Annotated in this window: 35 protein-coding genes and 1 other annotated feature (1 of these 36 cut by a window edge); of the genes, 16 read left to right on the top strand and 19 right to left on the bottom strand. The window is 44.1% G+C overall.

What is annotated here, in order from left to right:
• Positions 1–341: 341 nt before the first annotated feature.
• The 3 genes from clpB to rluD all read right to left on the bottom strand — a co-directional run bounded on the left by clpB (position 342) and on the right by rluD (position 4,775).
• A complete protein-coding gene (clpB, locus tag AB4351_RS12575; RefSeq protein WP_065584733.1) occupies positions 342–2,915 on the bottom strand; it encodes an ATP-dependent chaperone ClpB in 2,574 nt (857 codons plus the stop codon).
• Between the two features lie 142 nt (positions 2,916–3,057).
• Positions 3,058–3,798: a peptidoglycan editing factor PgeF gene (gene pgeF, locus AB4351_RS12570; protein ID WP_372126167.1), complete on the bottom strand. Its 741-nt coding sequence runs from the start codon at positions 3,796–3,798 to the stop codon at positions 3,058–3,060.
• Positions 3,799–3,800: 2 nt separating this feature from the next.
• A complete protein-coding gene (rluD, locus tag AB4351_RS12565) occupies positions 3,801–4,775 on the bottom strand; it encodes a 23S rRNA pseudouridine(1911/1915/1917) synthase RluD (protein ID WP_017059364.1) in 975 nt (324 codons plus the stop codon).
• 137 nt (positions 4,776–4,912) lie between these two features.
• Between rluD and AB4351_RS12560 the strand changes: the two genes are divergently transcribed.
• From AB4351_RS12560 to yjjX, 6 genes are all read left to right on the top strand, one after another.
• The gene (locus AB4351_RS12560) at positions 4,913–5,641 is read left to right on the top strand and encodes an outer membrane protein assembly factor BamD (protein ID WP_017059363.1); all 729 of its coding nucleotides are present in this window, start codon (positions 4,913–4,915) and stop codon (positions 5,639–5,641) included.
• 140 nt (positions 5,642–5,781) lie between these two features.
• A complete protein-coding gene (locus AB4351_RS12555; RefSeq protein WP_346762950.1) occupies positions 5,782–7,206 on the top strand; it encodes a lytic transglycosylase F in 1,425 nt (474 codons plus the stop codon).
• 424 nt (positions 7,207–7,630) lie between these two features.
• A complete protein-coding gene (hpf, locus tag AB4351_RS12550; RefSeq protein ID WP_004735034.1) occupies positions 7,631–7,966 on the top strand; it encodes a ribosome hibernation-promoting factor, HPF/YfiA family in 336 nt (111 codons plus the stop codon).
• Positions 7,967–8,076: 110 nt separating this feature from the next.
• Positions 8,077–8,198: a sequence feature (Phe leader region), on the top strand.
• A gap of 12 nt (positions 8,199–8,210) precedes the next feature.
• Complete coding sequence (pheA, locus tag AB4351_RS12545) at positions 8,211–9,386, top strand: prephenate dehydratase (RefSeq protein ID WP_017059361.1); 1,176 nt, start codon at positions 8,211–8,213, stop codon at positions 9,384–9,386.
• Positions 9,387–9,719: 333 nt separating this feature from the next.
• A complete protein-coding gene (locus AB4351_RS12540; RefSeq protein WP_372126166.1) occupies positions 9,720–12,098 on the top strand; it encodes a putative bifunctional diguanylate cyclase/phosphodiesterase in 2,379 nt (792 codons plus the stop codon).
• Positions 12,061–12,582: an inosine/xanthosine triphosphatase gene (gene yjjX, locus AB4351_RS12535; protein WP_017062855.1), complete on the top strand. Its 522-nt coding sequence runs from the start codon at positions 12,061–12,063 to the stop codon at positions 12,580–12,582. The genes AB4351_RS12540 and yjjX overlap by 38 nt, the downstream gene beginning before the upstream one ends.
• Positions 12,583–12,710: 128 nt before the next feature.
• Here yjjX and trpR read toward each other — a convergent pair whose 3' ends face one another.
• The gene (trpR, locus tag AB4351_RS12530) at positions 12,711–13,004 is read right to left on the bottom strand and encodes a trp operon repressor (RefSeq protein ID WP_017059358.1); all 294 of its coding nucleotides are present in this window, start codon (positions 13,002–13,004) and stop codon (positions 12,711–12,713) included.
• Between the two features lie 172 nt (positions 13,005–13,176).
• Entirely contained in the window at positions 13,177–15,126 is a 1,950-nt protein-coding gene (gene sltY / locus AB4351_RS12525) for a murein transglycosylase (RefSeq protein WP_102321444.1), read from the bottom strand.
• Between the two features lie 263 nt (positions 15,127–15,389).
• Here sltY and ettA point away from each other — a divergent pair, with 263 nt between their 5' ends.
• From ettA to AB4351_RS12510, 3 genes are all read left to right on the top strand, one after another.
• Positions 15,390–17,057, top strand: coding sequence for an energy-dependent translational throttle protein EttA (gene ettA, locus AB4351_RS12520; protein WP_017056147.1), 1,668 nt, complete (start codon positions 15,390–15,392; stop codon positions 17,055–17,057).
• A gap of 90 nt (positions 17,058–17,147) precedes the next feature.
• On the top strand, positions 17,148–17,516 hold the full coding sequence (locus AB4351_RS12515) for a PilZ domain-containing protein (protein WP_372126164.1): 369 nt from the start codon (positions 17,148–17,150) through the stop codon (positions 17,514–17,516).
• A 50-nt stretch (positions 17,517–17,566) separates the two neighbouring features.
• Entirely contained in the window at positions 17,567–18,598 is a 1,032-nt protein-coding gene (locus AB4351_RS12510) for a M23 family metallopeptidase (RefSeq protein WP_372126162.1), read from the top strand.
• A gap of 129 nt (positions 18,599–18,727) precedes the next feature.
• On the opposite strand, the gene tyrA is transcribed toward AB4351_RS12510, so the two are convergent.
• The 3 genes from tyrA to nagZ form a co-directional block, all read right to left on the bottom strand.
• Positions 18,728–19,855, bottom strand: coding sequence for a bifunctional chorismate mutase/prephenate dehydrogenase (tyrA, locus tag AB4351_RS12505; RefSeq protein WP_017056144.1), 1,128 nt, complete (start codon positions 19,853–19,855; stop codon positions 18,728–18,730).
• Positions 19,856–19,973: 118 nt separating this feature from the next.
• On the bottom strand, positions 19,974–21,047 hold the full coding sequence (locus tag AB4351_RS12500) for a 3-deoxy-7-phosphoheptulonate synthase (protein WP_017059354.1): 1,074 nt from the start codon (positions 21,045–21,047) through the stop codon (positions 19,974–19,976).
• 246 nt (positions 21,048–21,293) lie between these two features.
• On the bottom strand, positions 21,294–22,283 hold the full coding sequence (gene nagZ / locus AB4351_RS12495; protein WP_017059353.1) for a beta-N-acetylhexosaminidase: 990 nt from the start codon (positions 22,281–22,283) through the stop codon (positions 21,294–21,296).
• A 121-nt stretch (positions 22,284–22,404) separates the two neighbouring features.
• On the opposite strand from nagZ, the gene AB4351_RS12490 reads away from it, so the two are divergent.
• Together AB4351_RS12490 and murQ are read left to right on the top strand one after the other, a co-directional pair.
• A complete protein-coding gene (locus AB4351_RS12490; RefSeq protein ID WP_372126161.1) occupies positions 22,405–23,520 on the top strand; it encodes an anhydro-N-acetylmuramic acid kinase in 1,116 nt (371 codons plus the stop codon).
• 45 nt (positions 23,521–23,565) lie between these two features.
• Positions 23,566–24,486, top strand: coding sequence for an N-acetylmuramic acid 6-phosphate etherase (murQ, locus tag AB4351_RS12485; protein ID WP_032545650.1), 921 nt, complete (start codon positions 23,566–23,568; stop codon positions 24,484–24,486).
• 117 nt (positions 24,487–24,603) lie between these two features.
• Here murQ and AB4351_RS12480 read toward each other — a convergent pair whose 3' ends face one another.
• The gene (locus AB4351_RS12480) at positions 24,604–24,954 is read right to left on the bottom strand and encodes a DUF2799 domain-containing protein (RefSeq protein ID WP_017059350.1); all 351 of its coding nucleotides are present in this window, start codon (positions 24,952–24,954) and stop codon (positions 24,604–24,606) included.
• A gap of 354 nt (positions 24,955–25,308) precedes the next feature.
• Between AB4351_RS12480 and AB4351_RS12475 the strand changes: the two genes are divergently transcribed.
• The 3 genes from AB4351_RS12475 to btsR all read left to right on the top strand — a co-directional run bounded on the left by AB4351_RS12475 (position 25,309) and on the right by btsR (position 29,593).
• Positions 25,309–26,799, top strand: a complete 1,491-nt coding sequence (locus AB4351_RS12475) for a carbon starvation protein A (protein ID WP_372074523.1) — start codon at positions 25,309–25,311, stop codon at positions 26,797–26,799.
• Positions 26,800–27,097: 298 nt separating this feature from the next.
• Entirely contained in the window at positions 27,098–28,768 is a 1,671-nt protein-coding gene (locus tag AB4351_RS12470) for a LytS/YhcK type 5TM receptor domain-containing protein (RefSeq protein WP_372126160.1), read from the top strand.
• A gap of 93 nt (positions 28,769–28,861) precedes the next feature.
• A complete protein-coding gene (gene btsR / locus AB4351_RS12465) occupies positions 28,862–29,593 on the top strand; it encodes a two-component system response regulator BtsR (RefSeq protein ID WP_017059347.1) in 732 nt (243 codons plus the stop codon).
• Between the two features lie 139 nt (positions 29,594–29,732).
• On the opposite strand, the gene ispH is transcribed toward btsR, so the two are convergent.
• The 6 genes from ispH to murJ form a co-directional block, all read right to left on the bottom strand.
• Complete coding sequence (gene ispH / locus AB4351_RS12460; RefSeq protein ID WP_029235087.1) at positions 29,733–30,689, bottom strand: 4-hydroxy-3-methylbut-2-enyl diphosphate reductase; 957 nt, start codon at positions 30,687–30,689, stop codon at positions 29,733–29,735.
• Between the two features lie 156 nt (positions 30,690–30,845).
• Positions 30,846–31,277: an FKBP-type peptidyl-prolyl cis-trans isomerase gene (fkpB, locus tag AB4351_RS12455; RefSeq protein WP_017059345.1), complete on the bottom strand. Its 432-nt coding sequence runs from the start codon at positions 31,275–31,277 to the stop codon at positions 30,846–30,848.
• Positions 31,278–31,426: 149 nt separating this feature from the next.
• The gene (lspA, locus tag AB4351_RS12450) at positions 31,427–31,927 is read right to left on the bottom strand and encodes a signal peptidase II (RefSeq protein ID WP_004739521.1); all 501 of its coding nucleotides are present in this window, start codon (positions 31,925–31,927) and stop codon (positions 31,427–31,429) included.
• 157 nt (positions 31,928–32,084) lie between these two features.
• Positions 32,085–34,961 carry an isoleucine--tRNA ligase gene (gene ileS, locus AB4351_RS12445; RefSeq protein WP_017059344.1) on the bottom strand — a complete coding sequence of 959 codons (2,877 nt, stop codon included), beginning with the start codon at positions 34,959–34,961 and terminating at the stop codon, positions 32,085–32,087.
• 63 nt (positions 34,962–35,024) lie between these two features.
• Positions 35,025–35,960, bottom strand: a complete 936-nt coding sequence (ribF, locus tag AB4351_RS12440) for a bifunctional riboflavin kinase/FAD synthetase (protein WP_017062867.1) — start codon at positions 35,958–35,960, stop codon at positions 35,025–35,027.
• Between the two features lie 70 nt (positions 35,961–36,030).
• Positions 36,031–37,593, bottom strand: a complete 1,563-nt coding sequence (gene murJ, locus AB4351_RS12435) for a murein biosynthesis integral membrane protein MurJ (RefSeq protein WP_032545655.1) — start codon at positions 37,591–37,593, stop codon at positions 36,031–36,033.
• 251 nt (positions 37,594–37,844) lie between these two features.
• Here murJ and rpsT point away from each other — a divergent pair, with 251 nt between their 5' ends.
• Positions 37,845–38,105 (top strand): 30S ribosomal protein S20, encoded by a 261-nt coding sequence (gene rpsT / locus AB4351_RS12430; RefSeq protein ID WP_004739529.1) that lies wholly within the window; start codon positions 37,845–37,847, stop codon positions 38,103–38,105.
• Between the two features lie 277 nt (positions 38,106–38,382).
• On the opposite strand, the gene AB4351_RS12425 is transcribed toward rpsT, so the two are convergent.
• Together AB4351_RS12425 and nhaR are read right to left on the bottom strand one after the other, a co-directional pair.
• A complete protein-coding gene (locus AB4351_RS12425) occupies positions 38,383–38,676 on the bottom strand; it encodes a metalloregulator ArsR/SmtB family transcription factor (RefSeq protein ID WP_004735028.1) in 294 nt (97 codons plus the stop codon).
• Positions 38,677–38,776: 100 nt separating this feature from the next.
• Positions 38,777–39,667, bottom strand: coding sequence for a transcriptional activator NhaR (nhaR, locus tag AB4351_RS12420; RefSeq protein WP_372126158.1), 891 nt, complete (start codon positions 39,665–39,667; stop codon positions 38,777–38,779).
• 388 nt (positions 39,668–40,055) lie between these two features.
• Between nhaR and AB4351_RS12415 the strand changes: the two genes are divergently transcribed.
• Positions 40,056–41,201 (top strand): Na/Pi symporter, encoded by a 1,146-nt coding sequence (locus tag AB4351_RS12415; protein ID WP_017059340.1) that lies wholly within the window; start codon positions 40,056–40,058, stop codon positions 41,199–41,201.
• Positions 41,202–41,756: 555 nt separating this feature from the next.
• Here the strand turns inward: AB4351_RS12415 and AB4351_RS12410 are convergent.
• Both AB4351_RS12410 and lgt read right to left on the bottom strand, forming a co-directional pair.
• Positions 41,757–42,608 (bottom strand): thymidylate synthase, encoded by an 852-nt coding sequence (locus AB4351_RS12410; protein ID WP_017059339.1) that lies wholly within the window; start codon positions 42,606–42,608, stop codon positions 41,757–41,759.
• A 9-nt stretch (positions 42,609–42,617) separates the two neighbouring features.
• Positions 42,618–42,696, bottom strand: partial view of a prolipoprotein diacylglyceryl transferase gene (lgt, locus tag AB4351_RS12405; RefSeq protein ID WP_017059338.1) — the end only. The gene runs 743 nt beyond the window's last position; only the last 79 of its 822 coding nucleotides appear in the window; the start codon falls outside the window, past its right edge; it ends in the stop codon at positions 42,618–42,620.

The following is a 42,696-nucleotide window of genomic DNA, read 5'->3' as shown; positions in this document are numbered from 1 at the left end:
TTAAATTGTTAAAGAGCTTTACTTGTTGAGCATTCCTTTTAGTAAGGAGCCTCTCGAAGTGGACGGCCATTCTAGCGGATTAGATTCCAGTGTCAAACACTTTTTCCAGCTAATTTTTCAAAGCATCTTAAATGCTTATCACCGTCTTGTTACTCAGTTCAAACCGCTTGGTTATCCTTGGCAACGGAGGCGCATTATAGAGAGAATAATCCTTTGTACAAGGCTAAAAACGAAAAAAAGCCGCCACCGGCGACCGTTCGAACACTATTCACACAAAGCGTTTAAAATAGGTACGATTAAGCCTTAATTTCGGCCAATCGTACCTACCGTTCTTACTTCAACTATTGGTGAGCAATAATGCGGTCGTTGTTTACTAATAGCTGCACTTTCTTATCTGGATTAATTTTTCCTGCCAGTATCGCTTTCGCTAACGGGTTCTCGACACTTTGTTGAATCGCTCTTTTCAAAGGTCGTGCACCATATACTGGATCAAAACCAACTTGAGAAATTAACTTGAGTGCTTTATCCGAAACTTCAAGCTCATAACCATTGTCTTCCATTCTCTTCTTAAGGTGCTCAAGCTGAATAGCGGCTATCGACTGAATGTGCTCTTGACCCAATGGATGGAACACCACGCTTTCATCAACTCGGTTCAAAAACTCAGGACGGAAATGTTTACCTACCACTTCCATCACTTCATTCTTTATTCCTTGGTAGTCGAGCGTATTGAAGTTCTCTTGAATTCTCGAAGAGCCAAGGTTGGATGTCATGATCACTACCGTGTTTCTAAAATCGACTGTACGACCTTGTCCATCAGTTAAGCGTCCATCATCAAGCACCTGCAATAAGATATTGAAAACATCAGGATGCGCTTTCTCTACTTCATCTAGCAAAATCACTGAATAAGGCTTGCGACGCACTGCTTCTGTTAAGTAACCACCTTCTTCATATCCAACGTAACCCGGAGGAGCACCAACCAAACGAGCAACAGAGTGTTTCTCCATAAACTCAGACATGTCGATACGCACCATTGCATCGTCACTATCAAACATGAAGTTCGCGAGTGTTTTACACAACTCCGTTTTACCAACGCCAGTTGGACCAAGGAATAAGAAAGATCCAATCGGCTTGTTTGGATCAGATAAACCTGCACGGCTACGACGAATCGCATTCGATACCACTTCGACTGCTTCCGCTTGGCCAATAACTCGCTTATGTAGAACACCTTCCATTTTAAGAAGCTTCTCTTTCTCGGCTTCTAGCATTTTAGAAACAGGTATGCCTGTTTGCTTCGATAGCACGTCTGCAATTTCTGCATCAGTGACCTTATTACGCAGCAGCGTCATTTCTTGCATTTCAGCTTGAGTCGCAAGATCTAACTGCTTCTCTAATTCTGGGATTCGACCGTATTGCAATTCAGACATTCGGTTAAGATCACCAGCACGTCTCGCAAAATCCATATCCATACGAGCTTGTTCTAGCTCTGACTTGATGTGTTGCGTGCCAGAAAGCGCGGCTTTCTCTGCATTCCACACTTCTTCAAGCTCTGCGAAATCTCGTTCTTTGTCAGAAAGCTCTTCTTGTAATGTTCGAAGGCGTTTTTCACTGGCTTCATCATTTTCATTGGTAAGAGCTTGCTGCTCGATCTTCAATTGAATGATTTTACGCTCGAGCTTATCTAGCGACTCAGGTTTTGAGTCGATCTGCATACGGATACTCGAAGCCGCTTCATCAATCAGATCAATCGCTTTATCCGGCAGTTGACGATCAGAAACGTATCGATGAGATAGTGTTGCTGCAGCCACGATTGCTGGGTCGGTAATTTCTACATGATGATGAAGTTCATAGCGCTCTTTCAAACCACGAAGAATCGCCACCGTGTCTTCAACCGTTGGTTCATCGACAAGCACTTTTTGGAAGCGGCGCTCTAACGCTGGATCTTTCTCTATGTATTGACGGTATTCATCAAGAGTCGTTGCGCCAACACAGTGGAGTTCACCACGAGCCAACGCTGGTTTTAGCATGTTACCGGCATCCATAGAGCCTTCACCTTTACCAGCGCCGACCATAGTATGAATTTCATCGATGAAGAGAATGATATTGCCCTCTTCTTTAGACAATTCATTGAGGACTGACTTCAAACGCTCTTCAAACTCACCACGATATTTAGCGCCAGCTACCAAAGCACCCATGTCTAATGAAAGTACGCGTCGGCCTCTTAAACCTTCTGGCACTTCATTGTTAATAATGCGCTGAGCCAAACCTTCAACGATAGCTGTCTTACCAACACCAGGTTCACCGATAATGACTGGGTTGTTCTTAGTACGACGCTGAAGTACTTGGATAGTACGGCGGATTTCGTCATCTCGGCCAATTACCGGATCCAGCTTGCCTTGCTCCGCTCTTTCAGTCAGATCGATGGTGAACTTCTCTAACGCTTGGCGTCGGTCTTCGGCATTTGGGTCATCAACTTTTTGACCGCCACGAACCTGCTCGATAGCTTGAGATAATTTTTGCTCAGTAAGACCTAGCTCTTTAAGCAGGTTACCTAAAGGGCCTTTATCTTCAATTGCGGCAAGTAGGAAGACTTCCGAAGAAATGTATGTGTCTTGACGCTTTTGTGCGACCTTGTCACATAGGTTGAACAAAGTACCCATTGCATTCGACAGTTGAACATCACCACCGATACCACTTACTTTCGGTACACGGTCTAATATTTCGCTTAGCTTTGAACGCAATTGAACCACATCAATATTCAGCATGGTGAGCAATGGACGAATTGCACTACCATCTTGATTAAGCAAAGACACCATTAGGTGCACAGGCTCTATATATTGGTGATCACGACCTAATGCGAGCGACTGAGCATCAGATATCGCAATTTGGAATTTACTAGTGAATCGATCGAGACGCATGCCAACCTTCCTACTCTTAGATATGTTTATCTTATGGTTAGAAGATGGATACGGTAACGCGGATTTTCAAGGGATAAGAATGAAGAATAGAGCTGTTATAAAAATATAAATGAGCTGGATGACTGGTTGCACTAGTTAAAGGTTACTCTAACCAAATAAAAGTAGCTTGGCGTCCAGTAATACCATCACGACGATAAGAATAGAACGTATCGGCATCAGCGAAGGTACATAGATTAGAGTCTGTCACAGAAGTTACACCAACTTTGTTCAGTCGTTGCGTTGCAAGCTGAGACATATTCGCTAGCCATTTGCCTGGTTCAGCTTTGGCTTCAAATGCGAGCTTAGCTTGAGAGTCAAAACTAACGAAAGCTTCCAACACATCATCGCCTACTTCAAAAGCTTGTTTGCCTATTGCAGGACCAAGCCAAGCAATGATCTTATTCTCTGAACCTAAGTTTGAAAACTTTGCGACGGCATTTTCAAGAATGCCACCAGCAAGACCACGCCAACCAGCATGAACTGCAGCAACTTGAGTGCCTTTGGTATCAGTAAGGATTACAGGTAAGCAATCGGCTGTCATCGCAGAACAAACAACATCTTTAGCTGTGGTAAATGCACCGTCAGCATCAAGAATATCTGCCGTAGGGTGTAAAAGCGTAACGACATCTGTTGAGTGAGTTTGATGTAGCCATACCGGAGCGGCAGGCATATTAGCGTGTTGCTTGAGCCAGGCTCTGTTGTTTTCAACAAGCGAAGCATCATCCCCAACATGCGTACCTAGGTTTAATCCTTGATACGCACCAGTAGAAAAACCATCAAAACGTGTCGAAGCAAATGCTTTCACGTTTTTTGGTGCATTCCAGTTAGGGATGATCATCGACATGATTAAATGTCGTCTTCCAAGTTTTCGCGCGCATCAACACGTAACGCTTCAGCCATCACGACCATGTCATTTGGCACAGGAGCGTGGAACTCAACTTCTTCACCTGTAATTGGGTGAACAAATTTAAGCATAACGGCGTGCAGTGCTTGGCGATCAAAAGAACGAATCATTGTTGTTAGTTCTTCAGATGCACCTTTTGGAATACGAGCACGACCACCGTATGCAACGTCACCTAGCAGCGGATGCTGAAGGTATGACATGTGAACACGAATTTGGTGAGTACGACCCGTTTCTAGGCGTAGACGAATACGAGTATGCTCGCGGAAGTGCTCAGCAACACGGTAGTGAGTTACCGCTGGCTTTCCTAATTCATTTACATCCATCAAGGTACGCTTAGTTGCATGACGGCTAATGCCTTTCTCTACCACACCACCAGCGGTCATTTTGCCAATTGCAATTGCTTCATATTCACGAGTAATACGACGCTTAGCAAGAGCACGCACAAGACGAGTTTGAGCTGGAACCGTTTTAGCCACAACCATAAGACCTGTTGTGTCTTTATCAAGACGGTGCACAATACCTGCACGAGGCACTTCTGCAATCTGTGGGTAATGGAAAAGCAATGCGTTTAGTATGGTTCCATCCGGTGTGCCTGCGCCTGGGTGTACAACCAGATCGCGAGGCTTATTGATAACCAATAAGTCATCATCTTCGTAGACAATGTTTAGAGGAATATCTTGTGCTTCCCAGCGCTCTTCATCTGCAAGTTCAGCTTGCAAGATGATCTCTTCACCGCCCAAAACCTTAACGCGCGGCTTTGTAATAACTTCGCCATCCACTTGGATTTTGCCGTCAAGAAGCCACTCTTTAATGCGAGAGCGAGAAAAATCGGTAAATAGTTCAGCGACAGCTTGGTCTAAACGTTGACCTAACTGGCTGCTTTTTACTGTGTCTGTTAATGTGATCTGCTGAGCCATATCGAACTTTTTTAAAAACCGTGAGACTAATACCCATTAGTATGGATAAAATAGAATAATTGCATCATTGTATCTGTTACTGGTTAGAAAGTAACGGAAGCTTACGAAATATTTAATTCAAGGAATCGACGCCTGACATGAAACACCTTACTTTATCGGGTCTATTAGCCGTATCACTCTTGGTTGGTTGTTCAAGTAGTGAAGAGATAGTGCCAGATGTACCACCATCGGTTCTCTACTCTGACGCTCAAGAATCACTGCAGAGCGGTAGCTGGCTTTCAGCAATAGAAAAGCTAGAAGCCCTAGACTCACGTTACCCATTCGGCGCCTATTCTGAGCAAGTACAGCTCGATCTGATTTACGCTTACTACAAAAATGATGACTTGGCACTTGGCCTCGCTACCATTTCACGTTTCCTACGTTTGAACCCAACGCATGAGAAACAAGACTGGGTTCTTTACATGCGCGGCTTAACGCACATGGCGCAAGACCGAAACTTCATGCACGATATTTTTAATATCGACCGTAGTGACCGAGATCCTGAACCAGTGAAACTTGCGTTTGCTGACTTCAAGCGACTACTCGAACGTTTCCCTAGTAGCCCTTATGCTGAAGATGCACAAAAACGCATGTTCGCACTTAAGAACCGCCTAGCAGAGTATGACTTAGCAACCGCTGATTTCTACCTACGCCGCGAAGCTTGGATTGCTGCGATCAACAGAACGCAAGAGCTGCAAAAAACTTACCCAGACACCATTGCTGCGCGTAAGTCTTTAGATATCCAGCTAAAAGCTTATCAACAACTCGGCCTAGATGACGCTGTGTTAAGAACAGAAAAGTTGATTGAGTTAAACCCACTACCTTAATCAAATCTCTTACATCTCAATCCTAAAAGCGCGCTAATTTACTAGCGCGCTTTTTTTCATCTACATATCGCAAACTTGATGGATCGCATAATACACGGTATCTTCAAAAGATAACTTTTAACAAAACATCAACATGGAGTGTGGATGTGAGTAGGTTGTTATTATTTATCTGGATATCGCTATTTAGCCACTTATCCTACGCATTAGAACTGTCTCCATTAAGCAATAAGCCTTACATGGGTGACTTGGATGTGCTCAAAACCAAAGGAACGGTTAGAGTGCTAGTGTCTGCCGATCTTGGTTTCTATTACATCGAGGATGGCAAGCCAAAAGGCATCGTGGCAGAAATGCTCTACCACTTTGAGAAAAGCCTTCGTAAGAAACATCCCTACCTCAATGTTCAAGTCATCCCCGTGCAACGAGATGATCTACTTCCCTCTTTAGAGTCTGGCTATGGTGATGTCGCTGTCGCTAACCTAACGATCACCGATAAACGATTACGAACCATCGATTTTTCGGATCCGATGATTAAAGATGGCAAAGAACTCATTATCACAGGGAAAAAGGCCGAACCTATCACCGAAATCAAGCAATTGAGTGGCAAAGAGGTGTGGATACGAGCAAGCTCGAGTTACTTCGAGAGTGTACAAAGAGTCAATAAGGAGCTTAACGAGCTAGGTTTACCACCACTGCATGTCCACTTTATCGAGGAGTCATTACAAGACTACGAGCTGATAGAACTGGTTAACCAAGGTTATATACAAGGCACAATTCTGGATAACCATAAAGCCAAGCTCTGGATCGATGTAATGGAAAACATTCAAGTCCATAACGACTTACCTTTACGAGAAAATGGTCGTATTGCTTGGGCTTTAAGAAAAGACAGCCCTCAACTGAAGAAAGAGATAAACAAATACGTCAAGACCGCACGAACAGGCACCCTGCTTGGGAATGTCATCTACCAGAAATACATCGACAATACTCGCTGGTTAGGCCGAGCACTCAACCCCAATAAAGTAGACCGAGTAGCTAAACTCTCAGATGTCTTTGAAAAGTATTCGAGCAAGTATGAATTTGATCCTTTGATGATGTCAGCTCAAGGTTTCCAAGAATCAGGACTGGATCAGAGCCGGATTTCTCATCGCGGGGCTATTGGTGTGATGCAGGTATTACCGAGTACCGCCAAAGATAAAAACGTCAACATCAAGAACATCCATAAGGTGGATAACAACATCCATGCGGGTGTGAAGTATATGCGCTTTATCAAAGACCGATATTTTGACGACCCGGCAATATCACCCGACAATCAAATCTACTTTACCTTGGCTTCTTACAACGCTGGTCCTGCTAAGATCAGAAAGATGAGGAGCATTGCCAAGCAGAAAGGTTACAACCCAAACATCTGGTTTAAAAACGTAGAAATCATCACTCGCAAATACGTGAGTAAAGAACCCGTAACCTATGTTGCCAACATCAATCGTTACTTCGTAATCTATAAACAATTACAAGCTATCAATGCTATCCGAGAGGACGGCACAGCGAGATTACTGAACACTAACGACTAGGATCGCCTCCATCCCAGAGCTGGGGAGCCAAAGGTATTAGGTAAAGCTAAAAAACACAAAAGCCGCATAAGAATACTTATGCGGCTTTTGTTTATCTAATTCTGAAGAAGCTTATGTAGCGACCTATATTACAAGACCTATATCACAAAACACTATTGAGTAAATTTCAATCAAGCACTTTCCATAGGCTGTAGGACGTCCCTAAAAACTGATTTAATTTTTAGCGAAGCCTTGCCTCCAAGTTATCGTTTTTCATAAGGATAACAAGCATTTTTCGCCAAAAAGATACTAAGACTTGCGTAAGATCACATTTGATTTTAATGCTTATCCCACCCAACCAAAATAAGATCTAGATCACATTCTTTATTCCTAAAAGTCGTAATCTGAAGTTAACCCATGAGGGATACAACAGAGGAAAACTTCTATGAAAATGAACATCACTGGTAAAAACATCGACATTACCTCTGCAATCCGTGATCACATAGAAAGCAAATTTAAAAAGCTGGATAAATGGCAAGTAGACATCATTGGCTGCCAAGCGAGCTTTAGCGAAGAACCAAACAAGAAGAAAAAATTTGAAGCGGTTCTAACCGTACCAAAAGGCCAACTTGTTGCTTCATCAATCCATGACGACCTCTACGTAGCGATCAACGAAGTAGAACAAAAACTAGAGCGTCAACTCAACAAGCTACGCCATAAACCTGAAGCGCGCCGCGCTGAAAAGCCTGAAATCGAAGAGCTAGAAGCTGAAGTAGAATAAGGAAAGAGAACAGATTAAAAAATAGCGCCTCAGGGCGCTATTTTTTTGCTTGACGCTCGTAGCTCGCTTGCTTATTGTGTTTAAACATTCATAAAACAATCACTTTTTATGCACACTCAATCTTTGTTTATTTTTGACTTCTTTTTTCTTCCGTAAATCGGAGGCTAAGTCGTTTTAGAAAAACAAGTCAAAAACGAACAAGAAGCCTCCCACACTAGGGAGGCTTTTTTATAAGGACACATTTATGACTGACCGCTCAATTTCACTGGATGATATCCGCCTTCGTCTTAATGATTTAGACGACGAACTCCTGAAGTTACTTTCAGAGCGTCGCAAGCTAAGTATCGAAGTCGCTAAAAGCAAAGTAGAGACATCAAAACCAGTTCGTGATGCAGTACGAGAACAACAACTATTAGTTAAGCTGATCAACAACGGCAAAGATAAATACGAACTTGATGCGCAGTACATTACCAAGCTGTTTCACACCATCATCGAAGATTCCGTTTTACTACAACAGTCATACTTACAAAACCTAGCGAACCCGCAAAGCCGTAAACCATTGGCTCGCGTTGCATTCTTAGGTTCTAAGGGATCGTATTCTCACCTTGCGAGCCGCGAATACTTCAGCCGCAAGAATATGGAATTGATTGAGCTGAACTGTAATCACTTCAAAGAAGTCGCATCAACAGTAGAGTCTGGCCATGCCGACTACGGTGTCCTGCCGATTGAGAACACCAGTTCAGGGTCAATTAACGAGGTCTACGACCTGTTACAGCATACGACTCTATACATTGTTGGCGAACTTTCTCAACCGATTGAGCACTGCCTTGTTGCTAAAAGTGATATCCGTTTAGAAGACATCAAAACACTCTACTCGCACCCACAACCTCATCAACAATGCAGTGAGTTCTTGAGCCGCCTTAAGGGTGTCAACCTTGAGTCTTGCGCAAGCACCGCTGATGCAATGAAAAAAGTTAAAGAATTGGGTGGTAATGACGTAGCTGCTATTGGTAATGCATCGAGCGGTAAGCTTTATGGACTACAGCCAATCCAGAGCAATATTGCAAACCAAACAGAGAACCACACTCGTTTCATCGTTGTGGCGCGTAAGCCTGTTGAAGTATCGACTCAAATACCAGCGAAAACAACGCTCATCATGTCGACATCTCAAGAGGCGGGTTCTTTGGTAGAAACACTACTGATCCTGCAACGCTTAGGCATCAACATGACTAAGCTAGAATCTCGTCCTATCATGGGTAACCCTTGGGAAGAGATGTTCTATGTCGATTTAGAGGCGCATCTGGATTCAGATAATATGCAACAAGCGATAACGGAACTAACAGCCATTACTCGCCACCTTAAGGTGTTGGGTTGCTACCCAAGTGAGAACATCAAAGCGACTCAAGTTAAGTTGTCATAGCTGAAAGTGAGTATCAGCTTTTAGCTAACATAAGTATTTGGCCTACAGCAGGCCAAATACTTAAATCACCCTCTAGTCGAGTACTATTCTCGCTAAGAAAACTCACCCTAGCATGCCTGAAACACAATTCACTTGTTTCGCACATTCGGCACGCTTACTCTCTCCACTACTTGAGCCTTTCTAACAAAAACTCATTAGTGGCTTTTTTTATCAATAAAGACAAAACCTTACCCCCTTCACAGGAAATCATCGAACTACGTATAATTAATAGCGAGTAAGCATTAAGTAACATAAACTTATGCGCTTAATTTATAAATAGTGTTGTCATTAACTATGAAGCTAAGTACTAAAATCTTACTACTAATAGCCCCTGTGATACTGATCAGTACCGCGGCTTCTAGCTATATTATTTATTCGACGCAAAAAAGCAGTTTCATCAAACGCGAAGACAACGCACTTCAACTGAACATGGAAAAACTAGCCGGATACTTTCGCCAATCTCGTTCGTTCCTCAATAGCTACTCTTACACCTTGACCCAGAGTGATATGGTGAAGCGTTATTTTCTCACTGATCAAAATCTATCTCGCGATCTTGAACTGGTCAGTAATCTTCGAGAAGCCATTCATTTCCTGCAAGATGACGATGAAAGCTATACAGGTTTAGCGCTTCTTAATGGTGATCGAAAACTGCGTTATTACGCGGATAATAGCAATGACTCACGCACTCAGATTGACAGTAAGATATTGGAGTATGTTGACCTGCACTATCAAGACACCTTAGCAACATCGAGTACCAACTATATTCAAAACTCCCAAGGCGAAGGGATGTTGGTTCACTATGACAAGGTAGATAGAAAAGCGATTTTCCCAACCGTTAACAATCAACCCGACGATGTGTTCTTTGTTGTTGTCTCTGTCTCTCTCGACAAATTTAATGCGCTGAGAAAACAGATAGAGTTCGACTACCAAACCAGTTTATTCTTCACATCCATAGCGGTTTCTTTGGAAAATGATGTCACCCACTCAGTCAAGCTTGCTCCAGAACTGTACGCCACAGTCGATCCGGCGCAATTCCTATTAGAAAACAAGCTCGATTCAATTTGGAACAAGCTGAGTTTGTCGTTTGCCCTGTCTGCGTTTGTGACTGTCGCTCTTCTACTCATGCTTCTGTCTCGCACTGTGATTACTCCAATAACGCGGCTCGATCGACAGCTACAGCAAGTCGAAAAAAAACAACGTAAGAACATCGAACGCTTGGGCACTCGTGATGAGCTTGGCCGCCTATCACAGCGTTTTTATGACATGTACCAAGAGTTAGATAACACCTACCAACAGACCAAGCTCTTGGCCGAAAATGATCAGTTAACCCAAATAGCCAATAGGCATCAGTTTCAAACCTTCGTTCAGCAATCGTTGCCAAAACCGAGTTCGAATACCGAAACCTGGGTTCTCTATTTTGACTTGGACAACTTCAAGTTTGTGAACGACAAATACGGACATCAAATCGGCGACTCGATTCTGGTCTCTTTTGCTCAGCGTATTTCAGATATTTGTCGTCACTATAAAGAGGAGTTCGACGCTCATTGTATGCCAGCCCGACTTTCTGGAGACGAGTTCGTTGTCTACATTAACGCTCCTAGTCACCGAGGAAATGTCGCGCATCGATTCTCGAATGATTTACTGACTCCACTGCAAAAAGGTTTTGTCACCGAATCAGGCAGCTTTCCGATCACGGTCAGTATTGGTATTGCGACCTACCCTAATGATGGCAACTCAATCGAGAAGCTACTGTCCAACGCGGATACTGCGATGTACCAAGCCAAGCGTGCCGGTAAAAACCAATTTGCTGACTATTCACGGGATTTAGACAAAGCCATTCAGCGCCAAGCAGACATTGAACGTGCGCTTAGAGGTAAGAATTTTGATGATGAATTCAGGCTCGTTTACATGCCCTACATGGATTCTACCGGGACTGATGTTATTGGCGTTGAGGTGTTATTACGTTGGAATTCAAAGCAACTTGGTTTGGTTCCACCGGATGAGTTCATTCCAATAGCCGAACAAACCGGGCTGTTCGAACATGTTGACCGCTGGGTAATACAGAATGCGTTTGCTTCATTCCATCGACTTCAGACTCAATTTGATCACTCGATTCAATTGTCGATCAACTTATCTTCTGCTGGCATTGAAACCACTCACCTTGCGGGTTTCATTAAAGAACACGCGGAGTTAAATCGAATTCCACCAAGCCTAATCGATTTTGAAATCACTGAAACCTTTTACTCAAACTCAGAAGGCTTCCCATTGCTGAATGAGCTGGCATGCATGGGCTATCGACTTGCGATTGATGATTTTGGTTCCGGTTACACCTCTATCACTCAACTGGTGCAGTATCCAACTCAGAAAATTAAATTGGATAAAGCGTTTTTGGATACCTTGATTGAGACCAATAACCAGAACATCGTAAAACCGGTTATCGGGTTGTGTCATGCTCAGGGGAAAAAGGTCACCGCCGAAGGGATTGAAACTCAAGACATGCACCAGTGGTTACAGGATGCACAGTGCGATATGCTGCAAGGCTATTACTTTGGTAAACCCATGCCACTAGAAGAGTTGAGTGACTGGTACCGACAACATCAACTCAATCTAATCGACAACAAAAAGAATCCGACACATGAAATCTGTAATCATCGCATCGCTGAACCCAGCTAAAATAAACGCCGTTAAAAGTGCGTTCTTATCTGCTTTTCCTGATACTGAATTTGATTTCCAAGGCATCAGCGTCCCTAGTGGTGTCGCCGATCAACCGATGAGCAATGATGAAACCTATCAAGGTGCCGTGAATCGAGTTCACAACGCAACTCAAGCTCAGCCTGATGCAGACTTCTATGTTGGTCTAGAAGCGGGAATAGAAACAAACGTCACCTTTGCCTGGATGGTGATCGAAACGAATGGCCAACGTGGCGAGTCTCGTTCAGCAAGTCTGATGCTGCCACCAGCCGTGCTTGAGAAACTAGAGCATGCAAACGAGTTAGGGGATGTGATGGATGAAGTGTTTGGTACCGACAATATCAAACAGAAAGGTGGTGCCATTGGCCTACTGACACATAACCAATTGTCACGCAGTTCGGTCTATCATCAAGCTTTAATTTTGGCTCTGATCCCATTTGTGAATCCTGAACACTTTCCTATTTAGTATTTGAGGCTTCCTTAAACTTCAAAAGATTCCAAGAACAATCTTCAGAAACAAAAAACGCTAACATCCAGTTAGCGTTTTTTATCGAATTCGTATTCATACTATCGCGTGATAGCTTAATTCCATTATTACTTTAGCAATAGGTCGGCGATCACGACTTTCTCTTGCTCAGATTTGGCCTTTAGCTCATTTGAGCCTCTGGTTATCGTCGCTACGCCTACGCCCAGCATTTGACTCACCTGTCGTTGAGACATATCGCCTTTCATCAGCTCACAGAAGATATTAATTCGAGCAACCAGAGCATCTCGCTCGTCTGGTGTCATCATCATAGTCAACAACAGCTCGTGCTGATCTTTTTCGACAGCCGTCTTTACCAAGTCCATCAGTTGTTGCCAATTATCATATTCAGGTTGTGATGCCATATCTCTACACTTACTTTTAAATTCTGACTTTAAAGAGTCGCTTAACGATTGAAAGCGTTTAACACTTTATACCGAAACACTTGATGCGATCCAATGTAAAAAGGCAGTAAGTGGAAATGGTTAGCACTCACTGCCTTTATTCTTACTCAGTTTCGGGCCAAATGCCGAAGGCTTAGTATTTCGTTTTTGCCTCATGGGGCGCTAAAAACGTCCCTTTCTCACCCAAGATATCTCGATAGTAGGTCTCAAACATCAAGATATTCTGAACGTAGCCACGTGTCTCTTTGAATGGGATCATTTCGATAAATGCAAAGGCATCGAGCTTTTCATCGCTGCGTGAACGCCACTGTTTCACACGGCTAGGTCCAGCATTATAAGCCGCAAACGCAAAGATACGGTTGTCATCATATTGAGCGAGTAAACCATCTAAGTAGTGACTGCCAATCTCAATGTTTTTGCCGACATCATAAAGATCATCGCTGCCCTGATACTTAATCTTATGTTTGTTCGCTGTGTATTGCGCCGTCTTGGGCATAATTTGCATAATGCCACGCGCGCCAACTGGAGAGCGAGCTTCTGAATCCATCGCGCTCTCTTGTCTTGCTAAAGACATCAAAGTGATTGGATCGAGATCGTGCTTTTCAGCGTAGAAGTTAAACCACCACTTATGAGCAACAGGGAAGCGCAGCGCAATGTTATCCCACATCTTCGCAGAGATACTCGCTGTTACGGTAAAGTGATTCCAACGCTGTGTCGCAGCGTAAGCGGCAAGCATCTCTTTTTGCTCTTTATCTGCATTGGTCAGTAACCAGCGCCATTCACTTTTCGCTGCCGCAATTTTGTCTCGGTCAATCAGTTCACCAATACGCACCAAAGAGGTGTCGAATGGCTTCACTGTTTCAGCATTGTATTTAAGTGTCGATGTTGGATATTGAACTGGCTTACCTAACTGCTTAGCCGCAGCCACACTGTAGAAATTACGCTGACCCAAGATATCTGACAGTCGCTTATTGCCTTTGTCAGTATCGCCCGTCGCGATTTCAGCTCTGCCCTGCCAATATTGCCAACGAAGCGAAGCCTGATGTTTATCATCCAAGCGCGCTATCCACTCTTTCAAACCCGTCCAATCGGCATGTTGAATTGCTAAGCGAGCACGTCGTTCCAGCAGAACTTGCTTTGATGAACTCGCGAGCATTTTGTCGCGCCACACCATTAACTCTTCAGAGTCGGTGTTGATCAGACGAAACGTTAGGTAATCAGCGAGCTCTTGAGATTTCTCTTTCGAAAACTTCTGAGCCTTGATGACATCATCAAACACCTTTTGAGCACTGCTTGATGATTTCCTTGCTAGCTTCTCGAAAGCAAACTCGGTTTGAGCTTGGTAGAATTCATTCGCTGGATGTTTTTTAGCAAACGCGAGTACATTTTCAGGCTTGTTGTACAACGCCTTCATCTGCTTCGCTTGAGCAATTGACTCATCATGATCCAATTGCTTAATCAGATAGCTCATTAACTTACCGTTACGGCCCTCGAACGCTAGCAGCATTCTATCCAGAATCAGCTCATCAGTTCTTAGCCCAGCTTGATCCCAGCTTTTAAATAAAGGGTCACAAGCGTCATCAACACCACTACCACTCAACCAAAGTTGTTTAGCTCCTTTAAAGGCAAGCTCTTGGTTACCTTGCTCGTAATGCGCTCGATAATAAATACATTGGTATTTTTCACCGACAGGCTCTTTGGTTTGAAACTCAAGGATCGTCTTCCACTGTTTTTGAGAAGCCAATGAGTCCAAATAAGGTGCGCGCATTCGATTGGAGAAAGGCAATGCCTTGTTCTCTTCAATGAAAGCATCGACCTCAGCAGGTGTGCGATCACCTAAGCCAATCAGAAAGGCCCGATAATCGGTGTAAGGTGTTAAAGGGTATGTTTGAATTTTGTTACGCAGCGCGGAGTAAGCTTTTAGATCACGGCTGTCTAAAACCTCTTGCGCTTTATCATAAACGTCACGCTGCATTTCAAGCTCGGATGCATTGCTAGCCATAGCGACTGGAGCCAGTGAAACCGAAGACAAAATTGCCGATGCAGCCACAGCAATTTTCGTATTACCAATGCGGAAAAACATTCGCTCTTTCCTTAGTGCGTGTATGAATACGTGAAGTCTATTTACGCCCGACATCACATCAAATGTAAAGGATTTGAGTGTAAATATTATTAATATTTAACACTTCGCCTCAGAAGCCCATTAAATATAGTTTTAATGACCAATGTGACAATAATAGGTAAGGATTAGTTCAAGAGTGGCTTTTCTGCCCTAGGAGTAACATCTTTGAGGATATTGGTATAAAATAGCAGACAATTTTGAACAATAATTAGGATCGATCGGCAATGGCTGAATACGTATATACCATGTCTCGGGTGAGCAAAACTGTTCCACCTAAGCGTCAAATTCTTAAAGACATTTCTCTTAGCTTTTTTCCTGGCGCTAAAATCGGTGTTTTGGGTCTAAATGGTTCAGGTAAATCTACCCTACTACGTATCATGGCTGGTATTGATACTGATATTGATGGTGAAGCACGTGCACAACAAGGCCTTAAAGTAGGTTATCTACCACAAGAGCCTGTGCTAGACGAATCAAAAACTGTTCGTGAAATCGTAGAAGAAGCGGTTTCTGACGTTGCTGACGCACTTAAGCGTATTGATGCGGTTTACGCAGCTTACGCAGAACCAGATGCAGACTTCGATGCACTGGCAAAAGAGCAAGGCGAACTAGAAGCTCTGATTCAAGCAAAAGACGGTCACAACTTAGAGACTGCTCTAGAGCGTGCTGCTGATGCACTTCGTCTTCCTGAGTGGGATGCGAAAATTGAATTCCTATCAGGTGGTGAGCGTCGTCGTGTTGCTATCTGTCGTCTACTTCTTGAAAAGCCAGACATGCTGCTTCTTGATGAACCAACCAACCACTTGGATGCAGAATCAGTAGCATGGCTTGAGCACTTCCTTGTTGATTACAGTGGTACTGTTGTGGCGATTACCCACGACCGTTACTTCCTAGACAACGCAGCTGGCTGGATTCTAGAACTTGACCGTGGTGAAGGTATCCCATGGGAAGGTAACTACACGTCTTGGCTAGAGCAAAAAGACGAGCGTCTTAAGCAAGAAAAAGCGGGCGAAAGCGCACGTCAAAAGACAATCGAGAAAGAACTTGAATGGGTTCGTCAAAACCCTAAAGGCCGTCAAGCTAAGTCTAAAGCTCGTATGGCTCGTTTTGAAGAATTGACAACTGGCCAATACCAGAAGCGTAACGAAACCAACGAACTGTTCATCCCGCCAGGTGAGCGTCTAGGTGATAAAGTTCTTGAAGTGAACAACCTGACTAAATCGTTTGGTGATCGCGTTCTTATCGACGACCTATCGTTCAGCATGCCTAAGGGCGCAATCGTCGGTATCGTTGGTGCCAACGGTGCAGGTAAATCAACACTATTCAAGATGCTAAGCGGTGCAGAACAGCCAGATTCAGGTACAGTTGAACTAGGCGAAACCGTTAAGCTTGCTTCTGTTGATCAGTTCCGTGACAGCATGGACGACACTAAGACAGTATTCCAAGAGATCTCTGAAGGCGCTGATATCATTAAGATCAACAACTTCGAAATCCCTGCGCGTGCTTACTGTTCTCGTTTCAACTTTAAAGGCAACGACCAACAGAAGATCATCGGTGAGCTTTCTGGTGGTGAACGTAACCGTGTTCACTTAGCGAAACTGCTAAAAGCGGGCGGTAACGTACTGCTACTCGATGAGCCTACCAACGACCTTGACGTTGAAACGCTACGTGCTCTTGAAGAAGCACTGCTTGAATTCCCGGGCTGTGCAATGGTTATCTCGCATGACCGTTGGTTCCTTGACCGTATTGCGACCCATATCTTAGACTACCGTGATGAAGGTCAAGTTAACTTCTACGAAGGTAACTATACTGAGTACACTGAGTGGCTTAAGCAGACTCTAGGCGCACAAGCGGCAGAGCCGCACCGTATCAAGTACAAGCGTATAGCTAAGTAAATAAGCTTGTATTTTGAACAAAGGCCGCGATAATAGCGGCCTTTGATATATCTGGCTTACGTGTAATGCATCGATATAGAGAGATTACTTATGGTTGAAAGACGTCAATTTTCACGAGTTATTTATCAAGTCCCGACTGAGATCTCACAAGGACACGTAAATGTATCAGGCTCAGTGCAAGACTTATCACTCCATGGTTTACTCATTCAATGCAATGAATCAAAACAACTTAGCCATGATGTCCCTGTTCAAGTGAGCTTTAAACTCGAAAACAGTGATATCAATATTCAGTTAGAAGCAACGATAGTCTCTACCATCAATACCTCAATGCGTTTACGCATAGAGCATTTAGATATTGATAGTATCAGCCACCTTAAGCGCCTTGTTGAGCTTAATGTCGGCGACGATGAACTGCTTTATAGAGAGATTGAACACCTTACCGATTTGGGTAAGGAATAATATCTCCATTACCCTTTTTTCTATTAGAAGCATTTAGTTAATACAGAACCATGTCTAAAAAAATTTCCATTACTATTCCCTCTAACCAAGGGGAACAGACGTTTTACTTCGGCCGAAAAGCCGTGCTCATGTGCACCACTGCCATGTTTTCAGTACCACTGTTAATTGGCGGAGCTGCATACATGCACTTCGAAGGTAAACAAGAGCTCGCAATGCAAGCGGGTGATGCACAACAGTTGATTGAAACGCTGATTGTTGAAAAAGAGCAAACCGAGTTTCTTTACGCTGAGCAGGTAGAAACCAACCATTCGCTATCGCAAACATTGACAGAAAAAGAAGGCACCATTCAACTGCTTGGTAAGCGTGTATTTGATGTGGAATCCGTGCTGGGTCTTGCTGATGAAGAACTGCTTACCGATGATATTTCTTTAGAAGATCGCATTGATGCGGCTGCAGTCGATTCAGCAGTAAGAGCGACAATGTTCCGTTTGATTCCAAACGACAGTCCGATGGCTTATCAACGTATCTCTTCTTCTTATGGTAGCCGCACTAACCCTATTTCAGGTAAACGCCATGTACATACTGGTATCGATCTAACGTGTAAGCGTGGTGAAGATATTGTAGCGCCCGCAGATGGAGTTATTGAAACGGTACGCCCAAGTAAAAAAGGCTTCGGTAACTTTATTACTATGCGTCACTCGTTCGGCTTCATGAGTTCTTACGCGCACCTACAAAAATTCAAAGTTCGCAGCGGTCAGTTTGTTAGTAAAGGTGATGTGATTGCGAGTTGTGGTAACTCAGGTAACTCAACCGGGCCACACCTGCATTATGAAGTACGCTTCCTTGGTCGTTCATTGAACCCTCAATACTTGATGGATTGGACACCGGAAAACTTCAACTACGTGTTCGAGAAAGAGAAAAAAGTTAAGTGGGGTCCACTGGTTCAACTGATTGATAACGTGGTTCGCTTGCAGATCAACCTAACTAACGTGCCTTACATCAGTTCAACTATCGACACAGTATCCAGCGATGATAACCGAGTCTCGAACGAGAATAACAAAGAGCCTATCGTGACTAACTAGGTTTGTTCGTTTGGCCCATGATGATCCAAATGCATTTCGCCTACTATAGGCCAGATGCAATATCGGCATTCAACACAAACAAAAAGAGCGACCAAATGGTCGCTCTTTTTTATTTTTCAAACCACACTATTAACCGCGATGAATCGAGTCATGTGCTTGTTTTAACAGGCTTTGGCTCTCTTGTAAAAATTGTTGTGAGTAGTCACCAAACCAATCACTCACTTGGTTGAAGCTCTCAACAAACTTAGCCTTATCTTTGCCATCTAGAATTTCTAACGCTTCTCCGAAACAGCTATGGAAGCGTCGAATCATCTCAATATTCTCATCCGAAGAAAGAATGATATCGCCGTACAAGTTCGGGTCTTGAGCAAACAGACGACCAACCATCGCAATCTCAAGTCGGTAGATTGGCGAGCTTAGTTTCAGAAGTTGATCAATGTTCGGGTTCTCTTTACTCAGGTGCAAGCCGTAAGCAAAAGAGGTGAAGTGACGAAGTGCTTGAATCAAGGTCATGCCGTGATCGTGTTCAGCTGCATCCATCTGGCAAAGGCTCGCGCCCCAAATACCAAATTGATTCAGTAGCCATTGGTAACTTTCAGAACCACGACCATCACTGTAAACAATCACCTGCTTAGCAAGGCTAGGAACATCAGGACCAAACATTGGGTGCAATCCAACTACTGGGCCTTGATGCATGTTCATCATTGCTTGTAGAGGTTTAGATTTAATTGACGTCAAATCACATAGAATACAATCGCTTGGTAGATTACCTAGCTTCGCAATCACACCTTCCGTTAGGTGAATTGGAACCGTAACAACCACAAGCCCAGCATTATCTAAGATTTCGTCGGCCTTATCCCAATCTTGGCTGCCAAGGATTTTTACTTCGTAGCCAGACAGTTTGAACATACGACCAAACAAGCCACCAAGTTGACCATTACCACCAACGATAACCACTGAACGTAACTCTGGGTTAAGACACTTAAAGCCAGAATCTTTCTCGCTGGCATAAGACTCACGCATAGTACGACGCAAAATATCTTCGATTAACTGTGGTGGAACCCCTATTTTCTCAGCTTCTTGACGACGAGATGCCAGCATCGCAGCTTCACGCTCTGGTACATAAATAGGTAAACCATGTTCACTTTTTACTTCGCCTACTTTCTCTACTAGAGCAAGGCGTTGAGCCAGTAAATCCAACATTTGTTTATCGACAGCATCGATTTGGTCGCGTAATTCGTTCAGTTCAACGGCCATTTTATTCCTTACTAATCTATAAGCCCGTGCCAATCTATCAGCCCACAATCACGTAGGTTCGCTAGCAACAGATCTTAAAATGCCCCATTAGATGAGGCACTTAAATTTAAAACTCTGACTAACCTTTCAAGCGGTTCTCTAAGAACGGGACTAATTCCGTATGTGCATGTTTCAATAGTGCCTCAGTTGAATCCCAATTGATACACGCGTCGGTAATAGAAACGCCGTATTTCATCTCATTGAGAGGTATATCCGAAGATTGGTTTCCTTCGTTAATATGGCTTTCAATCATAAGGCCGATAATCGATTTGTTGCCTTCACGAATTTGGTGAATCACATCTTCTGCAACTAAAGGTTGGCGACGGAAATCTTTACGAGAGTTCGCGTGGCTACAGTCGACCATTAGCGCTGCCTCTAAGCCAGATTTACCCAGCTCTTGCTCACATTCGTGTACCGATACTGAATCGTAGTTCGTCTGCTTACCGCCACGTAAAATCACGTGACCATTTGGGTTACCTTGCGTTGTTAGTAGTGCAACTTGACCTTCGCGGCTGATACCCATGAAACGGTGGCTAGAAGAAGCCGCCTGCATTGCGTTGATTGCAGTGCCTAGGTTGCCATCGGTGCCGTTTTTAAAACCGATTGGCATTGAAAGACCACTTGCCATCTCACGGTGAGTTTGAGATTCAGTCGTACGAGCGCCAATAGCCGCCCAGCTGAAGGTATCTGCTAGGTATTGCGGGCTAATTGGGTCTAATGCTTCAGTCGCTAGTGGGATTTCCATCTCAGCGAGTTCAACAAGTAGTTCACGACCAACATGCAGACCATGCTCAATATCGAAAGTGCCGTCTAGATGTGGGTCATTGATCAAACCTTTCCAACCGACAGTGGTACGAGGTTTCTCAAAGTAAACACGCATAACAATATACAGTTGATCGCTAAGTTGCTCAGATAAGGCTTTTAGGCGTTTCGCGTACTCTTTCGCAGCTTCAATGTCATGGATAGAACATGGGCCACATACAACAAGCATGCGATGATCTTTCTTATGAATGATGTTTGCGATAGTTTGACGAGACTCTTGAATGAAACGACGAGCATTATCACTCAAAGGCAGTTTTGCTTTTAACTCCTCAGGAGTAATCAGTACCTGTTCGTCGATGATATTGACATTGCTTAATTCACTTTTCTGCATAACTCAACCTGTATATTTATTTTTACACCCAACATTTCCATTTGGGCTAACAATCTTTAAAAACACAATAACAGCTAAAAAAACGATTGCAAGTGTAAACAATAAAAAACATTAACTGTAAATTTTATCTTACATATTGAATTTAGCTCACTCTAAGAGATAAATAGGTTTAAACCATGGATCACACATACAAAAAAGGCGATATTTATCATATCGCCTTATCTAAAATTATTATGTGTTTGTTTATCACTCACTGCCTAGCATTCGCTTAATCGTCTCTGAGGTCTCTTTCCACCTAGCATCCGAGTGAAGTGTCGACAAATCAAAGCTGTGTTTTTTAAGCAATGAGTTGGCTAAAGGCACCTCTTGAATCGCTAAGTTATCCAGAGCTTCAATTTGTGCATCTCGTTTATTACACATCAACACCATGTCACAACCTGCATTCAAGGCCGCTTTCGCTCTGTCGGCTGGTCCACCCATTATGGCAGCGCCTTCCATCGTTAAATCATCAGAGAACACCAAGCCTTTAAACCCAAGCTGCTGCTTCAATACTTTCTGCAGCCAATACTGTGAACCGCTCGCAGGTTGATCATCATAGTGAGAGAAAACCACGTGAGCTGGCATCATGGCATCCAATATTCCAGCTTCAATTTGCGCCTTGAAGATTGCCATGTCTGTTTCAAAGATGTCGTCTCTAGGGTCATATGGCGTCTCTAAGTGTGAGTCAGCAATCACGCCACCGTGTCCAGGGAAGTGCTTGCCTGTCGTCGCCATGCCAACCGACTTCATGCCTTTGATGAAAGCGCTGCTATGACGAACAATAGTATCAATATCTTCGCCAAACGCTCGGCTACCAATCGCTTTACAGTCATGGCCTTTGTCTAATACTGGCGCAAAGCTCAGATCGATATCGTGGGCAATCAATTCTGCCGCCATCAGCCAGCCAGCCTGTTCTGCTAAATGTTCACCGTTATTCTTAGTCGCGAATTCTTGAGCAGCTGGGATAATTGAAAAGCCATCGCGGAAGCGCTGAACTCGACCACCTTCTTGGTCAACACCAATCAAAATAGGACGTTTCGCTACCTTACGAATTTCTTTGTTTAACGCCGATAACTGTTTGCTATCGTGGTAGTTTCGAGCAAATAAGATGAGACCACCAACAGTTGGGTGCTCTAAAATTTCTCTGTCTTCAGCTGTCAGCTCGTAGCCTGCAACATCAACCCACAACGGTCCCATATTTATCCCTTATTAAACCTAATTTCATAAACTTCCCGAGATTATTCTCTTTAAATTTGCTTTACAATGTTTTTAAACCAATCTGTGGAAGACTTTAAGAATGCAGTGCAATAGCTTAGAAATGGATCATAAAGAACTGTATATCGGTGTGATGTCAGGGACGAGTATGGACGGTGTTGATACTGCCTTAGTGTCGATTGAAGATACGCGCATCACATTGCTTGCTCATGATGAGTTCCCAATGCCTGACGACCTCAAAGCGCGTCTGCTTGAAGTTTGTATTGGTCAGAAAACCGATTTAATTGCCATTGGAGAACTCGACCACCAGCTTGGCCATCTGTTTGGCGATGCGGTTTTGCAACTTCTCGAAAAGTCAGGTACACCTGCATCTTCTGTGACTGCGATTGGTAATCATGGTCAAACGGTATTCCACCAGCCAAGCGGCGAATCTCCATTTACCATGCAGTTGGGTGATGCCAACATCATTGCCGCTAAAACACAGATTCAAACGGTTGCCGATTTCAGGCGTAAAGACATGGCATTAGGCGGACAAGGTGCGCCATTAGTCCCTGCCTTCCACCATACTATTTTCCAGCCACAAGACAGCTCAGTTGTGGTGTTGAATATTGGTGGTATCTCGAATATTTCAGTGCTGCGCCCTAATCAGCCAACACTTGGTTATGATACTGGCCCGGGCAATATGTTGATGGACGCTTGGGTTGATAAACACACGGGTGAGAAGTTTGACCGTGATGCGCAATTTGCGCTTAAAGGTCAGCTCAATCAAGCCTTTCTCGAACAGTTGTTAAATGAATCTTATCTATCTCAAATACCACCGAAAAGTACTGGTAGAGAACTGTTTAATCTACCGTGGCTAGAGCAACAATTAACAGAATTTAAAGATCTTGCAGCAGAAGATGTTCAGCGCACACTTTGTGAATACACCGCATTGACGATAGCCAATGAAGTGGAGACTTATCGCTTGGGTGACCAGCCTGCACTGTATGTGTGTGGCGGTGGTACACGAAATCCATTGTTGATGAAGAGGCTGTCTGAACTGCTTCCAAGTTGGGAGGTTGACTCAACCACCAGTAAAGGCGTGGACGCCGATTACATGGAAGCGATGGCTTTTGCGTGGCTTGCTCAACGTCATATTCATCAACTGCCAAGCAATTTACCAGAAGTGACTGGCGCAAGCAGAGCGGCCTCTCTAGGCGTTCTCTATCGTGCTGACTAAACAACTTTAGAACCATCATTTTAGAATCACCATTTAAGGATCATTATGAGTAACGACGCTCTCATATCAGCGCTCTCGCACCTCGTTTCGGAGGGGAGAAACCCTGACACTATGGATATTGATCTGCTCACCTCTCTCGAAGTGGTTGAAAAGATTAACCAACAAGACAAGCAAGTCCCGCTGGCGATTGAAGCGGAACTGCCACAGATCGCGAAAGCGGTCGATAAAATTGCTCATGTCTTTCAAAACGGTGGTCGACTGATTTATATGGGCGCAGGCACCAGTGGTCGATTAGGTGTGTTAGACGCCTCAGAATGCCCACCGACTTTCGGTGTTTCGGACAAAATGGTTATCGGCTTAATTGCAGGCGGACCAGAGGCGATTTTAAAAGCCAAAGAAGGTGCAGAAGACTCGCTAACTCTCGGCATTGAAGATCTGAAAGCGATTCAGTTTTCAGAAAATGATGTCGTGGTAGGTATTGCTGCGAGCGGTCGCACACCTTACGTGATTGGTGCACTCAACTATGCCAATCAGCTTGGTGCAGTAACGGTTGCATTATCTTGTAACCCTGACTCTCCAATTGCTGAAATCGCTCAAATCGCAATTAGCCCGGTGGTTGGCCCAGAAGCATTGACTGGTTCAACACGACTCAAATCAGGTACAGCACAAAAGCTGGTGCTTAATATGCTGACCACTGCCAGCATGATTCGCATTGGTAAGAGCTACCAAAACCTTATGGTCGACGTAAAAGCGACCAATGAAAAGTTGGTTGCCCGCGCCGCTCGTATCGTTATCCAAGCAACGGAGTGCGATAAAGCACTGGCGGTGTCGACACTTAAAGCGACTGATTACGATGTGAAGTTATCTATTTTGATGATTCTAACAGGGCTAGATTTAGAGTTAGCCAAGGCTCAGCTTGATAAGCAAAATGGCTTCTTGAGAAAAGCCGTCGAGAATAATCAGTAATCTTAATTTGGCTTGTAGCTTCTCATTTAGACAGCTACTTCAACGACATACAAAAAGACCAGCACACACGCGGTACTGGTCTTTTTTTAGTTTTAATTTTTTATGGCTAGCTTGGGCTTAATAGTCGTTTGAGAACTCGTCCCAGCCGCGTTGCCATTCCATACGGAAACGTTGAGCGTCTTCCGTACCAGAACACACGCCTTCATACACCTGACCAGATAAACCAATCTGATAAGCATGGTTCGGATTACAATATTCAGTCACACCTAGGTGATAACCTTCTGTGTAACTCGCTTGATCGACTGCGCCAAGCTCAGTCATCTCTGAATACGAACGCTGAGTGTGGCCTTTGATACCATCACGATAGCCAATCTCTTGCCAATTGCCTTCAGCTGCTAAATCTTGAACATTGGCGCTGCATCCTGCAAGGCTAAATGCCACGGCGAATAGTACGATTATTTTTTTCATTTCAATCCTTTATATTGTTACTTCACCACTTTCTGACGAAGCGCTGCCTTTGTGGTGATTCTCCGCTGAACGCCTATCGATGTCCACTTATTGTCTAATGTTCGCCACTTTAGGTTCATTCCGACCACTCAGAATCAATAGTCGCCGTTAAGCCAACTCAAACAACCTCTCTATAGAGCTAATAGGCCTCTCGATAGAAATATCGGCCACTCATCACAGTGAACAAACCACTAAATCAGTTATAACACCGCTAAATTGGCTATTCGACCACTCACTCTCGTAGCGGAAGTTTCTTCTCATCGACTCCTTTAATATACACCCTGACTTAATTAATACATTCAGGGATAACAAATTATGATGTGGTTTCTTACCTGTGTCGCAGCACTCATTGGTGGCTACTTTATTTACGGTACCTTTATCGAGAAGATTTTCGGTATCAATGAAAAACGCCAAACACCTGCTCACACTAAGCAAGATGGCGTGGACTACGTTCCAATGTCGACACCAAAGGTTTACCTAGTTCAGCTGCTTAACATCGCAGGTGTAGGTCCAATCTTCGGCCCTATCATGGGTGCCCTTTATGGTCCAGCAGCAATGCTTTGGATCGTTCTAGGTTGTATCTTCGCAGGTGCAGTACACGACTACTTCTCAGGTATGTTATCTATCCGTAATGGCGGAGCTTCGGTTCCAACCATCACTGGACGTTACCTAGGCAATGGCGCAAAACACTTTATGAACATCTTTGCCATTGTTCTACTGCTTCTTGTTGGTGTGGTATTCGTATCTGCTCCAGCAGGTATGATCACTAACCTAGTGAACGACCAAACTGATTTCGCGATGTCTGCAACTACGATGGTTGTTATCATCTTTGCTTACTACATCATCGCAACGATTGTCCCTGTCGATAAAATCATTGGTCGCTTCTACCCACTGTTCGGTGCACTGCTTATCTTTATGTCTGTTGGCCTAATCACTGCGATTGGTCTATCTGACGAACACCAAATCATGGGGGGCTTTGAGATCAGCGACATGTTCACCAACATGAACCCGAATGACCTACCACTTTGGCCTGCTCTCTTCATCACTATCGCATGTGGTGCTATCTCTGGCTTCCACGCCACTCAGTCTCCTCTGATGGCGCGTTGTATGGAAAACGAGAAGAACGGTCGCTTCGTATTCTACGGCGCAATGATTGGTGAAGGCATCATCGCTCTAATCTGGTGTGCACTTGCTCTGTCTTTCTTCGGTTCGGTTGAGTCTCTGTCTGACGCAATTGCAAACGGCGGCCCAGGTAACGTAGTATACAGCGCTTCATTTGGTCTACTGGGTGTATTTGGCGGTATCCTTGCTTTCCTTGGCGTGGTTATCCTGCCTATCACTTCTGGTGATACAGCGTTCCGTTCAAGCCGTCTTATCCTTGCTGAATACTTCAACATGGAACAGAAGACACTGCGTAACCGCCTATTGATGGCTCTACCACTGTTCGTTATCGGTGGCATCCTGACTCAAGTAGACTTCGGCATCATCTGGCGCTACTTCGGTTTTGCTAACCAATCAACAGCAGTCATGATGCTATGGACAGCTTCGGCTTACCTACTTCGTCACAATAAACTGCACTGGGTAACAACGGTTCCAGCAGTGTTCATGACATCTGTGTGTATCACATTCATCCTGAACAACAGTCAACTGGGCTTTGGTCTACCAATGCAGCTTTCAACCATCATCGGCGTGGTGAGTGCATTCGGAATTGCAGCTTACGTTATCAAAATTTCAAAAGGCAAAGGCGATATCGACCTTGCTGATGAAGAAGAAAAAGAAGCAAAAGGCGTCACCAAAACCGCCTAGTTCTTTCAGACTCTTGATAACAAGAGACACGTCTTCATAGAGAGACAAAAGAACAAGCCAAACACACTTCGCTTGCTCCCGTAATCACCCAGTGATTCGTGGAACCTAAGACTAAAGCCCGTCCTCTGTGATGGGCTTTACTGTATCTCAGTATTGGTACATCAACATTAGTACATCAATATTGGTATCTCCGCCTGACAAGCAATCGCAACTCGATATAACCAATGAAAACACAAGCAAAGCTACCGTTACTACGCAATGAGCTTTACACTTAACCAGCGTCTCAATAGGTGAAAATATGGAACTCATTCTCTCTCTGCTGCAACAAACCTGTGTCTACTTAGTGATTGCTTACATGCTAAGTAAAACTCCATTGATTCTCCCTTTGTTGAGCATCTCTTCACGCTTAAGTCATAAAATAAGCTGCTACGTTCTGTTTTCCCTATTCTGTATTATGGGTACCTATTTCGGACTGCAGATTAATGACGCCATCGCCAACACTCGTGCGATGGGTGCGGTAATGGGTGGTCTATTTGGCGGCCCTGTCGTTGGCTTTGCCGTCGGTTTTACTGGCGGTATCCATCGTTACTCTTTGGGTGGATTCACCGATCTAGCTTGCGCGATTTCAACCACAGCAGAAGGCTTGATTGGTGGCCTGCTGCATGTGTACTTAGTCAGAAAGAACAAAGCCAGTCAGCTGTTTAATCCGCTGGTAGTGTTCTCTGTCACCCTATTTGCAGAAATTATTCAAATGTTGATTCTGCTCGCAGTCGCCAAACCATTTGAGCAGTCCTACGCGCTTGTTTCCGATATTGCCGCGCCAATGATCATTGCCAACTCTGTGGGTGCAGCACTGTTCATGAGCATCATCCAAGATCGGAAAACCATCTTCGAGAAGTATTCGGCAACTTTCTCACGCCGCGCATTAACCATCGCCGAGCGTTCAGTGGGTATTTTACATGGAGGATTCAATTCGGATAATGCGCAAAAAATCGTGCGGATCATTTACGAAGAGACTAACGTTGGTGCGGTGGCGATCACCGACCGAGAAAAAATCCTCGCGTTCATCGGCATTGGTGACGAACACCATATTCCGAACACGCCGATTTCATCGCAGAGCACGCTCACTTCGATGGAAAAGAACGACATCATCTACCTTGACGGTAAAGAGAATCCATACCAATGTTCTCTATCTCAAGATTGTAAGTTGGGCTCTGCACTAATCATTCCACTGCGTGCTGGTAACGAAGTCGTCGGCACCATCAAACTGTATGAGCCAAAGCTGAAGCTATTCTCGACCATTAATATGTCGATGGCAGAGGGTATCGCTCAACTACTGTCGAGTCAGATCCTGTTCAGCAACTATCAGCAGCAGCAAACGTTACTCACCCAAGCAGAGATCAAGCTGTTGCACGCTCAGGTTAACCCGCACTTCTTGTTCAATGCGCTCAACACCATTAGTGCTGTTACACGCCGTGACCCTGATAAAGCACGAGAGCTTATTCAGCACCTGTCTCACTTCTTTAGAAGCAACCTTAAGCAGAACATCAACACCGTGAAACTCAAAGATGAACTGGCACACGTCAATGCGTACCTCACCATAGAGAAAGCACGCTTTACCGATCGACTAGAAGTGGAATGGGATATCGACCCGCAGTTATATGAATCTCAATTGCCGAGCTTTACCCTGCAACCGCTGGTAGAAAACGCCATCAAACATGGTATTTCAAACATGCTAGAAGGCGGCACAGTGAAGATCTACAGCGAGGCTTTCCAAGGTGGATTCAAACTGATCGTCGAAGACAATGCAGGCAACTATCAGAAACCATCTCAAGATCATGTCGGATTAGGTATGGAGATTGTTGATAAACGACTCACTAATTTCTTTGGACAAGACTCAGCACTAAAAATAGAATCTCAACCACAGCAATTTACTCGAATGAGCTTTATCATACCTATACTAAAATAACGGTCTTTTCGCAGGTGATAGCTTCTCGGTAAGCATATTTAAAAGACATATATAGAAAACAAGCAGGGATAGTAACAAGATGAAGATTGTAGGATGTTAAAAGCACTAGTTGTCGATGATGAGCTTTTTGCTCGCGAAGAGCTGATTGAGCTGCTGACCGAAACCGGAGAAGTGGAAATCATAGGCCAAGCGAGTAACGCGATCGAAGGACTGAAACAGATCAACCTACTCAAGCCTGATGTCGTGTATTTGGATATCCAAATGCCGCAGGTTACTGGGATTGAGCTGTTAAGCATGCTTGACCCAGATACCATGCCCTACGTGGTATTCGTCACCGCCTACGATCAATATGCGATTCAAGCCTTTGAAGACAATGCCTTTGACTACCTACTCAAACCCGTCGAACCTTGTCGATTAAACAAGAGTGTTTGCCGTCTGAATAAGGTCATCAAGCAGAATCAGAAAGCGCCAGCACAAGACATCTCTGCGATTGCTCCCTGCCACTTAGAGCAGATTCCGTGTATTGGTCATAACCGCATTGTGATCATGGCAAGCCAAACGGTTGAATGCGCCTATTCTGATATCAGTGGCGTGCATGTTCGTAGCTCATCACAAACAGCAACCTCGCAACTAACCCTGAAGATCTTGGAAGAAAAGACCGATTTGATCCGCTGCCATCGACAATATTTGATCAACATAAAATCGATCCAAGAGATCAAGTTACTAGAGAATGGATTAGCCGAGATCATCACACTGACGGGCTTTGAAGTCCCGGTGAGTCGTCGCTATCTCAAGACGTTAAAAGAGCAACTCGGTCTCCAGTAACGCGTTAGAATTAGACGCCTTGTTCCAAAGCACGATCAAAAAAGCCAACGTATCAACGTTGGCTTCCTGCTGTTTACAAATCAATAGTGTTTGCAAATCGATAGTGTTACGCATCGATCTTGTCACCAATCAATAGAGATTAGTCGACTTGCTTAATCTGTAGCTCTTTTGGTACTTCAAAGAACATGTTCTCTTCACGACCTTGAATCTCTTCAACGTCAGTCGCACCTAGCTCACGAATACGATCTAGAATTTGGTTTACCAGCTCTTCAGGAGCAGAAGCACCGGCTGTTACACCGATTTTCTTTTTCCCTTCAACCCACTCGGTTTGAATGTCTTCAGGACAGTCAGTTAGGTAGCCTGGTGTGCCTAGTTTCTCAGCTAGCTCTTTTAGACGAGTTGAATTCGATGAGTTCTTAGAACCAACCACTATCACCACATCAACGTCATTCGCCATCTCACGCACAGCGTCTTGACGGTTTTGAGTCGCGTAACAGATGTCGTCTTTACGTGGGCCTTGAATCTCAGGGAACACTCGACGTAGCTCTTCAATCACATCTGCAGTTTCATCTACTGATAGCGTAGTTTGGCTAACATAGTGCAGGTTACTTGGATCATTCACCACGAGGTTCTGTACGTCCTCTGGTCTTTCAACCAAGTACATACCACCAGTTTGGCTCGCGTACTGACCCATAGTGCCTTCCACTTCAGGGTGACCTGCGTGGCCAATCAGTACCACTTCCATATGTTTGCGGCTCGCACGAGCAACCTCCATATGAACTTTAGTCACCAAAGGACACGTCGCATCAAATACCGTTAACTCACGCTCTTTCGCTTCTTTACGAACCGCTTGAGAAACACCGTGAGCCGAAAAGATCACGATGTTGTCGTCTGGCACCTCACTCAGTTCTTCGACAAAAATAGCACCACGCTGCTTGAGCCCCTCAACAACAAAGCGGTTGTGTACCACTTCATGGCGAACATAGATCGGTGGCTGATACATTTCGAGTGCACGCTCTACGATGCTGATCGCACGATCGACACCGGCACAAAAGCCACGAGGGTTAGCTAACATTATTTTCATTTCATTGCTCATCATTTACCGCGGTACTAAGGTTGCTTCTATAGAGTTCGCCGTCAGCGAGGTTCGCATTCTACAGTGAAGCGTCTAGACAGTGAAGCTCTGGGTGAGATCACAGCTGTAAGGCTATCTTATTCTAGCGTGAAGACAGCTATTCTAACGTTAAGAGAGTTATTCTACCGTTAAGATATTGACGTCAAAGCTAACGTCTTGACCAGCGAGTGGGTGATTAAAATCAACCGTCACTGAATCACCTGCGATCTCAGTAATAATACCTGGAATTTCCATACCGTCAGGACCTGAAAATGCCATGATAGTGCCCACTTCAACTTCAGAGTCGCCAACAAACTTAGCACGATCCATATAGTGAATATGATCTGGGTTTGGCATACCAAACGCGTCTTCCGCCTTCAGTTCGATAGACTTTTCAGTGCCGGCTTCAAGTCCAAGTAAGCACGCTTCAAAGTTCTCACTTAGGCTGCCATCACCCATGACGAACTTCGCTGGTTTGCCCATGTTCTCCGTACTATCGGCAACTGAACCATCCTTCATTTTAATCGTAAAATGTAGAGTTACTGCTGAATCATTTTTAATTGCTGCCACGTTACTTTCCTTAGACTTATTTATTATTTGAGGATGCGCTGTGCTTTGCTTCCTTGTTGACTGAAGCATAAAAAAAAGCGCCGTCGGAATCAACCGACAGCGCTTAGGGCTATTCTATTCTGTGAGTCATAGACTGACTTTGAAGCAAGCTATTTGCTTTCGTCTTTCTTACGGAAACCATCTAAGATGATCATCGCAGCACCGATACAGATTCCCATATCCGCTAAGTTAAATGCAGGCCAGTGGTAAGTGCCCCAGTAGAAGTCTAAGTAATCGACAACAAAGCCATGTACGACTCGGTCAAACACATTACCTACTGCACCACCAATGATGATCGCATAAGCAATGTTATTCCACTTCTCTGTTGCTGGTAGTTTGCTCATCCAGTACGTCAGCATACCTGTTACCGCAAATGCGATACCCGTAAATAACCAACGCTGCCAACCACTTTGATCACTCAAGAAGCTAAACGCTGCACCGTAATTATGCACGTACAAAAAGTTAAAGAATGGCAGCACCTCAATACGGTTTGCCCAACCATAACCCATATTGTCCATGACAAAGAGTTTAATGCCGATATCAGCCAAGAAGACCAATAGAGCCAGCCATAACCAACGTACACCAGATTGTTTTAACGAAACTTCACTCATTTCTATTCCTAGTATTTACGAAGTTGGTATTCATTGTTAGTCACCTTACGTGACCTTGATTACCAACTTGGTTAAACACATTTCCTATAACTAAAAATAACCCCAGTTGATACTGGGGCTATGATTTTTACAAAAAGTTCAGTCTTTCTCTGAGTCGTTATGCGAACTTACGCACTTCGCCTTCACCGTCGATGTTCGACACACAACGACCACAAACTTTCTCGTGACCTTCGATAGTGCCTACATCTGGAGTGTGGTGCCAGCAACGGTCACACTTCTCAGCTTCAGTAGCCGCAACTTCAACGAATAGACCAGCAACGTCTGTCGCTTGCGCTGCATCAGACTTCTCGCTCAGTGGCTTAACAACAGCTGCAGAGGTGATAAGTACGAAACGTAGCTCATCTTCTAGCTTGTTGATTTTAGCCGCTAGTGCATCGTCAGCGTATAGAGTAACTTCAGCTTGCAGTGCACCACCGATCGTTTTCTCTTTACGAGCATCTTCAAGAAGCTTGTTCACTGCGCCACGAACAGACTGGATTTCAGTCCAGAATTCGTTGCTTAGCTCTTCGCCTTCTGCAAGACCAAATAGACCTTCGAACCACTCACCTGTGAATACGAACGTGTCGCGCTGCTCTCCAGTTGGTAAAGAGCTTGGCATTTCGTTCCAAATTTCATCTGCAGTGAACGACATGATAGGTGCCATCCAACGAACTAGAGCTTCTACGATGTAGTAAAGCGCAGTCTGACAGCTACGTTGAGCATGACTGCCCTGCTTCGCTGTGTACTGACGGTCTTTAATTACGTCTAGGTAGAAAGAACCCATTTCGATAGAACAGAACTGCATTAGACGCTGAGTTACACCGTGAGTGTTGTACTCGCCGTATGCTTTAACAATCTCTTCTTGTGCAGCTTGAGCACGGCCAACAGCCCAGCGATCAAGTGCAACCATCTCTTCAGCAGGAACTAGGTCAGTTTCAGGGTTGAAACCGTTCAAGTTCGCTAGGAAGAAACGAGCTGTGTTACGAATACGACGGTAAGCATCAGCTGAACGCTTCAGGATTTCATCAGAAACCGCAACTTCACCCGTGTAGTCTGTAGAAGCAACCCATAGACGCAGGATATCTGCACCTAGCTTGTTGGTTACGTCTTTAGGAGCAACAACGTTACCGATAGATTTAGACATCTTACGGCCGTTACCATCCACTACGAAACCGTGCGTTAGTACTTGCTTGTACGGTGCTTCGTCTTTCATCGCGATAGATGAAATTAGAGAAGACTGGAACCAGCCACGGTGTTGGTCTGAACCTTCAAGGTAAAGATCAGCACTGTGAGTGCGCTCTTCGTTCGGGAAGTTGTACTCTTCACGAGAATCAACAACAGAGAAGTGCGTAACACCTGAGTCGAACCATACGTCTAGCGTATCCATTACTTTTTCGTACTTATCAGCGTCTTCTGCGCCCATAAGTTCAGCAGCGTCTACATCCCACCAAGCTTGAATGCCTTTCTCTTCAACTAGCTTCGCAACTTTTTCAATAAGCGCTGGGCTTTCTGGGTGAAGTTCTGCTGTTTCTTTATGAACAAACAAAGCAATTGGCACACCCCAAGTACGTTGACGAGAGATACACCACTCAGGACGACCTTCAACCATGCCTTCGATACGGCTTTGACCCCATTCAGGCAACCACTCAACACTCTTGATTGACTCTAGTGCTTTAGCACGTAGGCCAGCTTGATCCATAGAGATGAACCATTGTGGTGTTGCGCGGAAGATGATTGGAGTTTTGTGTCTCCAACAGTGTGGGTAGCTGTGCTCGTAAGCGTGGTGATGCAGAAGTGCACCTTTCTCTTTTAGAACTTCTAAAACAGAGTCGTTCGCTTTGAATACGTGCTGACCAGCAAATAGCTCTGTATCTGGCAGGTAAACGCCGTTAGAACCAACTGGGTTAGCGATTTCTAGGTTGTACTTTTTACCAACCACGAAATCTTCTTGACCGTGACCAGGCGCAGTGTGAACCACACCAGTACCTGAATCTGTTGTTACGTGATCGCCAAGAACTGCAGGAACAGTAAAGTCGTAGAACGGGTGGTTGAACTGAGAAAGCTCAAGATCAGCACCTGTAGCAAAACCAAGGTTGTGGAAGTGCTCGATACCTGCACGATCCATTACGTCTTTTGCTAGTTCAGAAGCAACAACGATACGTTGAGCAGGCTGGTCGCCATTCGCTTCAACTTGGATAAGCACGTATTCAAGATCATCACGTAGACATACTGCGCGGTTAGCAGGCAGAGTCCATGGTGTTGTTGTCCAGATAACGATAGAAATTTCGCCTTGACCCGCATGACCTTCAGCTAGAGTAAATTTCTCTAGAAGCGCCGCTTCGTCAGCTGCTGTAAATTTCACATCGATAGATGGAGAAACTTTATCTTTGTATTCAACTTCAGCTTCAGCCAGAGCAGAACCACAATCAGTACACCAGTGAACGGGCTTGAAACCTTTAAGAAGGTGACCTTTGTCTGCGATTTTGCCAAGAGAACGAATGATGTTCGCTTCTGTGCCAAAATCCATAGTGCGATAAGGTTTGTCCCACTCGCCCATGATGCCAAGACGTTTGAAGCTTTCTTTCTGACCTTCAACTTGACCCGCAGCGTACTTTCGACACTCTTCGCGGAATTCAGCCGCCGAAATCTTCTGACCAGGCTTACCTTTCTTCTTCTCAACCATTAGCTCGATTGGAAGACCGTGACAGTCCCAACCAGGGATGTACGGAGCATCAAAACCAGAAAGGGTCTTAGATTTGATAATAATGTCTTTAAGAATCTTATTCAGCGCGTGGCCAATGTGAATGTCGCCGTTCGCGTATGGAGGGCCATCATGCAGCACGAAAGATTTTTTACCTTTCTTTGCCTTACGGATTTCGCCGTAAAGATCTTCTTTGTACCAACGCTTCAGCATTTCTGGTTCACGATTTGCCAGATTGCCGCGCATTGGGAACCCTGTTTCTGGTAAGTTCAGGGTATCTTTATAATCACTCATCGATTCTTAATTCCGTTATATTGGGCGAAGTTAGACATTATGTTAATCGGTGGAATCATCCGACTAATTCTTTAGCTGAAGCAGCCACACCCTTGCGGCTTCAGCATCCAATTCTATTTGATTCTTTAGTGCGTCGAACGATTCAAATTTTATCTCGTCGCGCAGTTTGTGCAAAAGTCGTACTTCTAACTGTTTACCATATAAATTGGCTTTAAAGTCAAAAAAGTGCACTTCTAATTGCTGCCTTACACCATTAACCGTTGGTCGTTGTCCAATATTAGCAACGCCACCGACAGGAACACCATCGATATCCAATGCTTCAACAACATACACTCCCGATACAGGAGAAACACAACGCTTTAATGGAATGTTAGCAGTAGGGAAACCGATAGTTCTCCCTAGTTTTCGACCATGGGACACTCGACCACTAATACTGTAATCACGTCCTAACATGGTAGCACTTGCAGCCAAGTCATCGACCGCTAATGCATTTCGTATCTCAGTACTGCTTACTCGTAATTGGTTTAAGCAATAGCTTTGGGTGCTGACCACCTCAAAACCGTACTTCTCGCCCGCCTCTTTGAGCATAGCGAAATTACCGGTACGACCTTTACCAAAGCAAAAATCGTCACCAACCACCAAGAACTTCACACCAAGCTTATCAACCAAAAGATCCTTAATGAATGCTTCCGCGGATAAACTTGCAAAATACTGATTAAAATTAACACACAATAAGCGACTGATATCTAGCTTACTCAGTTGCACGTATTTGTCTCGTAAACGAGTTAAACGTGCTGGCGCTCTATCTCGGGCAAACAGCTCCATAGGCTGCGGTTCAAACGTCATAACAACAGAAGGTAGCCCTAATGCTGCAGCTTGTTTAGAAACCTGACTCAAAACCTCTTGATGTCCTAAATGAACACCATCGAAGTTACCTATGGTTAATACACAGCCATGATGCTGCGCTTTAATATTGTGTATACCTCGGATCAGTTCCATTATGATCAGCTAAAACCTGTTATTTGCATCATTTATTGTGTGAAACCGACGGATTATATACTAATCAGTATTAATCTGTCGCTGCTTTTAAATGTTTTACTCGGATACCTAAAATCAGTACCGAAACAATATAAACAAAGCCACCAAGTCCAATCAAGCCAGTTAATGTCAGCGCTCTCTGGCTAAAGCTCCATTCAAGCCAATGTTGCATATTATCCAGCTGCCATAAAATAGCCGCTACCATCACCACACCTGAGATAATTAATTTGGCACTGAACAACAAGGTTGTCTTAGTTAATTGATACACACCCGCAAGGTGCAATCCTCGATATAACAAGGCCATATTCACAAAGGCAGACAGTGCCGTCGCAATCGCCAAACCCACATAGCCATAAAAATAAGCAAAGATCGCGTTAAACACCATATTGGTCACCATAGCGATAATGCCGTACTTAACCGGTGTTTTGGTATCTTGGCGAGAGTAATAGCCCGGAGCTAAAACTTTAATCAGCATGAAATTAAGCAAGCCTGATGCGTAAGCTACCAATGACATCGATGCTTGCTGTACATCGTGTGGAGAGAACTCACCACGCATAAATAGCACCATCAACATGGGTTTAGCTAAAACGATAAGACCTAACATCGCAGGAATACCAAGCAGCAACACCATGCGCACGCCCCAATCCATGGTATGCGCGAACCCTTCCCCTTGAGCATCTACGTGTTTACGAGACAAAGCAGGAAGAATCACAGTCGCAATCGCGATACCGAATAAACCGAGAGGAAATTCAAGCAGTCGGTCTGAGTAGTACAACCAACTGATAGAGCCTGTTGCGAGGAAGCTGGCAATAAAGGTATCAAACAATAAGTTGATTTGGCTGACCGATACACCGAACAGAGCAGGGATCATTAATGTGCGGATCTTAACCACACCCGGGTCTCTCCATCCCCACTTCGGCTTAACCAACACACCCGCTTTGATCAAGAAAGGCATTTGGAAAAGGAATTGGACTAAGCCACCAAGAAACACACCAATAGCCAAACCAATTTCTGGTTGTTCTAAATTAGGTGAGATAAACCATGCAGCGCCTATGATCATCACGTTCAAGAACACAGGAGTAAAAGAAGAGACCGCAAATTTACCTAATGTATTAAGAATGGCACCAGATAAAGCGACGAAGGTGATAAACCATAAATAAGGAAAGGTAATCTTGAGCATAAAGCTCGCTAGCTCAAATTTGGGTGCTGATGGGCCATCATTTAGCCAGTCGATAAACCAACCCGCACCAAACATCGCGGTGATCACGCCAGAGCCCAATACCCCGATGACGGTGACAATAGAAACTAAAACCCCGAGCGTCCCCGACACCTTAGCAATTAAATCTCGTGTCTTATCTTTATCACCTGCGGCGTGATATTCCGTTAATACAGGAACAAACGCTTGAGAAAACGCACCTTCTGCAAAAAGTCGACGTAAGAAATTAGGAATTTTATTAGCGAAGAAAAATACGTCGGCACTCGCTCCTGCCCCCATCAAATTTGCTACTACTACATCACGTACTAGCCCCAATACACGGGAAACAAAAGTCATTGCGCTGACAATCAGGCCTGACTTTAATAGTCGTTTACTCACAGAAACCTCTGACACTGGTTGATTACTTTCAAGCGAGGATAAATACTATCCTGTCCTAAGAAGCATATTTATTAGCATTGGTCTAAAAATGCTGTTAGAATCCCCGCCATCTTAACCGCGATGACCTTTCCATACCAAAGTTTGTTTGGCTACGATTGGTTTTTGCACAAATCATTTGACAATTAAGCGCTAATGAGGGATAGTCCTCGCCCTTAAATTGTCACCGAACTAAGTTTTTGGGAGTTAGACCCTTGGCAAACAGTAAATCTGCTAAGAAGCGCGCTATCCAAGCTGAGAAACGTCGCCAGCACAATGCTAGCCGTCGTTCTATGATGCGCACTTACATGAAAAAGACTATCGCAGCTATCGCAGCTGGTGATAAAGAAGCTGCAACTGCTGCTCTTGTAGAAGTTACACCACTTCTTGACCGTATGGCGACTAAAGGCCTTATTCATAAGAATAAAGCTGCACGTCATAAGTCTCGTTTCGCTGCTGCAATCAAAGCTCTTTAATAGAAATTTGATTACAACGCAAAACGAAAAAAACCGGCCTAGGCCGGTTTTTTTATATCTAAATTTTGAGTAACGCTTTTATTTTACGTGCTAACAGCCGTTTTTCTGACCGATAAACAATTTAAGCAGATAGATAAAACAAACAATCAGAAAAATAAATAGAGAAGCAAATTGGTACGTAGATAGATAGGTAAACACTAACGTTCAATGTGAAATGCTAACACTTCCTTGTGTCATTCTATCGCTGATAAGAAATCCCCCTCCCACCAGCAATAAGCTACTTGCAGTAAATACCATGCAGTAGGTTAATCATCGCTTTTACTTCTTCACTACTCAATGTGTAATACACAGTTTGAGCTTCTTTGCGAGTTTCGACCAAACCATCTCTTCTCAACCAAGCAAGATGTTGAGATAAAGCAGACTGACTCAGTTCCAACTTGCCACACAACTCCCCAACCGACAGTTCAGTGCCATGTAATAGGCACAAAATCTGTAAGCGACGCTCGTTAGCCATGGCTTTGAGTAGAATCACAGCTTGTGCTGAGTTCTTCTCCATCTCTTTTAAGTTCATAGTTTGGCTCCCTACAACCTTTACGCCAACTACGGGCTATCAGTATTTCCGGCATATTGCGGAGTTATGATAATCGATATCAATTCATTAACAAACTATCTCACTCGAACAATTTGCTAAAATCTGCGTCACATACGTTTTTTACTGCTGGATGTTGGATCATCCTCTCAGCAAATATGACGTAGTACTCCTCTTTTAACTCTTCAATACCGCCTAATAGTTGCAGTGATGTGTCGTCTTCCACTTCAGACATATAAATCGTCGGTGCTAAAAATATTACGTCATGATGGTAACGAGCAAAAGCCTTCATCAATGCGGCATCATCAAACTCACCTAAAATATCTGGCTTAAGCCCTTGTCTATCAAACCATTGCAGCACTTTACGACCCATTGAGGTTCGGCTGCCAGGGATCAAAAGCTTTCTTTGCTCCAATACAGCAGGGAAATTAACCCCTTCAACCTGACCTGAACTAAAAAAGCTCATTCCACTCTCACCCAGCTTTTTACTGAACAGGCCCGGGCTTTGACTAGAGTCCACCGGACAGTCAGACAAAATCATATCGAGCTTATGTTGAGAGAGTTGCTCAAGTAGCATTTCATGGGTCGATTCCAAACAGCGCAAGTGAATGCTGTTATCTGGAGGGATGGTCGACATCAGTATCTTACTGACGAGTCTTTTAGAGAGCGCATCCGCGACGCCAACATCAAACAGAATATTGGAGTGCTGGCTGTAATTCACGATGTCCAGCATCTCGTAACTCAGGCCAAACATACGATCGGCATATTTAAAGACCAGTTGCCCAAGCTCTGTAGGCTCAACACTTCGGCCATTACGCTTGGTCAACTTGCCATCCATGCGTTCTTCTAAGGCTTTTATCTGCCCCGTTACCGTTTGTGGTGTTAGGAATAGGGCTTCTGCAGCTTTAGTAACAGAGCCTTGCTTGCAAACCATCCAGAAGTAATACAGATGGTTGTAGTTGAGATGCGACATAGATGTGCCGTAATAAAAGAGTAGATACCCTTTTATATCAAATATGACACCGCCACTCAACAAACTCGAAAAAACCTAACCAAACATAGATTTACCACTTATTTTTTCGAAGTGTCTGATTTCATAATGTAATATTTCATCGATTATTTTCAATTTTTTCTAACTTTTAAGATCTATATCACCTATAGAATTTCCATTAAAAAACAATTTAAAACAACAACTTAAAACAACCACATTAGCAATTGGAATATTTAAAGAGTAAATCATCACAAAAAAGTCGCACCTAAACCAAAATGTAATATTACTGAAATATTTCCCCTCTAACATCACGCTCAGATTAAACAAACAGACCAAACACAGACTTAAACGGTCCAATGGAGAAAACATTATGAACCAAGCTACTACTGCAGCAGCGCCTATCTCGAGCACTACTCGTTGGCTACGCTGGGCTAACTTGGCATTCATGCTTTACCTACTATTACTTTCAGTTTCAATGGTTGGTACAGGCTTCAAATGGGCAACAGGCGAGCAAGCAAAGGTTCTTTTCGAATTTGCTTCACACCCAGTTGCAGGCTTAATGATTGGTTTAGTAGCAACAGCGCTTATTCAATCATCAAGTACAGTTACTTCAATTATCGTTGGCCTTGTGGCAGGTGGTTTACCTGTTGAGCTAGCAATTCCTATGATCATGGGTGCTAACATTGGTACTACGGTAACCAATACGCTAGTTAGCCTTGGTCACGTTCGTTGTAAAGAAGAGTTCAAACGTGCATTCGCAAGTGCGACAATCCACGACTTCTTTAACCTATTAGCCGTTGCTATCTTCCTACCACTAGAGATGGCGTTTGGAATTCTAGAGAAAATTTCTCACTGGTTAGTATCACCGATGCTAGCAACAGGTGATATGAGCATGGGTGGTCTTAACTTCATCAAGCCAATCACTAAGCCTGTTGTAAGTGCGATTAAAGAACCACTATCAACGTTTGGCGACACTGTTGGCGGCATCATGCTTATCGCTCTAGGTATCGCAACTATCTTCGTAGCTATTACTGTAATGGGTAAGCTGATGAAGAGCCTAATGGTTGGTCGTGCTCGTGAGATTCTAAAGAACGCAATCGGTCGTGGTCCAATCCACGGTATCGCTTCTGGCTCTATCGTGACTATCCTTGTTCAGTCTTCTTCTACGACAACAAGCTTGATGGTTCCACTAGTAGGTTCAGGTGTTCTTAAAGTACGTGACGTTTACCCATTCACTCTGGGTGCAAACATCGGTACATGTATTACGGCTCTACTTGCAGCTACAGCAGTGTCTGGTGAGTTCGCAGTATTCGCACTACAAATTGCTCTAGTACACTTGGTGTTCAACATCATGTCAACGGTATTCATCTTCGGTATCCCGTTCCTACGTGAACTTCCAGTTAAAGCGGCAGACATGATTTCAGACATGGCTGTGAAGAACAAAGCTGTAGTGGCTGGTTACCTTGTTGCGGTATTCCTTGTACTGCCTGGTAGCGTGTTAGCTCTTACCGCTTAATAGCAAAATAAACATCGCTTATAGCAAAGCCCGCTACCTCCTAGGTTGCGGGCTTTTTCTTTTTAAGAGCAGATACGGGATTCGGGTAAACGAGTAACGAAGAGCTAAAATCAAATTCGAGATATGAGTAAGCTTGTGACAAGAGCTGAAACTGATACGATATAAGAGTAAATCGGTAAGGTAAGCATTACTCACCAAAGAAGTCCGTTCTAGCTCTTCGTATCCCGCATCTCGTTTACCCGCATCTATATATTTCCGTCATTCCCTACAGCGAGGAACGAGCGTGATAGGAAATCCCACAAACACACCACGAAAGAGACTCCCAACTCCTTCCTTCGTCAGTCTAGGGAATGATGAATCGAAAAAAGATTCGAGATGCGTGTAAGCGAGTATCGAAGAGAAAGAGCCAATGCGCGTTGAGAGTATACGAGTAACATAAAGCATCACACAGCATATGATTTCTCTGCTCTTCGAATCTCGATTACTCGTCACTGTAACTTAGATACAAAAAAGGCTGCACAGAGGCAGCCTTTCAATCAAACAAAGCGAGTGAGATTAAACCGAGAATGGGTACTTAATCGCTTCGTGGCATTCGTAACCTTCAACCCAGAAGTCATCCATCGTTACCCATGTTTCCAAATCTTCTAGAGACTTAATCTGAGGATTGATATGGAATGTTGGGCCAGCTAACGGCTCACGCTTTAACTGGATATCACGCATAGGTGCAAGTTGATCTTCGTAAATATGAGCATTTACTAGCTTATGGTAAGCCACGCCAGCTTTCTTACCCGTGATTTGCGCCATGATAGCTAGGAAGACATACACTTGAACCATGTTGAAGTTCAGGCCTAGGGGTACATCGCAAGAGCGCTGAGTGCTGTTTAGGTACAGAGTATCACCAAGTAGTGAGAAGTGATGGCTGTACATACACGGACGCAAACATCCCATGTGGAACTCACCTGGGTTGTAGAAGTTTAAGATCTCGCCGCGGTCATCAATACCGTTAGTTAGATCATCAACAATCTTCTTCAGTTGGTCGATATGACCGCCGTCAGGTTTTGCCCATGCACGTCCTTGAACGCCATAAACACGGCCCATGTCATCTTCACCCTTGCGGTAAGGGTTATTCAGCCATGCTTCATTCAGGTTAGAATTCGCATCCCAAGTTTTAGTCCCTAGCTTACGAAAATCTTCAGCATTGTCGTAACCACGGATATAGCCAAGCAGCTCAGCAACTGCGGCTTTCCAAAAACTCTTACGCGTTGTTACCAGTGGGAATTGGTTATTACCAACATCATATTCAAGGTCAGCATTGATCACGGTTAGGCAACGCTTGCCCGTGCGTTCATTTTCAATCCAAGTACCGTCATCAACGATACGCTGACAGAGATCTAAATACTGTTTCACACCAATTCCTTACTTCGTTTGTTGTGGTAATTCGTCTTTGTAGTGACCACGCTTGTATGCCCACACCATCATCAGCACACCGATGATA

Origin of the sequence: Vibrio sp. 10N.261.51.F11 (assembly GCF_041471665.1) — a bacterium.
GTDB classification, from domain to species: domain Bacteria; phylum Pseudomonadota; class Gammaproteobacteria; order Enterobacterales; family Vibrionaceae; genus Vibrio; species Vibrio crassostreae_C.
This window is presented reverse-complemented; position numbering and strand designations above follow the sequence as displayed.

Bases quoted from the DNA above. Each gene is read 5' to 3' on its own strand.
- clpB (WP_065584733.1), bottom strand. From the start codon at position 2,915: ATGCGTCTCGATCGATTCACTAGTAAATTCCAAATTGCGATATCTGAT.
- pgeF (WP_372126167.1), bottom strand. From the start codon at position 3,798: ATGTCGATGATCATCCCTAACTGGAATGCACCAAAAAACGTGAAAGCA.
- rluD (WP_017059364.1), bottom strand. From the start codon at position 4,775: ATGGCTCAGCAGATCACATTAACAGACACAGTAAAAAGCAGCCAGTTA.
- AB4351_RS12560 (WP_017059363.1), top strand. From the start codon at position 4,913: ATGAAACACCTTACTTTATCGGGTCTATTAGCCGTATCACTCTTGGTT.
- hpf (WP_004735034.1), top strand. From the start codon at position 7,631: ATGAAAATGAACATCACTGGTAAAAACATCGACATTACCTCTGCAATC.
- pheA (WP_017059361.1), top strand. From the start codon at position 8,211: ATGACTGACCGCTCAATTTCACTGGATGATATCCGCCTTCGTCTTAAT.
- AB4351_RS12540 (WP_372126166.1), top strand. From the start codon at position 9,720: ATGAAGCTAAGTACTAAAATCTTACTACTAATAGCCCCTGTGATACTG.
- yjjX (WP_017062855.1), top strand. From the start codon at position 12,061: ATGAAATCTGTAATCATCGCATCGCTGAACCCAGCTAAAATAAACGCC.
- trpR (WP_017059358.1), bottom strand. From the start codon at position 13,004: ATGGCATCACAACCTGAATATGATAATTGGCAACAACTGATGGACTTG.
- sltY (WP_102321444.1), bottom strand. From the start codon at position 15,126: ATGTTTTTCCGCATTGGTAATACGAAAATTGCTGTGGCTGCATCGGCA.
- ettA (WP_017056147.1), top strand. From the start codon at position 15,390: ATGGCTGAATACGTATATACCATGTCTCGGGTGAGCAAAACTGTTCCA.
- AB4351_RS12515 (WP_372126164.1), top strand. From the start codon at position 17,148: ATGGTTGAAAGACGTCAATTTTCACGAGTTATTTATCAAGTCCCGACT.
- AB4351_RS12510 (WP_372126162.1), top strand. From the start codon at position 17,567: ATGTCTAAAAAAATTTCCATTACTATTCCCTCTAACCAAGGGGAACAG.
- tyrA (WP_017056144.1), bottom strand. From the start codon at position 19,855: ATGGCCGTTGAACTGAACGAATTACGCGACCAAATCGATGCTGTCGAT.
- AB4351_RS12500 (WP_017059354.1), bottom strand. From the start codon at position 21,047: ATGCAGAAAAGTGAATTAAGCAATGTCAATATCATCGACGAACAGGTA.
- nagZ (WP_017059353.1), bottom strand. From the start codon at position 22,283: ATGGGACCGTTGTGGGTTGATGTTGCAGGCTACGAGCTGACAGCTGAA.
- AB4351_RS12490 (WP_372126161.1), top strand. From the start codon at position 22,405: ATGGATCATAAAGAACTGTATATCGGTGTGATGTCAGGGACGAGTATG.
- murQ (WP_032545650.1), top strand. From the start codon at position 23,566: ATGAGTAACGACGCTCTCATATCAGCGCTCTCGCACCTCGTTTCGGAG.
- AB4351_RS12480 (WP_017059350.1), bottom strand. From the start codon at position 24,954: ATGAAAAAAATAATCGTACTATTCGCCGTGGCATTTAGCCTTGCAGGA.
- AB4351_RS12475 (WP_372074523.1), top strand. From the start codon at position 25,309: ATGATGTGGTTTCTTACCTGTGTCGCAGCACTCATTGGTGGCTACTTT.
- AB4351_RS12470 (WP_372126160.1), top strand. From the start codon at position 27,098: ATGGAACTCATTCTCTCTCTGCTGCAACAAACCTGTGTCTACTTAGTG.
- btsR (WP_017059347.1), top strand. From the start codon at position 28,862: ATGTTAAAAGCACTAGTTGTCGATGATGAGCTTTTTGCTCGCGAAGAG.
- ispH (WP_029235087.1), bottom strand. From the start codon at position 30,689: ATGAGCAATGAAATGAAAATAATGTTAGCTAACCCTCGTGGCTTTTGT.
- lspA (WP_004739521.1), bottom strand. From the start codon at position 31,927: ATGAGTGAAGTTTCGTTAAAACAATCTGGTGTACGTTGGTTATGGCTG.
- ileS (WP_017059344.1), bottom strand. From the start codon at position 34,961: ATGAGTGATTATAAAGATACCCTGAACTTACCAGAAACAGGGTTCCCA.
- ribF (WP_017062867.1), bottom strand. From the start codon at position 35,960: ATGGAACTGATCCGAGGTATACACAATATTAAAGCGCAGCATCATGGC.
- AB4351_RS12425 (WP_004735028.1), bottom strand. From the start codon at position 38,676: ATGAACTTAAAAGAGATGGAGAAGAACTCAGCACAAGCTGTGATTCTA.
- nhaR (WP_372126158.1), bottom strand. From the start codon at position 39,667: ATGTCGCATCTCAACTACAACCATCTGTATTACTTCTGGATGGTTTGC.
- AB4351_RS12415 (WP_017059340.1), top strand. From the start codon at position 40,056: ATGAACCAAGCTACTACTGCAGCAGCGCCTATCTCGAGCACTACTCGT.